This is a genomic window from Chitinophaga pinensis DSM 2588, from assembly GCF_000024005.1.
GTDB classification, from domain to species: Bacteria; Bacteroidota; Bacteroidia; order Chitinophagales; family Chitinophagaceae; genus Chitinophaga; species Chitinophaga pinensis.
This window is the reverse complement of record NC_013132.1, coordinates 2,133,700-2,191,370: the sequence shown is the minus strand read 5'-3', so window position 1 is coordinate 2,191,370 and position 57,671 is coordinate 2,133,700. Positions and strand designations below refer to the sequence as shown.

The 57,671-nt window shown below is 44.7% G+C and carries 42 protein-coding genes and 1 tRNA gene (2 of these 43 only partly in view); 12 read left to right on the top strand and 31 right to left on the bottom strand.

The window, feature by feature from the left end:
- The 9 genes from CPIN_RS09065 to CPIN_RS09020 form a co-directional block, all read right to left on the bottom strand.
- Window positions 1–1,338, bottom strand: the 5' portion of a protein-coding gene (locus CPIN_RS09065; RefSeq protein WP_012789473.1) for a RagB/SusD family nutrient uptake outer membrane protein. It extends 426 nt beyond the left edge of the window; 1,338 of the gene's 1,764 nt are visible here — the first part of the coding sequence; the start codon lies at window positions 1,336–1,338; its stop codon lies off the left edge, out of view.
- An 11-nt stretch (window positions 1,339–1,349) separates the two neighbouring features.
- Window positions 1,350–4,526, bottom strand: coding sequence for a SusC/RagA family TonB-linked outer membrane protein (locus CPIN_RS09060; protein ID WP_012789472.1), 3,177 nt, complete (start codon window positions 4,524–4,526; stop codon window positions 1,350–1,352).
- A 1,340-nt stretch (window positions 4,527–5,866) separates the two neighbouring features.
- On the bottom strand, window positions 5,867–7,408 hold the full coding sequence (locus CPIN_RS09055) for a T9SS type A sorting domain-containing protein (protein ID WP_044218199.1): 1,542 nt from the start codon (window positions 7,406–7,408) through the stop codon (window positions 5,867–5,869).
- A 290-nt stretch (window positions 7,409–7,698) separates the two neighbouring features.
- Window positions 7,699–9,555 carry a beta-N-acetylhexosaminidase gene (locus CPIN_RS09050; protein ID WP_012789470.1) on the bottom strand — a complete coding sequence of 619 codons (1,857 nt, stop codon included), beginning with the start codon at window positions 9,553–9,555 and terminating at the stop codon, window positions 7,699–7,701.
- 127 nt (window positions 9,556–9,682) lie between these two features.
- A complete protein-coding gene (locus tag CPIN_RS09045; protein WP_012789469.1) occupies window positions 9,683–10,717 on the bottom strand; it encodes a terpene synthase family protein in 1,035 nt (344 codons plus the stop codon).
- Between the two features lie 112 nt (window positions 10,718–10,829).
- Window positions 10,830–12,563 carry a hybrid sensor histidine kinase/response regulator gene (locus CPIN_RS09040; protein ID WP_012789468.1) on the bottom strand — a complete coding sequence of 578 codons (1,734 nt, stop codon included), beginning with the start codon at window positions 12,561–12,563 and terminating at the stop codon, window positions 10,830–10,832.
- Window positions 12,564–13,381: 818 nt separating this feature from the next.
- Window positions 13,382–14,386: a helix-turn-helix transcriptional regulator gene (locus CPIN_RS09035; protein ID WP_012789467.1), complete on the bottom strand. Its 1,005-nt coding sequence runs from the start codon at window positions 14,384–14,386 to the stop codon at window positions 13,382–13,384.
- 36 nt (window positions 14,387–14,422) lie between these two features.
- Entirely contained in the window at window positions 14,423–14,935 is a 513-nt protein-coding gene (locus CPIN_RS09030; protein WP_012789466.1) for a hypothetical protein, read from the bottom strand.
- Window positions 14,936–15,698: 763 nt separating this feature from the next.
- Complete coding sequence (locus CPIN_RS09020; RefSeq protein ID WP_012789464.1) at window positions 15,699–17,081, bottom strand: hypothetical protein; 1,383 nt, start codon at window positions 17,079–17,081, stop codon at window positions 15,699–15,701.
- Between the two features lie 642 nt (window positions 17,082–17,723).
- Between CPIN_RS09020 and CPIN_RS09015 the strand changes: the two genes are divergently transcribed.
- Window positions 17,724–18,119 carry a response regulator gene (locus tag CPIN_RS09015; protein ID WP_012789463.1) on the top strand — a complete coding sequence of 132 codons (396 nt, stop codon included), beginning with the start codon at window positions 17,724–17,726 and terminating at the stop codon, window positions 18,117–18,119.
- Here the strand turns inward: CPIN_RS09015 and CPIN_RS09010 are convergent.
- The 3 genes from CPIN_RS09010 to CPIN_RS09000 all read right to left on the bottom strand — a co-directional run bounded on the left by CPIN_RS09010 (window position 18,113) and on the right by CPIN_RS09000 (window position 20,448).
- The gene (locus tag CPIN_RS09010; protein WP_012789462.1) at window positions 18,113–19,267 is read right to left on the bottom strand and encodes a glycoside hydrolase family 172 protein; all 1,155 of its coding nucleotides are present in this window, start codon (window positions 19,265–19,267) and stop codon (window positions 18,113–18,115) included. The genes CPIN_RS09015 and CPIN_RS09010 overlap by 7 nt on opposite strands.
- Window positions 19,268–19,385: 118 nt before the next feature.
- The gene (locus CPIN_RS09005; RefSeq protein ID WP_012789461.1) at window positions 19,386–19,904 is read right to left on the bottom strand and encodes an O-acetyl-ADP-ribose deacetylase; all 519 of its coding nucleotides are present in this window, start codon (window positions 19,902–19,904) and stop codon (window positions 19,386–19,388) included.
- A 16-nt stretch (window positions 19,905–19,920) separates the two neighbouring features.
- Window positions 19,921–20,448, bottom strand: coding sequence for a hypothetical protein (locus CPIN_RS09000; RefSeq protein ID WP_012789460.1), 528 nt, complete (start codon window positions 20,446–20,448; stop codon window positions 19,921–19,923).
- A 76-nt stretch (window positions 20,449–20,524) separates the two neighbouring features.
- Between CPIN_RS09000 and CPIN_RS08995 the strand changes: the two genes are divergently transcribed.
- The gene (locus CPIN_RS08995; protein WP_012789459.1) at window positions 20,525–21,784 is read left to right on the top strand and encodes a PA2928 family protein; all 1,260 of its coding nucleotides are present in this window, start codon (window positions 20,525–20,527) and stop codon (window positions 21,782–21,784) included.
- Between the two features lie 81 nt (window positions 21,785–21,865).
- On the opposite strand, the gene CPIN_RS36450 is transcribed toward CPIN_RS08995, so the two are convergent.
- Genes CPIN_RS36450 through CPIN_RS08945 form a run of 10 tightly spaced genes read right to left on the bottom strand, consistent with a single transcriptional unit; the run spans window position 21,866 to window position 39,101 of the window.
- A complete protein-coding gene (locus tag CPIN_RS36450) occupies window positions 21,866–23,248 on the bottom strand; it encodes a discoidin domain-containing protein (RefSeq protein ID WP_052306770.1) in 1,383 nt (460 codons plus the stop codon).
- A 31-nt stretch (window positions 23,249–23,279) separates the two neighbouring features.
- Window positions 23,280–25,004 carry an alkaline phosphatase family protein gene (locus tag CPIN_RS08985; RefSeq protein WP_012789457.1) on the bottom strand — a complete coding sequence of 575 codons (1,725 nt, stop codon included), beginning with the start codon at window positions 25,002–25,004 and terminating at the stop codon, window positions 23,280–23,282.
- A 17-nt stretch (window positions 25,005–25,021) separates the two neighbouring features.
- The gene (locus CPIN_RS08980; RefSeq protein WP_012789456.1) at window positions 25,022–26,593 is read right to left on the bottom strand and encodes a DUF5008 domain-containing protein; all 1,572 of its coding nucleotides are present in this window, start codon (window positions 26,591–26,593) and stop codon (window positions 25,022–25,024) included.
- 18 nt (window positions 26,594–26,611) lie between these two features.
- Window positions 26,612–27,292 (bottom strand): fasciclin domain-containing protein, encoded by a 681-nt coding sequence (locus CPIN_RS08975; protein ID WP_052306769.1) that lies wholly within the window; start codon window positions 27,290–27,292, stop codon window positions 26,612–26,614.
- 31 nt (window positions 27,293–27,323) lie between these two features.
- The gene (locus CPIN_RS08970) at window positions 27,324–28,856 is read right to left on the bottom strand and encodes a RagB/SusD family nutrient uptake outer membrane protein (RefSeq protein ID WP_012789454.1); all 1,533 of its coding nucleotides are present in this window, start codon (window positions 28,854–28,856) and stop codon (window positions 27,324–27,326) included.
- Window positions 28,857–28,874: 18 nt separating this feature from the next.
- The gene (locus CPIN_RS08965; protein WP_222838190.1) at window positions 28,875–32,009 is read right to left on the bottom strand and encodes a SusC/RagA family TonB-linked outer membrane protein; all 3,135 of its coding nucleotides are present in this window, start codon (window positions 32,007–32,009) and stop codon (window positions 28,875–28,877) included.
- 25 nt (window positions 32,010–32,034) lie between these two features.
- Entirely contained in the window at window positions 32,035–33,075 is a 1,041-nt protein-coding gene (locus CPIN_RS08960; RefSeq protein ID WP_012789452.1) for a DUF5007 domain-containing protein, read from the bottom strand.
- Between the two features lie 13 nt (window positions 33,076–33,088).
- Complete coding sequence (locus CPIN_RS08955) at window positions 33,089–34,669, bottom strand: glycoside hydrolase family 5 protein (RefSeq protein WP_012789451.1); 1,581 nt, start codon at window positions 34,667–34,669, stop codon at window positions 33,089–33,091.
- A 17-nt stretch (window positions 34,670–34,686) separates the two neighbouring features.
- Complete coding sequence (locus CPIN_RS08950; RefSeq protein WP_012789450.1) at window positions 34,687–36,201, bottom strand: RagB/SusD family nutrient uptake outer membrane protein; 1,515 nt, start codon at window positions 36,199–36,201, stop codon at window positions 34,687–34,689.
- Entirely contained in the window at window positions 36,201–39,101 is a 2,901-nt protein-coding gene (locus CPIN_RS08945; RefSeq protein ID WP_012789449.1) for a SusC/RagA family TonB-linked outer membrane protein, read from the bottom strand. Before CPIN_RS08945 ends, CPIN_RS08950 begins: the two co-directional genes overlap by 1 nt.
- Window positions 39,102–39,943: 842 nt before the next feature.
- On the opposite strand from CPIN_RS08945, the gene CPIN_RS08940 reads away from it, so the two are divergent.
- Entirely contained in the window at window positions 39,944–41,455 is a 1,512-nt protein-coding gene (locus CPIN_RS08940; protein ID WP_012789448.1) for a BT2802 family ribose utilization protein, read from the top strand.
- 180 nt (window positions 41,456–41,635) lie between these two features.
- Here CPIN_RS08940 and CPIN_RS08935 read toward each other — a convergent pair whose 3' ends face one another.
- From CPIN_RS08935 to CPIN_RS08925, 3 genes are read right to left on the bottom strand one after another with little or no spacing between them, the layout of a single operon-like run.
- Window positions 41,636–43,231 carry an MFS transporter gene (locus CPIN_RS08935; protein WP_012789447.1) on the bottom strand — a complete coding sequence of 532 codons (1,596 nt, stop codon included), beginning with the start codon at window positions 43,229–43,231 and terminating at the stop codon, window positions 41,636–41,638.
- Window positions 43,224–44,291, bottom strand: coding sequence for an HlyD family secretion protein (locus CPIN_RS08930; protein ID WP_012789446.1), 1,068 nt, complete (start codon window positions 44,289–44,291; stop codon window positions 43,224–43,226). Before CPIN_RS08930 ends, CPIN_RS08935 begins: the two co-directional genes overlap by 8 nt.
- A 5-nt stretch (window positions 44,292–44,296) precedes the next feature.
- Entirely contained in the window at window positions 44,297–45,592 is a 1,296-nt protein-coding gene (locus CPIN_RS08925) for a TolC family protein (RefSeq protein ID WP_044221142.1), read from the bottom strand.
- Window positions 45,593–45,725: 133 nt separating this feature from the next.
- On the opposite strand from CPIN_RS08925, the gene CPIN_RS08920 reads away from it, so the two are divergent.
- The 6 genes from CPIN_RS08920 (at window position 45,726) to CPIN_RS08895 (ending at window position 51,139) form a co-directional block, all read left to right on the top strand.
- Window positions 45,726–46,520, top strand: a complete 795-nt coding sequence (locus tag CPIN_RS08920; protein WP_012789444.1) for an AraC family transcriptional regulator — start codon at window positions 45,726–45,728, stop codon at window positions 46,518–46,520.
- Between the two features lie 282 nt (window positions 46,521–46,802).
- Window positions 46,803–48,371, top strand: a complete 1,569-nt coding sequence (locus CPIN_RS08915) for a S8 family peptidase (protein ID WP_044218183.1) — start codon at window positions 46,803–46,805, stop codon at window positions 48,369–48,371.
- Window positions 48,372–48,539: 168 nt separating this feature from the next.
- A tRNA-Gln gene (locus tag CPIN_RS08910) sits at window positions 48,540–48,610 on the top strand.
- A 213-nt stretch (window positions 48,611–48,823) separates the two neighbouring features.
- Window positions 48,824–49,237, top strand: coding sequence for a VOC family protein (locus CPIN_RS08905; RefSeq protein ID WP_012789441.1), 414 nt, complete (start codon window positions 48,824–48,826; stop codon window positions 49,235–49,237).
- A gap of 79 nt (window positions 49,238–49,316) precedes the next feature.
- Entirely contained in the window at window positions 49,317–50,234 is a 918-nt protein-coding gene (locus tag CPIN_RS08900; RefSeq protein WP_012789440.1) for an SDR family oxidoreductase, read from the top strand.
- 2 nt (window positions 50,235–50,236) lie between these two features.
- Window positions 50,237–51,139, top strand: coding sequence for a helix-turn-helix domain-containing protein (locus CPIN_RS08895; protein ID WP_012789439.1), 903 nt, complete (start codon window positions 50,237–50,239; stop codon window positions 51,137–51,139).
- Here the strand turns inward: CPIN_RS08895 and CPIN_RS08890 are convergent.
- The 3 genes from CPIN_RS08890 to CPIN_RS38930 all read right to left on the bottom strand — a co-directional run bounded on the left by CPIN_RS08890 (window position 51,120) and on the right by CPIN_RS38930 (window position 53,293).
- Window positions 51,120–52,100, bottom strand: a complete 981-nt coding sequence (locus CPIN_RS08890) for a DMT family transporter (RefSeq protein WP_012789438.1) — start codon at window positions 52,098–52,100, stop codon at window positions 51,120–51,122. The genes CPIN_RS08895 and CPIN_RS08890 overlap by 20 nt on opposite strands.
- A gap of 58 nt (window positions 52,101–52,158) precedes the next feature.
- Entirely contained in the window at window positions 52,159–53,037 is an 879-nt protein-coding gene (locus tag CPIN_RS36445) for a helix-turn-helix domain-containing protein (RefSeq protein ID WP_012789437.1), read from the bottom strand.
- A gap of 88 nt (window positions 53,038–53,125) precedes the next feature.
- A complete protein-coding gene (locus CPIN_RS38930) occupies window positions 53,126–53,293 on the bottom strand; it encodes a hypothetical protein (RefSeq protein WP_012789436.1) in 168 nt (55 codons plus the stop codon).
- A gap of 132 nt (window positions 53,294–53,425) precedes the next feature.
- Here CPIN_RS38930 and CPIN_RS08880 point away from each other — a divergent pair, with 132 nt between their 5' ends.
- Window positions 53,426–54,256 carry a hypothetical protein gene (locus CPIN_RS08880; protein ID WP_012789435.1) on the top strand — a complete coding sequence of 277 codons (831 nt, stop codon included), beginning with the start codon at window positions 53,426–53,428 and terminating at the stop codon, window positions 54,254–54,256.
- 29 nt (window positions 54,257–54,285) lie between these two features.
- Window positions 54,286–54,891 (top strand): class I SAM-dependent DNA methyltransferase, encoded by a 606-nt coding sequence (locus CPIN_RS08875; protein ID WP_012789434.1) that lies wholly within the window; start codon window positions 54,286–54,288, stop codon window positions 54,889–54,891.
- An 11-nt stretch (window positions 54,892–54,902) separates the two neighbouring features.
- Here the strand turns inward: CPIN_RS08875 and CPIN_RS08870 are convergent, their stop codons facing one another.
- Complete coding sequence (locus tag CPIN_RS08870) at window positions 54,903–55,565, bottom strand: hypothetical protein (RefSeq protein ID WP_012789433.1); 663 nt, start codon at window positions 55,563–55,565, stop codon at window positions 54,903–54,905.
- Window positions 55,566–55,671: 106 nt separating this feature from the next.
- Between CPIN_RS08870 and CPIN_RS08865 the strand changes: the two genes are divergently transcribed.
- The gene (locus CPIN_RS08865; protein WP_012789432.1) at window positions 55,672–56,202 is read left to right on the top strand and encodes a DinB family protein; all 531 of its coding nucleotides are present in this window, start codon (window positions 55,672–55,674) and stop codon (window positions 56,200–56,202) included.
- Window positions 56,203–56,364: 162 nt separating this feature from the next.
- Here CPIN_RS08865 and CPIN_RS08860 read toward each other — a convergent pair whose 3' ends face one another.
- Together CPIN_RS08860 and CPIN_RS08855 are read right to left on the bottom strand one after the other, a co-directional pair.
- The gene (locus tag CPIN_RS08860) at window positions 56,365–57,117 is read right to left on the bottom strand and encodes an SDR family NAD(P)-dependent oxidoreductase (RefSeq protein WP_012789431.1); all 753 of its coding nucleotides are present in this window, start codon (window positions 57,115–57,117) and stop codon (window positions 56,365–56,367) included.
- An 83-nt stretch (window positions 57,118–57,200) separates the two neighbouring features.
- A protein-coding gene (locus CPIN_RS08855) for a Crp/Fnr family transcriptional regulator (RefSeq protein WP_012789430.1) crosses the window boundary here: on the bottom strand, window positions 57,201–57,671 show its 3' portion. The gene runs 129 nt beyond the window's last position; only the last 471 of its 600 coding nucleotides appear in the window; its start codon lies beyond the right edge, outside the window — the gene reads right to left on this strand; the stop codon is at window positions 57,201–57,203.

Sequence of the window (57,671 nt, the reverse complement as noted above, 5' to 3'; positions counted from 1 at the left end):
ACCTTCACCCGGACGGATACCAGCTCTCTTACGGATAGCAGTCAGCATGTCGTAAGCCTCCTGTGTACGGCCGGTGGCATTGGCACACTCCGCCAGGTTCAGCATTACTTCTGCGAAACGCATTTCGATCCAGTCGGTCTTACCCAGCTTGGTGTTATCCTTGATGATAGATGTATTGACATTTTTACGGCAATAGAAACCTGTTGCAGTAGGTTTGTTTTTGTCTTCAGTTACCCCAACATAGTTCCACTGCTTACGCCCTGTTTTATTACTCAGCGGCCATATACAGCCATTGTAGGCAATAGTGGCATCAAAACGAGGATCACGGTTCTTCCAGTAATATACAGGATCATAACCGGAATTAGGATCCGTGATCGGTAAACCGTCTATTGTAGGGTACGTATTCACCAGTTCAAGGGTAGGCTGATAAGATCCTCCGCCACCATTTGACTCAGAGTTCGGACGGGCAGCATCATCAAAGGTGCTGGCCTTGGTAGCACCGTCAAACGAACGAAGCAGGATCACTTCCTTGTTACCTGTTCCTTCATCCAGCCAGATGTTCGCATAGTTAGAGAACAATCCGTAGCCATCCAACACCAGTGTATCATATGCTGCTCTGTTGGCTTTATAAGCCCTTTCCCAGCGTGCAGGGTCGTTATTCGGGTTAAACTGCGGACTTGCCCAATATAACAGCATACGGCCTTTTACACCTAATGCCGCGCCACGGGTGATCCTGCCCTTATCGGCAGTACCCCAGTTACCCGGTAAAGCGGTCGCCATATCAAAATCCCTGGCAATGGAGTCAATACATTCAGAAGTTTTATTCCTGGTAACGAACAGGTTTTCTGTTACCCAGTCCTGCGGATGACTGATGTAAGGCACACCGCCATACAGCTTGATCAACTGGAAATATAACCATCCTCTCAGGAAATACGCCTGTGATTTGATCTTTGTTTTAACATCCTGCGGCAAAGGTCCTTTCTCGATTTCTGTCAGCAGGATATTGGTTTTACGGATATAAGCCCACACATTATTGGACGCATTTCCACCAAAGAAATCTGTGATGTTATCCACAGACAAAGTACCATACCAGATCTTCTGATCGCCGCCATTATAATCATCGGAGATATCATGAATAGCGGTGGGCAGTGTCGCAGCGCTGGCCAGATTAGGCCATGTAGGCATTGACAGATCATATACCCTGTTCAGGTACAGTGTAGCGGTAGATTCATTATCCCATGTACGCTCGTCAATCCCTGTCAGGTCTGTCTTATCAAGTATATCTGAGCACGCGGTCAGACTGACGGTCAGTAATATATAGCTGAATAATTTTCGCATGGCTTAATAATTTAGAGACTTACATTCAGGCCAAAAGTGTAGGTACGCAGGGCAGGATAATCTACTGCCAGGTTGGTAGCCGGATCTTTGTAAGACTGATGGTTGATAATAGACCACAGATTCGTACCTGTCACAAACACACGCAGGTCAGGTATTTTCCAGCGGGAGGCCAGGTTCTGCGGAAGACCATAAGACAACATCATGTTGTTCACTCTCATAGTGGTTGCGCTTACCATCCAGATATCGGATATTTCTTTGATCAGTGGTGCATTGATCAGCGGATACTTCGCATTTGGATTCTCCGGTGACCAGGAATCTTTCCAGATAGCCAGTGCACGCTGGTTTTCATTCGCCGGTGTTCTTGCTGTCTTATCATATACCGTCTGACCACCTACCTGCAGCGACATGTTCACACTGAACTTGAAAGATCTCCAGGATGCGCCCAGGTTGAAGCCTACACCAAAGAGACTGCTACCTCTTGGTGCAATGCGGGTCTTATCCATTTCATTGATCTTACCATCGCTATTGATATCTTCATAATTCATGTATCCGGGAATCGGCTTTTCGCCATCAATCGTCCAGTCTGGATTTTTAGCCAGCAATGCATCGACATCTGCCTGTGTGCGCAGCATACCTACCGCTTTGTATCCTTCCAGTCCGCTGTCGGTTCTACGACCGATCGGGTTTCTCCAGGCAGTATCGCCAGCGCCGTAGTATTTGCGGATCACTTTATTATCACTGATACCGAAGTTGACGGTGGTGTAGTACTTGAACTCTTTGCCGATTTTGCCGTTGTAAGTCAGTCCTGCTTCTATACCATATGACTTCAGACGACCATAGTTCTGATCAGCAATACCACCGCCAAAACTGGTAGGCACTGTATTGCTTGGTTGCATCAGCATGTCATAGTTATAACGGTGATAGAGGTCAATGGCGAAATCGAAGCGGCGGTCAAAGAAACTACCATCAAAACCCAGGTTCTTATACAGGGCTTTCTCCCAGGTAATACTACTGTTAGGAATATCATTGTTATTCAAACCGCTGGTCATCGTGTTACCAAACAGCATACCGGTGGTTTGTGTATAACGCTCTTTGTACTGGTAGTTCTTCACCGCATCGTTACCAGTAAGACCAACCTGGAAACGGATCTTCAGGTCGTTGATAAATTTCACATTATCATGGAAGAATTTCTCCTGGGACACTCTCCAACCAACCGCTACAGAAGGGAAATAACCCCATCTTGAGTTTTTCGGGAAGTTAGGAGAGGCATCTGCACGGAAGGTCGCTTCCAGCAGGTACCGGTCGTTAAAGGCATAATTGATACGGCTGACATAACTCATCCTGCCTGTTTCTCCGGAAGACCCAGAGTTATCATAAAAACTTTTGTCCTGGCTGAAAGCAAACAGTTCATCGATACCTGGTATTACGACCTGCTCACGGCGGGTATCAAATGCGTCAGAAGAAGATTCGCTCTGTTCTGCTACGAGTACTACCGCTATATCATGTTTACCGAAGCTGCGGGCATAGTTGATGGCCTCATTCAGCTGATAACTGGAAGAACTACCATAAGATTCCGTCATCAGGTTACCGTTCTTGATCAGGGTAGTCGGATTGTTGGTAGTCAGCTGATTGGTAAACATCACATTCTGTGTCGTCTCATGTGTACCTTCTTTTACGAAGTTGTACAGGGAATAAGGCACATAGAATTCTTTACCAAAGTTATTCCTGTTACTACGTGCATATTGCACACGGAAAGACAAGCCTTCCACAGCCGGCAGTTTATATTCCAGGGCCGCATTGATCGTCTGTCCCTGTGTACGGGAGCGGCTGTAACTACCTGTTTTTACCAGTTCTCCCGGATGCCATCCTGGTACGGATGAAAATACAGGCCTGTCGTCGATATACATCGGTACCCATCCCGGTGTCAGCAAAAGGGCGCTTACGGTAGCACTCATCTGGTCGGACTGTTCAGTCAGGCCGGACTGCACTGTTTTGGGCGTAGGACGATTGATCTTTGAATTATCTGTTGCAAACGAGATCGTAGCGGTCAGGTTGTCGGTGATCTTGGTATTGAGTCCCATACGCAGACCATATTTGGTCGCATTCAGATCGCCGACGTTACCATCTTCTGAATAGTAGTTGCCACCTGCGAAGAAGGTAATTCTTTCTGTACCACCGCTGACATTGATAGTATGACGGCTCAGGTGAGAGCTTTTCCATACATTGTCAATCCAGTTGTTGTTATGCGTTTGCAGATATTCCAGCTCCTGCGGTGTATAGAATTTATTTGTATTCGCGTCTTTCAGCGCAGTATACTTATTATTCAACAGCACAGCATGATCGTGAGCCGTCAGCATCTCCGGAATATAGGTAGCGGAAGAAATACCATGCGAACCTGAATAGCTGATACGGGGTTTACCCGGGCGGCCCATTTTGGTTTTTACCAGTACCACACCATTCGCACCACGGGCGCCATAGATCGAAGCAGCCGCGTCTTTCAGGAAAGTAATGCTTTCTATCTGGGTAGCATCCAGGTTGTCAAAATCCTGTTTTGTCAGCTGGAAACCGTCGATTACATACAATGGATCAATAGAGGAGCCAGTTGCAGCCCAGGTCACCGGATTACGGATGGTCAGACTGGTAGAGGAACCCGGCCGACCAGAAGATTGCGCCACTGACACACCAGGTACTTTGTTCTGCAGGGCAGTTGCCAGATTGGCTACCGGCAGGTCTTCAATATCACTGGCATTCACGGCAGCAACAGCACCGAGTACATTGGCGCGTTTCTGTGTACCATAACCAATGATAACTGTTTCTGTCAGGGCTTTCACATCCTTGGCCAGATAAACAGTGATATTCTCTTTTTTGTTAACAGGGATCTCCTGTGTAACATATCCGATCAGGGATACGACGATGGTTGAATTCTCGTGTACCTTGAGTGTATAGGAGCCGTCAGGCATAGTGGTAGTCCCTTTGTTGCCGACTTTTACACGTACAACTACTCCGGGCAGGCCGGTACCTTCTTCTGTCCCTATTACTTTTCCCTTGAGGATAATTTCTTTTGCCTGAGCAATGGCCGGCGGCGTTGCGTTGGAATTATTAACGGCCAGTTGCTGTGCGGATGCCATCATTTGTAACAACAAGGCTCCGGGCAATAACAGTTTCTTGTGGAATAAAAAGTCTTTCATCAGCTGATTTTTTTGCTGAAATACAGCACGTATTAAGCGGTTGGCATAACGAAATGCTGCTTTAATTGTGGAATTACTAGTAATGGTATCCTTAATTCAGGAAACGGTATTGCCATAATCGATGGCAAAAGGTCTTTTGCGCGATCAGGTGGTGGAATACAAAATTTTTCATACCAAAGGAATTTTTAAGTCTATCTTACCTTCACCGAAGCACTTGACAATATGTACTGGACCAGTCTTTGAGCTACAGCCCCCCCTGCACAACCATGGAATCGTTTATAGCTATTTATCTACAGTGTCGTAGTGACACTAATTTCCGACAAGCTACAGAATTATTTACTTCTCTTACTTTTTATTTACGCAATCGTTGCCGGAACTGGCGGATGGTATTTGCAGGGTATGTGGCAGGTAGTATGTTATCTCCGGACATGAGCGGTACATCCTTATCCGGAGCGGATTAGCGAGGAAAATTATATTGAAAATACATAAAAGACAAAGGGAATATCAATAGTGAAAATGTTGTAACAACAGTATAGAAGATACACAAAATGGGCTATTTTTACTCCTTCACTTAACTATCGTTAACATAACCGGGGTGCTTGATCGCATTTGCCTGTCGTATAGCGCTTGAAACTTTTGGAATCGATGCCTGTGTGTCATTGGTGCCAAAAACTGAGCTAAAACAACATTACATGAGTAAATATAACATGATAGATGCTGGGAGGCAAATGTATATGGATGGCAAATCATTAAAAGAAATTATTATAAAATATCACATATGAGCGTAAAAAAATTAATGGCAGAGTTATCCTCCTGAAGAATTGGTTGATTCGTTCGTATTTCCAGTCAAATTAAATAAAAAGCAAAAAGAAGAGGCAGCAAAACAGCTTGCTGCCGCAAGAATAAAATCTCAGTTAGAAGCGACACAGGAGGATAAACTTGTATTAGGATTATTACGTTCTAAAATTTCAGATTGAGACGTACATAAAAAGCGAAAAATATGATAATAAGTTATCGTTCGGCTATTTTCTAAAAGAATATGTTTCTTTATTGCAAATAAAAAGAAAACTGTTCGCAGAAGAGATGAGCATCGACGAAACATTACTTAGTCAGCTTATTAATCAAAAAAGAGATCCTCCTGAATACCTTATGGTAAGATTGGAAATCCATTCCAATAATGCTATTCCCGTTGATTATTAGTTCAGGGTTATGGAAAAACGTCGCGAACATGATATCAAAACTAATAAGGAACTACGAAGGAAAGAGAAAAAATTCGTTCAGAATAAACTATCAATTGCCATTTGAAAATACAACCTTATTAGAGCATTATAGAGCGTTTCCTAATGTACGACCATCACATTTGTATAAAAACTATAATTCTTAGACCTGATTGTCACAATATACGCACCTGACGGTATATTACTCACATCCAGCGTCAGCACTTTACTATCCATGAAAAGCTCCTTTTCATACACCACCACGCCCCGGAAGCTCGCCATGGTGATTGTCGCCTTTTCATTCACTGTACCAGTAAACTGTAAGCGCATCATACTGGTAGCAGGATTAGGATATACTTTTTCAAAATAACCGCCGAAAAGCGCCTGTACTGACAGCTGTTCAGATGCCAGACTAGGATTACCTGCTGCATCATGTGCAGCATTTGCCGCCAGATCAACCGTCACCGGACCATCATACATCGGCGTCACCAATACCGTCATAACGTTATTACTGATACTGTTGAGATCTGAAATAGTGGCATTGGTAGCACGCAGATAACTCAGATCAAAATCTGCGATGGCTTCGCTGAAGCTGATATACAACAGGAAGGCTGCCCTGAAGGGTGACGACTCAATCGTGTTGAGTGTTACAGCCGGTGATTTCTTATCTATAAATACTTTACTGTTATCAGTAGTCGTTTGGATCGTATCGCCTGTATTACCGTTCAGATCTCTGAATATGATACGGAAAGGTACCTGTCCGTCGGGATCATTTTCAGTTACTGTATATCTCGCCACATATTCCTTAGGCCCCAATGCAGTGACTGTAGCAGGGTTATTACCGATCGTGATTGCCGGCACATCGATCACATCATCTACTGAAAAATAGACGGTAATTACATCACCGGTTGTCGCGTATGCAGGATTTTTATTCGCAGATAAAATAACTACTGACATAGCGCCCGGCACCGTCAGATCTGTGATAATAGGTACACCGGCACTCTGCGGACTCATATTGCCTGCCGCATCTGTAGCAGTGGCCCGCAGGTTATGATTGCCGTCGGCAACATTGGTAGGAGTAATCATTGTTGTCCAGCTGCCGCTTGCATCTGTTGTAACCGTTGTGAGTACTTTTCCGTCAATGTATATCGTCACGCGTGTATTTGGTTCAGCCAAACCACTGATCATCATATCTCTTTGTGTAAACACTGCATTACTGCCCGGTACAATGATTACCGGGGCCGGCGGCGGATTACCATCTATTACTATCAGGCTTTGTGCCGCAACAGAACCCGGATTACCTGGTACAGGTAATGTCAGTACTGCCTGTAAACCACGACTGCCAAGAATAGCCGCTCCATTGGGCTGTAAGGCATCTGCGGAGGCATAATCCAGTCTGGTGCTGGTATCTCCACGGCTAACAGTGTAAGTAAATGAGAGTGTATTTGTACTATCCCCTAAGACATAGGATGCATTGACCGCTTTTCCCGCAATATTCAGCTGAAGTACAGGCGTTCCTCCGCTTACATGTACAATCTGGTCAAAAGTTATCTGAAATGTAATCGTAGTGCCGATACCGTAGATCCCATCGGGAGTTGTCGTGGTGATCGCCATTACAACAGGAATACTATCGGCGTCAGGCGCCTCCTTAGATACACTGTCCACTATTTTTGCCACTGTGTCAGACTGCGAAAAAAGCTGGATGTTGTCTGCGATACTGTTATTCTGTGCGTGAATAAAAATAGTTGAGACAAGACAATAAATGATAGTGAGAGCCACTGAGGGAAGTGTCCTCTTAATTGGTATAGTCATCAGGCTTTCTCGGATAGTTAAATTACTATCAAAGTACGCAATAGTTTCCTGAAAAAAGAATAAAAATATTATATATGTAATACAGTAAAAGGGCGGCCGATACACGGGCCGCCCTTTTACTGTATTACATTCCTGTATATTAATCAGTTATCTTTTAGCCGTTTCAACAATTCTTCTTTACCAACGGTCAGTAGTTCTCCTACCTTTTTCCCATCGTGGTAAGTAACGATACTCAGGTTTGCTGCGCCTGCCGGAAATACCAGGGGCTGTCCGGTGTATTGCGGATACATATTATCCGGATCAGAATTATCAAATGTGTAGTAAATATCCAGTCCTTTAATTTCGGTGGACAGTTGCACGGACAGTTGTCCGTTATTATCTTTTGACGGTTTTACAATAGCGTTCCAGGCGCTACGGGAGTATTTAATATGCGCAGTGTCAAATCTTACAAAATGCACTTCCATTCTCTGCACAAACTTATTCCAGTTACGTTTGGCTTTAGGACTCCAGTAAACCTCTGACAATGCCAATGCGCGTGGCCAGGTCATATACTGAATATGACGATAGTTAGCGATGGATTCCGTCCAGAGATTTCCCTGTCCGCCGAGAATATACTTTTCATCCACACCATCCGGTACCGGATCATAGTTGTATGAATCACTCAGTCTGCACATACCATAGGTAGGCGGCTCCGCAGCAGGATCTCCCTGGTAGAGGTCCAGGTAACAATACTCCCAGGGGCTCATGACCACATGGTGATTCATCTTAGCTGCTTCTATCCCTCCTTTCATCCCTCTCCAGCTCATAACGGTCGCCTCCGGCGCTAATCCGCCTTCCAGGATCTCGTCCCATCCAATGAGTTTTTTGCCTTTACTCCGGAGTATCTTTTCCAACCGTTTTACAAAATAGCTTTGCAGTTCATCCACATTTTTCAGGTTTTCCTGCTCCATTCTTTTGCGACATTTCGGACAATTATCCCAGAAGCCTTTATAAGCCTCATCTCCTCCCACATGGATATAATTGAAAGGGAATAGTGCCGCGATCTCTGTAAATACTTTATCAAGTACGAGATATACCGAATCATTGCCGATACAAAGCGCATTATCTTCTTTTTTGTAAAAATGACTGCCCGGATTGACGTTATAGTGCAATTGTGTACAGGACAGATTCGGATAAGCTGCGATCATCGCCAGACTATGCGCCGGTACATCTATTTCCGGCAGAACGGTGATATAGCGGGCCTGCGCATATGCCAGTATTTCCTTTATGTCTTCCTGGGTATAAAAACCACCCTCTTTTGCCGGCTCTCCTGGTTGCGGAGATTCAAACGTCCCCCATCTGCCGGTACGAGCCACCCGCCATGCACCCACCTTTGTCAGTTCCGGCAGACTTTTGATCTCAATACGCCAGCCATTGTCATCACTGAGGTGCCAGTGGAAAATATTGTATTTGTACCTGGCCATTTCATCGATATAGCGCTTCACTTCCTCTTTGGTATAGAAATGCCTGCTGACGTCCAACATCAAGCCTCTCCAGCCAAAACGGGGATAATCAATGATATCTGTACAGGGTACTGACCAGATACGTTCAATGGGTTGACTGCTTTCAATATCCGGTGGTAACAATTGCAACAATGTCTGTAAACCATAAAATACACCGGCAGGGCTTGGAGCTTTCAGGGTAATCTCTGTAGGAGTAACCTTCAGCTTATACCCTTCCTGCTTATCTGCCTGACTCAACACGATACGCAGCACCTTCGTCCCCGTTTTCGCAGTTTTCAGATGGAAGCCAGTAGCTGTCGCAATACGGTCGCTAAACCATTGCAGTGTACTATCTAACTGTGTACCTGCCGAAGGTGCAACGATGACAACACTTTTATCAATGATGAATTCTCCCGGTTGTTCATATAGCTCAACCGGCGCAGGTATAATGTTAAACCGCTGGGCAAATGCCTGCACTACAAGGCAGCATAAGGCCAGGCAAAACAATGCTTTCTTCATTACAAGATATTTTAAGGGCTATTAAGGTAATAAAATAGTTGCTGGATACACAGCGTTATCCACACAGGCGCCCTACTATTTTCCTGCATCAGGACGCCTGTGAAAAAGATCCGTCCCTATCTGTTACTTACGCGTAAACCTGCTGCTGATACCTGGCTGTATCCTGCAGACTCCAGTCAATATTTCCCCGTACGATCATCGCCAGACAAAAAGCATACTTATACACTTCCTCATCTGTTTTATCGTCAAATGTGGGCAAGGAATGGAAGATGCGCTCAAATTGGATCATTTCCTGGTTATGCAGCCGGACTGTTTCATTGATGGCAGCTTCTATATCCAGTTGCCGTTCCTCCCGGATGACCAGCACCAGGTTGTGCGTATCGCCCTGTTCCAGCTCTTTTCCCAGCGAATAAAGGTCATTGGCCCAACACCCCAGGTGACCGCATAACAGGGTCAGATTGGACAGTTTCTTGTGATTAATGATGTCCTCCGGGAGATGCACCTGTTCCGCCAGCTCTATCAGGGTAGCAGCGATATGCGCTCCCCCTATCAGCGGACGGGATTCGATGTAATCGGCGACTGAGGGTATACGGTCCGCATTGACATTCTGGTTCTGCCAGTTGACGGCATTGAACAGTTTGAACATATCCTGCACAAAGGTCTGCTGATAACTGAGGGAAGTACAGGCCTGTACCCGCTGCCATACATCGGTCAGCGCTGCCAGGATGTTCATATGTCCTTTTGCTACCATCGCCTGGGTAATGCTTTTATGCACAATATCCTTATCGGGCGTCTGCCTGTTCTGCCAGTCCTCCAGGGTGTAACGGTGGCCGTCTTTCAGGATACCCAGGCAGGCATAAAGCAATTTTTTAAGGTTCTCCGGATGCTGTGCTTCTTCATCCTTGTTATCAAAGATGTCATCCATCAGAAAAAGTAATACCAGGAGGTCATTGGCCAGACAGAGGCGTCCATACTCCGCTGTGGGATAAAAACGGGAGGTCATATAGGCAAATTTAGCCTCCCGGTACCCACGGATCGCCTCATGCAGCCCAAACCGCTCCACCCATTGTGTAGTATGCGCTTCGACGGAACTGGCGTAAGGACTGATCTGGGAATTGAAGGGGCAATACAGCGCAGGAATGCTGAATGTAGGATACAACATAACAAAGTGATTTAGAAATGTCAGGAGATTCTGTTATCACTTTGAATTTAAAAAATCCATGCGTGCCTTTATAAGGGAAGTATATACTTACCGGGAGATAAACGGCTATTAATCAGTTTGCTATTGTGGGGCTAAACTTGATGATCTCGTTATATAACTGACTTGAAGTAGTAATAGGTTTCACCAGGTAACCATCTGCGCCGAAGTTTTTCATGTCGCTGATGGTCTCCTCATAGGCGTCTGCAGAGCAGATAATCACGGGTACATCTGCCAGCTGAGGGTGATGTTTTATCCTGTACAGCATTTCCTTGCCGCTGATACCCGGCATATTCAGGTCCAGCAGGATAAGGTTAGGCGGTTGTTCATTTGCCAGCCACAAGGCATTTTCCAGGCTATCTGCCACCATGACGCTGCTGACCATCTTTCGCAGTAGTCTTTCTGCGATGGTTCTGCACATGACATCGTCATCCACGACCAGTATATGCAGGGGCAGCAGGTCTTCCTGTGCGTTTGTGTTATTTACCGCAGATACCGGTGGCAGGATCTTGGCCTGCGGAATAACGCCCTGTTCCAATGGTAATGTCAGCGTAAATGTGCTGCCTTTTCCGGGAATACTTCTGACAGTGATATTTCCACCCATCCGATGTGCAAAGTGCCGGGAAATGGTCAATCCAAGCCCTGTGGATTCCGTTTGCTGATGTTGCTGGGAAACATAGGGACTGAATATTTTCTCCAGGTTCTTTTCTTCAATACCCACGCCTTCATCCGTAATATCCATACAAATGGTCGCATTATTCAGGAGATATACATGCAGGCGGACGGTCGTATCGTTTCTGCTGAACTTAATGGCATTGGTAAGCAGATTTATTACAATACGGTGCATTTTCGCAGTGTCAGTGATGATATATTCGGGCACATCTTCATTGATGCGACAGGCTATTTTCACCGCTTTCCTGTTTCCCAGTACCTGATAACCGGCGGCGCGTTTAGCAAACCATTCACGTACCCTGACAGAAGAGCGGGTAATTTCATCATAAGAACCTGATTCTATTTTACTCAGGCTCAATACATCGTTCATCACCAGCTTTACGTCCTGCGTGGCGAAATACATGCTGGACACCTGTTCATAATCTACCATAATCGGCTCTCCCGGTTCAGTATGTGCAGGGTCAAACCAGTCTTCGAGGATACTCTCAATCACATTAATAGAACCCCTGAGATCATGACTTGTCTTAGCGATAAAGTTACTCTTGGACATGCTTTTTATCTCAAGCCGCCTGATCCAGTCAGAGAAGTCCTGGCTGTAAAACCGCAGTACCATGATATTGAGGAAAGTCACCAGGAAGAAGATGATACCGTACATCAGATTACCTGCGCTCTCGGGATAAGGCAGATGATCGACTATTTTATAAAATGCGTTGACTTCAAGTAACAGTGCGATACACAGTAAAAAAGAGATACTGAGTATCTGTTCTTTTCTTCGTTCAAATAGCAGAAAACTAAAGCCGATCATGAAGATTACAATACCTTCTATACAGGCTGCCCGTCCGAGGAAGAGGCCAAAGAAAAAAAGTCCGAAGGAATGTACCAGGAAAGTCAGCAGGGCTGCTCTGTTAAACTGATGTTTTTTATTCAGCATCACTGCGATGGTTAACACGCCTGCTTCTATCCATGGAGAGATCCACGTCAGCCAGCTGCCGGTGATGGCATATAACACAGGTCCCATGATGAATGCCAGTATAGCAGGGATAATCGCCATTACGTTTACAATAACGACTGTGGTGCGCTTCCTGTTTTCCTGCAAAACATCCGTTCCCGTCTTAATCAGGGAAAGCAATCTGTACATATTTTGAGGTTTTCTCCGGTGTAACGTTGCCAGGTGTCTGGTCACTGCTAAATTAGTGAAAATGAGTGACAAGTAATGAAAAGACGCGACTGTAAAAACAAATTCCGGGAAAAGCCTGAGGGCCTTCTCCCGGAATGATCATTAGCAGTTCCTGCTGACCCTACAAGTTAACGAGGGAAAGTGGGGGCATACCGGAACTGTGCTACAATAGCCCTGCCTACCTTGGTTGTGGATTAACGAACGGATGAAGAATAACGGTAGACAAAGAGCCAACACTAAAAAAGTTTACGAACAAGCATCCCTTTTGACGGGTTATCCCGAAGGATGCGCCATCTACATGATCACTTAATACGTTATAATATTTTTCAGAGAATGTCCCGCCTGGATAAGCAGAACAGCTAGATATCCTCAATATACCATTAAAAGAATCTGCTTTTCAGTCCTCTGTTATCAGCGGAGGCCAGACCTTTGCAGTCTACAAAGGTCCGGGCATCCTGCTGATTGATCTTTATGCGGACATCCCTACTCCGTAAGTAGTTGAGGAAAACAGCATTCTAAGGAGAACGCCTGTCCGCATTATTATGAAAAGGCAAATATGTTTATTAAAGCAATGATAAGTTTTCAAGTAAGACCTTCAATCAGATTACAAACAAGGTTCATTCCAATACTATTGTGGCATTAACAATCTGATGTCGTGACTTTATTTCAACGGGTTAATCTCAAAGTCACCTTACAAATATCGCAAGCCGCCTGAATAAACGATAGGACAAAGGCAAACAACTCGTGGATATTTTTTATCTCTTTTGTCCTATATACAGCTAAATAGCTGCACTGTGATCGCTTCTATACCGGCCTGGAGTGACGCCTTCTGTTTGTTTGAAAATCCGGATAAAATAGGATGGATCCGAATAACCCACTTCCAGTGCTATATCTGTGATGGTATGCATGGTGGCCACCAGCAGTTGCTTTGCTTTTTCCACTCTTTGCTGCAACACATATATTTTCACCGTACTACCGAGTTTCAGTTTAAAAGCATTTTCCAGAGCCCGTTCCGTCAGTCCTAATGCATGCGCACGCTGTTCTACATTCACGGGTTCTTCAGGACAACGATCCACGCTTTCAATAAACTCGTCTATCTCTTTTTCATGCAGTAATATCAGTCTGCTGTCCTGCAATGTGATACGATGCATATTATCCAGGTAGGAAATGACAACGTCGCTGATACGGTTATTATAGTACTGGGTGCGGGCCTGTCCAGTCAGCGGACAATTCTTCATTTTTTCTATCTCCATGCGCACCGATGCACTCAGCCGGATGTACGGCAGATGTGTTGAAAAGCTACTGTCTGTATTGATAGCACGCAACATCTCCTTCAGTTGCTGATAGGTATCTGCGAGTTCATCCAGCAATGTAACCGGCGTCTGAAAATAAATACTGCGGAATGTTTGCCCTGCTGTCAGCTTGATGGTATATTCTACATCCGGCGACAGGTATTGCAAACCCATTTTTCCGGCCTGCAATTGTATATGACTGCCCGGATGTATCATGCGGGTATTGCCTGTTACAATTGCCTGCATAATAATCACCGGCTGACTGACCACCACGGTGATACTGAGATCAGCCGTCGGCTCTATATACAATTCTGCATAAAAACTTTCTGCCACATGGACCTGCTGCTTCAGCAGTACGCCCCATTTACCCGATACAAAAGCAGCAGCTGTATCATGTATCGGCAAACGTAATTTGCGGTAACGCGAGGGCACAACATGCGTTATCGCTGTATCCTGCGTCAGATGCGCAGGCAACCGGAACTCTATTGGCATATTGGTTAGGTTTTTAAAGAATCATGGCCTTGTCCCTCATTTTCTGGCCTCTGTGTTCATCAGACCAAGGGCAAAAAGGAACTTATTTACGAACGCAAAAGTTTCGGCGCTTTTCATGCTTTCACTGTCATCCTGTTCAGGAGAGAACGGGAAAGCCAGTGACTGATAGCTGCCTTTACTGACCAATACACGCAGGTCTTTGGGCTGAAAACCTCCACCCAGGTAACAATAATCGTTCTCCCCTATATCGATCCCTATATCCTGGTGTAAAAACATCATTTCACTATCATTCTGAATAGTGTAAATCAATAATTTACTCAGACCAGGGGTGAGATCGAACCGCAATAGCAGGTTATCCTCTGTGGCATTGATGACTGTATACCAGAAACTTCTTTCAAAAAGCTGCATCTGCTGTATCAATACGCTACATTGGGGTGTAGCATAATACAAAGGTGGCTTCTCTGAAGACAAATAATGTTCAAAAGATGCAGGTACGTGTTCGGATTGTTGAAAAGGTAATAATGAATTAAAGTTAACATCAAGTTTCATGTCAGTCAGTTATTTAAAGTGAAGAGGGGAACTGAGAAATAAGTTGTAACCGTCCTATCCGGGATGAGGGTTCAGCCGGCTTAGGGGTTGTACTGCGGATAAAGTGCAGCCATATTGATGTTCAATTGTAGGAACACCTGGAAAAGTGAAATAAGATCGGAATTTTAAAGACACTACGCCGGATAAGCGTATTTGAAAACTGTCTTCCATTTCATTTCAGGTTAACGTAATATGCCCATGTGTACTAATGCTGCCGGTCCCTTGTACATTACTGCAAAACAGATGCAGGGGTCACTTTCAGTGCAGAATGTGACGGTTGAATTTACAAAATTTCTACGAATAAAAGTTACAACTATTAATAATAGTTATAAGCTGTTAACATTTATAATATCAGCTGTCGGGACACAACATAAAAGCGGATCGACACCAAAATAGCAAAGCGATTACTGAAACATTTTTTATCCTGTAAAGCCATTCCTGCATGTAAAATGTGAACTGTAAAGTTTTTCTGCACTAAAACAGGATTAACCACCGCTCTCGTAACCTTCAGACAGGATGATCTAACAACCGTGTAAACCTATATCAGGACTATGACAGGATTTTACTGTGTCAGGGAGATTTTTCATAGATAAGCCATAGATAACCCATAGATAACCCGTATATATCCCATTCTTATAGATACGGGTTATCTACGGGTTATCTATGGGTTATCTACGGGAAGACTATGAATTATCTTCCTGATGCAGTAAAATTCAAGTGCCTTTTAAAAACTGATCTCCCCGGGATTTTTATCTCCCTGGTACGTTTCTTCCGGTAACTGATAATTATCCAGGCTTGGATGAAATACCTCTATCAACACATAAAAGGAGAGATAAATAGTCATCAGCATACTGCCGATGTACGCGCCTTCTCCCCTGGATATCACAGCTAACAGCAACACTGATATCACATTTAAAATCAGTATCCCGTATACGGCATCTTTAAACTTTCTCAACATTGTATGCATAAAGGAACTGAAGATACAGATCCCTGAAAATGCCAGTATATAACCACTGGAAGAGTGACTCATTGCCGACAGAATGTAGAAACCAGATGTAAATGAACAAACGGCGCCTAAACACATGATCACCATGCCAATGGATGAGGGCACTTTAGTCAGATAGAATACCGCATTCTCTTCTTCTGTTTTATGAACGGATGCCGCATTGCTCCAGACGATTACAGGAATGATATTGAGCAGAACAGAATAATGTAATACATACAACCAGCCATTGTCACTGCCAATAGTATTCATACGGCTAATCACAACATTGCGTAGCAGATAAGCTCCGGCAACACATACCGTAGCATAAGACAACAGAAAAATGATCACTACGTATATGGAATAATGACCCGCCTGAAATGATCCTTGTCCCCCGATCTTGCTAAACAATATACCCAGTTGGTAACCAAAGGCTGTTGCACCGAAGAGGCATATCATTGACAGGAAAAGGTAGAGTACCAGGTATTCCTTACTGCTGATACGCTCCAGTTTTGATTGCAATTTTGCCAGATAACCTTCTGCTGACATCAGGTTATCAGCCAGGAACAAGCCGGTGAAATACAATACCGGGAACAGCACCCGGAAAGGTAAAGTAATCACTTCCCGCAGCCAGAAATTCGTGATGTGAAACGGATTCGTAAGCGTAAAAATGTGACTGGACAATGTAGCCGTAAAATACGTAACAAGCAGTCCTGCCAAGGCCCGCTGCCATATCTGCGGACCACCGAGCAGGTAAGCGCGTACTATCAGTAACAGGAAGTTGACAAATAAAGCCAGCAATAAGGAGTTCAGACCATACGAACCATTTTGCGCCTTAAACCGGGAAAAGAACTCAAACTCAATCAGGAAACTTCCTGCAAGCGCAATCAGCATCAGGAATATCAGCTCCTTATACTTATTCCGCATCAGGAATTCATAGCCGACAGCAAATGAGAACGGCAGTACAAACAGTACATTTGACACATAATCCAACTGGTTAACCGTATTTCGATAAAAGTCCCGTTGGTGGATGTCTCCCGGTAGATAAAAGGCCAGGTAAATAAGCACGGGGATCCAGATAAATTTGAGTACGCGTCTCTGGACAGCGCTGAAATAGGTTGTCATAAAAGTAGGTTATAGGGATTTTAAGTGTGCAATTTAAGCACTTATATTAAACATATTCATCATTTCACAAACAACAATTGCTCTTCCCGCTCGTCAATACCGTCCAGTGTAGGATAGAAAACCTCCTGAAACAAAAAAACGTATTGATATACAAGCATAAAAAAGAGTATAGTAATGCTATCTTAATCTGCCGCGCTGTAAAGAAAGCAAAGCGTTATAGCGTTTAATACCGTAATGATCATGAAAACTGACGGGTGACGTCGCAGAAAAGGACAAAGAAAGGCGCAACAAAAAAGGATGCCGGCAGCTACACCTGCGTAAAAATTGGGTGCCTGGAATAATATGATGCTACAGACACCTGCCATTAATAATCTGCTGATACAACCAGCATATATCAATACTGTGCCAACAGACGATTTTCTCTCTGTGAGATAACATTGCAGGTTTTTCTTCTGTCGTTGTATGTATTGCTTTTTTTCCCGCAAGCAGTATGAAAGACAGGATGTTAACAGGTAACAGAAAATGAAATTTAATGGTAGCAAATTACATACTTATATTTTATTTATTTAATATCAAATATAAGTAAACAATCTGCTCAATATACATATTAGTACAGGGATTATCGCTACTTTTGCGGCACATATGGCTAAAAAAGTAATCTTACTGGTAGACGACGATTTGGATGATCAGGAGCTTTTCGGAGAAGCAATGTCTATCGTGGACAGAGAAGCCTCCTGTTATTTCGCTTCTGACGGAGAAGAAGGACTGCGCATGCTGGAAAATGAAAGCCTGGAATGTGACCTTATCTTTCTGGATCTGAATATGCCGAAAATGAACGGCAAACAGTTTCTCGCTGAGATCAAAAAGAACAACGCCTACCGCGACATCCCTGTTGTCATCTTCTCAACTTCATTGAGAGAAAAAGACGGTATAGAAACTGCTGAGATGGGCGCTGCTCATTTTCTTACCAAACCTTCCAGTTTTGGTGAATTATGCAAACAACTGGAATCCGTATTGACCAAAGCATTGGCTCAATAAACTTCCAGCTTGTCTTTTACAGGCAGTTTTGGGAATGGCTGATGCGGCTCCGTCTGGTACCAGTACACCACAGATGAGATGTCAGAATGCTGCTGCAGATAACGGCCGCCTTCCCGCCAACCGAGGTCTTGTATAGTGACCTTCAGATCCTTATCAAAACGCACAGGATCCATAATATGCCAGCGATACATACCAAACCGCTGACGCGCCCGGTAAGTGCCATCCGGCCGTATCACCTGATGTAAACCCGCATACGGTGTACAAAACTCCATATACTTTCCTCCCCGGTCAAAATTGTATGATCCGCAGAAATAGTCTTCCGTACCTGTACCACAGATAGTAGGAAACTTATTATCTCCGTCCATAAAGAATTTAATCTCCCCTTCACCCCACCAGCCAGAGTTATTCACACCCAGCGCCATAAAAGTACCCACATACTGTCCCTTCCCCTTGATATTATCCACCAGCACATAATCGGATGTGGTATCCGGATTGGTACGACGGAATTGCGCATGGAAATAAGCCGCATCGTCAGGTACATCCGTCAGGGTATAGTCCACCTGGTAATACAACGTCATCTGCTCTGTATTGATGTTTTCCATCGTAATACGGCACTTCTTCCGGAAAGGCATCATCCAGTAGCTATTAAAAGCACTTCCTGGATTGACAGTGATCGCCATTGAATTCAATGGTGCATATTCATTCCAGGCCATTCCAAAAAAATCACCTACCGGACATTCTACAGAAGGCTCCTTTTCATCATCCCAGTACACGCGCAGAATAGAATACCGCCATACTCCTGTAGGTGTCATCCAGATATGCTGAATAGCACCCGGACCTGTTATTTCAGCCATCGTAAAGGTCTGCCCTGGTTTGATGATCACAAAAGGATTCACCTTCCATCCCTGTCCCAGCTCACGTGCCGGCCCCGTGGCATTAGCCGTATTGGGCGCTGCATCTTTCTGCGGAACAGCCATCCCGCCTTTTCCTTTTTCACCGGTAAAATTCTCAGGACTGATAGAGCGGGTCTTCGCATTGGATAGTCGGTAGAGGTTACCCATATTCATATCCAGACCATTGAATTGCTGCGCAAACAATGGCATACAGCAACAGAGTACAAGTAATAATAACGGGAATTTTTTCATCATCTTTTGCTTTGGATATAAAGTACAAAATGATGTGAGAAAAAGAAAAACGCGCAGACATTTTTTATGTGTCTGCGCGTTTTCTTTTTCTCACATCAGTTTGCTGGCAATCAATATGAGTCTAATTACGGGATAACAACTCCGAATAGATATCATAGTTTTCTTTTTCATGACACACAAATACCAGGTTGGTGATCCTGTTATCCTGTGCAAGAAATTCTTTCACTGCAGCTACCGCAATTTCAGCGGCAATTGGTTTGGGAAAATGATATACGCCGGTGCTGATATTCGGAAAGGCAATCGTCTCTACGCCATGCTTCACAGCCAGCAACAGGCTATTGATATAAGCGTTTCTTAATAATCTCTTCTCTTCGTCGTTACCTTTATTCCATACAGGCCCTACTGTATGGATCACATATTTCGCAGGCAATTTACCTGCTGTAGTAATCACTGCTTCGCCGGTAGCACATCTCCCCTGCCTGTCCCTGATCCTGCGACACTCCTCCAGTATAGCAGGGCCACCCGCCCGGTGTATGGCGCCATCTACACCACCTCCGCCTAATAAAGAAGAATTAGCGGCATTTACGATGGCATCTACTTTTATCTGGGTGATATCTCCTTGTATTAATGTAATCTTCATATGTCAGTCATATGTTTTATTGCCAGTCCCGTTGATCGTAACGGCCTGTCTTTATAACTTTACGCAAATCTACTGCCGTTTTCAGATAATCCTTCTCTGTCTTTACAAATAGACTATTCCGCTGCTGAAAAGTTTTGTTTTTATCATCTATCCAACGAATCATTTTACCATCCTTAAAATAAGCCCTGTTTTCACTGACAGTTACCTGCGTATTGGCAAACGCGGAATCGTACATAGGCACAGCATATGTATATACACGCCTGTAACAGAACACGGGCTTTTCCGCTTCATAATAGACTTCCAGCCGCTTATGTCCCATTTCTCCAAAGATATCGTGCACGAGCAATTTCAACGTATCTCCTGCATAATACCCTTCTAGTACTGCACCTTCAGTACTGATCCCCTCCATATTCACCTCTGTTTTTCTGTATTGACCGATTTGCGTATTCACTGTCTGATACTGCTCGCGGATATGCTCCAGCACACTGTCCGTCTGCGCCATTGCAGGCGCTCCTATTAATAATAACAGTATGATTCTAAACATAGATATAATACTTTAAAACACACCCAAATTAATAATTTTATAACTTGTGGCCCTGTAGCGACTTTTAAATATACATATGATTAAAAACAGCAGGCTCTTAATTATTCTGTCAATTTTATTGGGAATCCTGTTTCCTGCGGGGTTAATATACATCATCTTTTCCACCGTGCATGAACACAGCAGAAAGACTGTACAGAGTGATGCTGTCATTTATACATGTGAAGGTAAGACGGTATTGGCTGGGGTACTGAAAGAGTTCAATGCACATGCTGTACGTAAAGGTGGTGGTATGACCAGCGTGTCCGGCTCCTCCAGTTATTACGCCTGTGCATTTGATCTGGAAAAAGGAGAAAAATTGTGGAGCGTTAGGCTGAACGCAAAGAATAACCTGGGTAAGAACTGGGGGGATGCAGTCCTGCTGGGACAGTCCGCTAAATACCTTTTCTTTTTAAGAAACGAGCTGTATGTGATCAATAAAGAAGATGGTAAACTGGTAGCTGGTAATAAGGACCTGAAAGATATTGCTGATAAGTTGATGAATGAAAGCTCCCTGTTCCCTGATTTTGTAAATAATTATCTCTATGATGATTCGTTGCAGGCGGTTGTGATAAAAGGTTCCGACGGACTGGCCTACCTGCTGGATGGCAATACCCTGCAAACGCGTCCCGCACCAGCTATAAATATTGTTACATACTTCAGCCAAAAGCAGCAACACTTCGGTAAGACGGCGGTGAGCAACTATCATGAGCAACTGGTTACTTTTACAAAAGAGAACGGGCAATTGTATGCTTTTATGGATGACAATGACCAGGCATTGCTGCAAAAGGGAGAAAAGCCACCTTATGGTGCGACAAAAGCCCCCAGGCGTTCGCTGTATACCACAGCAGCATCCAACCCGGCGACCACACTGCAACAGGTGAGTGAGGACGTATTCCTCTTTGGTGGTTTTCTGAAAGCAACAGGTATTGACAGCAGCGTATTTAACGAAAACGAAACTGGTTTTTACGAAGGTCCTTATCAGTTGCTTAGCAGGGGTAATCAAAATACGCAGACAAGATTACAACTGCCGGATGGTGGTCATATCATACTGCATAAGGCATCCATTGCATCCAACGCCACCATCATTATCACGGCTGTTGATACCAGCGGAAACAAACGCTGGCAGATTCCCACCAACTTCCGTAATATCAGTAAGGTATTGCAGATAAAAGAACAGCTGTTCATCCTTTCCGGTGAATCAGATAACAATAACGGAGAAGCCGGAAAAATACTGATCTTATCCCTGCTTGATGGCAAAGCCAGTACCTATAACTTCAAAGAAGGCAAATTCATCTAAATATTTATAAATAAGAAAGGCCGGCAAAGTTTGCCGGCCTGCGGATCTAAAACCTCCTGATTTCGAGGGAACAGGAAAAAGTTATGGGCGCTTTAACAGTCTCCACTCTGCCAGCTGGAATAAGTCGCTGCTCTTCACAGCAGTAATATTCAGGCGATAGAACTTAAAAGCAACCTGGTTGGAAAAGGTATATTTTACTGTCAGGAAACGGGAGCCAAAAGACTGATCTGTGCGCGTATCCAATACGGTCCAGTCAGTACCATTATCTGAGCCTTCCAATGTCCAGTTCTTAGGATCACGTTCGGGTGCATCATTGGCAGACGTCATCGTATAAGCGCCTGTAGTGATCGGTGTGGCAAACTCAAGTTGCGCCCATACAGTAGAGAAACTACCCAGCAGAAACTTGGAATTAACATTATTATCAATCAGTTTACCCGAAGTTTCATTTGCATTACTGTTATTCTCATACTGTGTCTTATAACTGATATTTGTATTGGTGATATCAGTTTCTATCAATTTGGAAGGATCCAGTTTCATCACCACTTTACTACGTGTCTCATCCAGCAGGTGACGGGTAGGATTACTCAGACTTAAAGCCAGCACAGGTTTATTCGCTTCATACTTTTTCAGCGATTCTGTTTTTATGACCAGGTCAAATCTTGCCGTATTACTATTGGCCGGAAAGTTCAGCGTAGATGGGATGGTGTAGTCATCTCCTTCTTTCAGCAAGGTAGATCCTGCCAGTGTGCCATCGTCAATCAATGCCTGTGCCGTATCAGCACTGGTACTGATATTCACGGCAAAAGATCCTCCGGCTACACCGCCGAGTGTAACGCTCACCGGTAATACGACAAAGTTGGTGCCCAACGTATGATCTGTACCGGAAGGCTGCTGCAATACGCTCCCGCCACCTGTAAAGAAGAGATAATGAATATCCTCCTGTCTGATCACCTCTGTGGTATTAATCAGTAACACCGCCATTTTTCCGGTAGCGTCCAGGGTATTATGCTTACCAACATCCACCAGACTGATCGCGAGTGCCAGGGTCTTTCCATAATATTTTTCTATTGCCTGCATACTGACCTGTAAGGGGATAGAAATCGTATCGATACCAAACCTGACCTCAGCAGTCTTAGCCAGCTGATAATAACTCTCTTCCAGTAATACAGCATCGCCCAGTTGTCCGGCGTCAATCATATGCCGGATCGTGTCGTTATTCACATGTATATCTACTGTGAATATCTTCGGCGCTGTAGCAGACAACACGATATTGACAGGAATAGTGACATTATCAACAGTACGGGTGTAATTATTACCCGAAGGCACCGTGATCCGTCCGTTGGTACTACGGATAGAGACGTTCACCGGCGATAATTGTTCGTCGTTAAACTTTTCATTCTTTTTGCAGGAAAACAATCCTGACAAACATAGCAGCAACAGCACAGGGAATATATTGCGACTCATATCAGCGTATTTGCGGTTTTTAAATAAATGATCAGAGGCTGGCATAGGAAGTAACCCATACCCTTCCATCCATCTGCCATTTTGTATCTGCGGCGATCTGTAGCCAGTTCAATACCTGACGGGCTACATCCACCGGCTGAGGTACCAGTTGCGCCAGATTTGTGGCTGTACTTGGGCACATCAGGTCATTGAAGTCATCCCATTGGTGAGCACCGTGTATAACAAAGTCATGCCGGTACTCTGACTGATCTTTAAAGACGCCGCCAAAACCATCCCGGCAGGGCCAGTAGCCGATCAGGTAATCCCGGTAAGGATGCGAAGAAGGCAATTCTTCTGCGCATACATAAGCTTTGATCACACTATCCGGTAAGGCTGCGCGCCAGAAACGGATCTCGGTAACATTGGCATTCAGCCAGCGATTATCATCCACAACGTTCGCCGGCACCCAGCCTAATGTCACCGGAGATCCATTATCGAAATTTCCATAGGAGGTTATTTCTTGTTCCGTATTGAAATTACCGTCGGTGAACAGGCGTATAAAGCGCTTATTATCTCTGTTCAGGAATACGGCTGTCAGGTCATGCCATTTACCATCACTGATATTAGCGCCGGTTACCATATTGAAACCAGCACCATTCTGTCCATAATGTACGCCCCAGGCATTTGTTTCCAGTGACATACTCCAGCCGGTGTTTTTCCACCAGTCATTAGAGAGGTTATTACCGATGATATTGGGATAAGTGTAGGAGTAATCGCCGTAAACGGTTTTGTTCTTTCTGATCTTCAGGGCAATGGTTATTTGATTGGTCTTGCCAAGGTTCAGGTCTTCCTTTCCTTCATTGATATCGGCATATACAGCGGTAGCTGCTGTTTTACCATACAGTCTTACTGACTTACCTGTATAGCGGTTACCTGTATAAGGACGGTCGATGAAATTGGGCATATAGCGGGGAGAATAAAAGATCGTGAAGGTATTGATCTTAGGATTGCTGAGAATAGTACCATCATCGTCTTCCGGCTTCAATTCGTGCGGACCACCATTACCAGAGGTAACGATCACCAGCCAGTTTTCATGTGCATAGTTCTTACGCTGTTTCAACGCGTTCATGATATTACCGACGTAGTCATCCACCCGCTGAATAGCGGCCTTATATTCAGGAACACTTACATCATAACCGTATGTTTTACCGGCAGTAGCTACCTGGCTGAACTGACCGAATATCAGTCCGGCAGTATCCACCTTCAGTTCATCTATTATAGCCAGTTCCGTTGCGTCATCATCATTTGAAAAGGTGCGGTTTACATCTGCGTCCGTGATCAGCATCTTACCCAATGAATCAGAAGCACTGTATGCAGCAATACGAAAAGCAGGCATACGCGCTTTGATGTATTTAAAAAACACCGGATACTGCGACAGCCTGTTATCACTGAAATCGCTTTTTACCACCCCATGTTTTTCCTTGCGTACACCGGTCAGCAGATCCGCCCATGCGGTCGCATTCAGGTTCAGTGTATCGCTGAGACTATTCCAGGAATAGATCGCATTATCTCCCAGCATCTGCAAATGAGTAGCCTGTGCATTTCTGACAGATTCTCCCCGGGCGCCGTCTACTACCAGGAACAGTATTTTAGGCTGTCGGCCCGTTACACCGGTTGTATCTTCATATTCCCTGTTTTCCAGCATCCGGTCATAGCCTTTGTTACAGGCTACGCAAAGTACACCGATGATGATGGTCAGCCATCTGAGCTTCTTCATATATGCGATTAATTTTATCATTTGAATAAGAGGCGGACTACATTACTGATATCTTTCTCATTAAAGCGGCTAAAGCCTCCCATGAGCAGTGCCTGGGTTTGTCCGGAAGTGTTGATTGTCTCGAATACCTTCGAAATGGAACCGGAGAAGTCGCCGGTATTGTTATATCCCGGGGCCAGTTTACCTGTATTATCCAATACCATGAAACCACTACGGTGCACGTTATCATAGCGGTTGAAATTACCGTTGACGATCACCATGCCATTGCTCAGCTGCTGTGCACACCAATAGTTTTCGTTACTGGCTTTCCCACGTACATTGAATTGCGCATCAGTCGTTCCGTCTGCCTTCAGCATCACCAGGCCACTGGCAGGTGCGTTATCAAACTTGATAAAACTACCTGAGAGAACGAACCTTTGCGTGGCCTCATTGAAACGGATAGAGAAAATAGAGTTATCTGCTCCACCACCGCCAAAACCAGGATCCAGGCTTCCGTCTACATTAATACGGGCGATATATGGAGCCGGCTGGCCATTATAACGGGTAAAACGACCTACGATGATAATCTTGCCATCTGCCTGCTGATAAGCATCGGATATAGGTCCATTAGGACCGTCAAAGCTCCTGTGACGGGCCAGGTCATAGTTAAAGGAGGAATCCAGCGAGCCGTCCGGCATAAAACGGACCAGCTGACGCACCAGCACACTGTCTGTAATCAGGGAATCTCTTTCCTTCAGGTAATCAGATTTACCATATACAAACTGTAGATAGTAATTGAAACTACCGACTGCGGTAATGCGGTTATTGTGAACAAATAGCCTGGAGATGCGGCCATCTGTACCGCCATTGAAGGCAGGCACGGTATCCTTGTCTGTAAAGGTGTTCACACTCATGGAATCCAAAGAACCGTTACTATTGAGTATGGTAATATTGTGGATTTCTGCCTGATGGATATCGTAGGAAGCAAAGTTGCCACCCACTACCAGTTTACCACTAGGCAGAGCGGCAATACTGTTCAGGGAACCATCTGCACCTCTGCCTGACTGGAGACTACGGTCCATTTCTCCATCCTTTGAAGTCAGCACGATCCTGCTGATAGGTCTTACAATGCCTTTACGTTCATAATCCAGGAAATCGCCTACCAGTAGAAGTCTGCCATCTGCGTAACGGTATACGTCATTCACCCAGTTATTAGCGCCTACCACTACTTTATAGTTAGGGTCAATATCCAGGTTTCCTCTTACCCTGAAAAGCGGACCAAAAAATATCTGGTCTCCGATAGTAGCAGAGGTAACACCTGTGCTGGCGGTTACAGGCACTTTTACCTGTATGCCGGCAGAATCTACTTTGATAATTTCACCCGGTTCTCCGTTGAAATTGAAAAGCAGGGCGTCTTTATGTTTTACGAGTCCTTTTCCTTTAAAGGTGATCACCGTACCCGGCGCGGCTTCTGAAGGAGCCGGTATTTCCGTACTCAGTTGCACACCCAGTGGTTCTTTTCCACCAGCGTAAGGATCTTCGAATTTCTCTTCTTTCTTACAGGCGGCGATGACAAGCATCAGCAGCACTGCTGTTATTATTCTTCTCATGTGATACTGACTTTTTTATTAACCTCCGTTTTCCATTGCAGCGATCACATCGGAGATAAAGAGATACGCGCTGAAACCGAAATAAAGATGATTATCATTGATCGTATGCACCACGCCATTGTAGGTAGTGATATTACAGGACGCAATACGTTCAATGATCCAGTTGTCTTTTGGCTTCGCCGGATCAGGTATCCAGGCAATCGTTAACTGGCGGTAGCCAACATATTTCACACCGTTATCATCATTGTAGATAACACCGATATTCATGGGGGTACCGAACCAGGACAGGTATCCCTGACCAGGATAAGTATTCAGCAGGTTATAATCTATCTGTGGATAATCTTTCAGCTCATTAGCGCCATGGAACATGTACATCTGCAGATACTTCTGCCAGATGCGCTGTGGCACGTCAGCGAGTGTTTTTATTGTATCGTGTCCCTGATAATACAGGCTGTAGTTCAATTCCCGTACCAGCCGGAGTATACTTCTATCGGTCGGCGCGAAGAATGTCAGGGTATCGCTTTTGAATACCTCTTCCATTCCTGCCAGTCTCACTATTGTGGCCAGCGAATCAAAGTAGAGAGGAACCGCATCCAGGTAATCCATGGTAGTTCCTTTAAAAGCAGGATCATGTTTTCCTGAATCCTGGAAGTATTCATCTTTTTTACAGGCCGTGAATACCATCAAAAGGGCTGTCATTAAACAGAGTATTGTCCGCATAAAACAGTTTTTATCTTAACCAATAGTTGTTCAGTTGCATATAAGGGTTGTTATCCAGCGCGCCGGTATTGATAGGCCAGGTCCATCCGCCATTATCAAACTGCGCCTGTGTAAGCGGATAATAACACCATTGCTGGTTGGTAACACGACCGGTACGTACCAGGTCGAAATAGTAGTGACCTTCCATCATCAGTTCTTTTGCTCTTTCTGTGAAGATGGCGTCTTTGAGGGCTTGTCCGCCGCCACCCTGATATACAGGTGTTTTAGCGCGCAGCCTGATCATATTCATCATCCTGATGGCCTCAGCGGTCTGCGTTTCGCCCAGTTCAGCCAGTGCTTCTGCTCTGAGGAGAATAGCGCCTGCGTACCGCAATACGATGAGGTTGTTATCCACATTCACATCTGAGTTACCCTGTTCATAAAGGCTGTTATACTTGAGGAACATGAAAGTGCCGTCATTGGCAAACATCTGTGAGTCAAACCACATTTCTATTCTTGCGTCAGGCACACCAGTCGGATAGAGGCGTCGCAGGTATTCTGCCCGGAAGTAGGTAAAACTATACTGGTGATTGTATGCAGGACGTTTATAGGGGTAATGCACAACAAATTCAGAAAGGTCATTCCATTTTTCTGCCAGTCCTTCTCCATAGTTGGAGCTGATCACGATATCAAACAGACTTTCTCTTGAACGGCCTTTAAAGATGGTGAATGACTCTTCAATAGGCAGCAGTGAATAAGCGCCGCTCTTGATCATCTCATCACCCAGATCGGCGGTAGCCTTGTAATGCTGCTGCGCATTGATTTTATCAAAACCGGCGTTCCACATATGTAACTCCATCAGCAAACCAATAGCAGCGCCTTTGCTTGCTCTGGCGCCCTGGTAGGCCGGTTCTGTAAATGACCATGGCATATCGCCCAGTACGGCGGTAAGTTCATTGATACAGTTATTCACCACGTTGACCATTTTCTCCCTGGGTAAGGGAGCCTCATGATAGGCGTCAGTGTAGTACACTACATCTCCCCACATTCTCACCATGATAAAATAGCTCAGACAACGCATAAAGGTTGCTTCGGCTTTATAAGCCTTTTTACGGGCTTCTGTCAGATCGGGTATCTGGCGTCTGTCTACTTCGTAAATAAGGATATTACAAGCCTGTATAACGCGATAATAGGGCTTCCAGTCCGCCATGTTATACAGGTCGAAAATGTCCCAGAATTCCTTCCCTGCCGGTCTGTAAATAACAGAGAGCAGGTCATTCTTCGCGATATACTCCACAAAGGTTCTGTCTGAACCATCGCCCTTTGGCGACATGGCCAGCATACCTCCCCGGGCCTCCCCTGCCATCGCAAACAGCGGACAGGAACCTGTTACATCCCTGAAAAGACCATAGATGTCCCAGGCATTATCTTCCACATCTTTCGCTGTTTTGAAGAAGGTATTACCTGAGAGCCGGTCCAGCGGCTCCACGTTCAGGAACTTTTTGCACCCGTACTGACTGATCAGCAGTAAACAGGTAGTGATATAAATAAACCTCCGGATCATAGCAATACATTTAAAACTTTAGAATTCTACGTTCAATCCCACGTTATAGCTGCGGGCAATCGGATAACCTCCTGACTGGTCACGTCCCAGCGCCGATACGTTTTCCGGGTTAGGGCCGCTGTATGGTGAGAAGGTGATCAGGTTATTGCCTGACAGATACATGCGGACTGAATTGATACCATAGCGATTGGTAAACTTCCTGTTCACCAGGTAGGCCAGTGTCATGGTATTAACCTTGAAATACGAGCCATCTTCCTGTATGAGGGTCTGATCATAGCGGTAAGGCCTGATATCGTTGTAGCGTTTGTAGTCAAAAGGATTCGGATAGTGAGCGCTGGATCCCGGACCTTTCCAGTAATCCACATCACTGAAATCAACCATTGCCTTTGGATTATAAGGATCGCCCAGGAACTGCATTCTTTCCGCAAATGCATTGTTCAGGATGTCCCTGATAAGGGTAAAGGAAGTACTGATGTTCAGTGAGAAATTCTTCCAGTTTACGTAAGACTGGATACCACCGGTGATCAATGGTTGTGAGTTACCGGCAGCTACATAGTCATTTGCATCGAGGATGTAGTTGCCATCCACGTCTTTCCAGATAGGATCGCCTGCCTTGAAATAAGTACCGTTGGACGTACGGTAACGCTGACCGGTAGCCGGATCAACCGGTACGTCTGCATCTGAGGCATACACCCCTTCCGTTTTCAACAGGTAGTTGGTCAAACTGTTTCTGCCCACACGGAAGAGTGTATGCTGACTGGTGGAGTTGTCGTACTGTACCAATTGTCTTGCGCCATTCGGGAGACTGGTCAGCACGTCTTTATTCAACGCCGCATTCAGGGAGAGTGTCCACTGTACTTCACTGGTACGGGGCAGCGGACGGAAAGTCAGGGTGAGCTCATACCCGTAGTTGATCAGTGAAGTTTCATTCGTGGTGATCTCGTTGAAACCTGTGATATTGGACAGCGATTTGGTACGGAGGAGATTCTTTACGGTCTTGTAATAAGCGTCGAAGATCACCTCTATCCTGCTATCAAAGAAACCGGCCTCAAAACCGCCGTTATACTGTGTAGTAGCTGTAGGTTGCAGGTATGTATTGGGTAATTGATTGAAGTTGATCCCCAGGCGTGGATTCGCATTATAAGTACCTCTCGGATCATAGGTACCATAGATGGAAAATATATCGCCGGAGGGAACGATGTTCTGTCCCCAGCTACCACGTAAGGAACCATAGGTGAGCCATGTCTTCTCACTGAAAGCCGCCTCTTTGTTAAAGTTCCACCTGACACCGATAGCAGGGTTCTTGGAGTAAGGATCTTCAAAACCGGAGCTGGACGTACCGTCCATCCTGTAACTGAAGTCCACTACATACTTCTGTTTGTAGTTGTAGGAAAATGTTCCTGCAAAGGAGGCCACATGCTGTTTGCTGTAGTTATCCAGGAGGCCCCCTCCACGGGAAGCATATCCATCATAACCGAGCGGTCCTTCGTATTGGTTATTCGGCGTTTTCTCCTGCCGGATCACCTGCGCCTGGAAGCCACGGTTATAGAATTCGTTAAATGCGGAGATAAAGAAATTGTGGTTTGTATTAACAACGCGGTTATAAGAAATTGTGTTACGGTTGTACAGTGTAAATTTACGGTCGTTATAGGCATAGATCTGTGAGAAGTCGTTATTCGCTTCTGCCGGCGTAAACCTGTCTTCCGTATTGGAAGCATATTCATAGCTCACGCTTGATCCGAGGTTCAGTCCGGGTACCAGCTGATAGCTGACATCCAGGCTACTGCGCACGTTACCCGTTTTGTTATCATTACGTGTGTTTAAAGCCGCCAAAACACCAGCTGTACTCTGGTAGAAAGAAGGGCCGGGCAAGAGTGAAGAAGCAGCAGCATTTGAGGATACACCGCTCTGTGTCAGACCGTTACCATTGCCTTTGTTTCTTCTACCCACCTGTGTGGATAAAGTAGTGAATACGCGGAGCTTTGTATTAGGCTGGTACAGCATATTCGTATTGATGGAATACCTGTCAAAGCCTGTATTGCGGATCACACCATTTTCATGATAATATCCCAGATCCACCTTGTAGTTGAATTTAGGATCACCGCCACTGATATTCACGTTGTGCGTCTGGTTGGCCGTAGTGGCATAAAATACATCCTGCCAGTTGGTAGAATTGTTATAGTAAGGATTCAGACTATCTGCCAGGAAAGGCTTGGTAGAAATCTGATAGATGTCTTCCATGTTACTACCTCCATAGATCATACCCAGTCGGATCCTTCTTTCTTCTTTACCGCCAATCGTCGGACGTAACTTCGGTGGATTATTCACAAAGAAGTTACCGGTATATCTCACCAGCGGAATCGGAGAACTACCCCGACGGGTGGTAATCAGAATCACGCCGTAAGCACCCCTGGAACCGTATAAGGCGGTTGCCTGGGAGTCTTTCAGGATCTCCATACTTTCGATGTCTTCCGGAGGGATGAGGGAGAGCGGACTTACACCAGGACCAGCAGACTGATATCCATATTCGAAGTTAGCATCCGCCTCTACAGGTACCCCATCGATCACATATAACGGAGATGTCGGCGACAGGAACGCGTCGTTACCATTACCGGATACACTGATATTAGACAAGCCCCTGATCTGTATCAGACCACGACCACCCGGTGTACCGGTATTATTCTGGATATTCAGACCAGCAACACGACCCTGTAACAGTTGTTCTACGTTGGATACGGGAACGTCCTGTAATTCCTTACCACTTACGATCACCGCAGAACCAGTCGTTACCTCCCTGGTCTTTTTCTGGTAACCGATCACGATTGCCTCATTCAGTTTATTCTCTGTCACCACCAGACGGATCACCAGGTCCCGTTTATCTTTCATTTTTATCTTATAATCGGAGAAACCGATATAGCGGAATACCAGCTGTGCATCTGCTGGTACTGCTACTGAGAATGACCCGTTTGCATTGGTCACACCCACCGCCTTCGGCGGCGTACCCGCCATGATACTTACGCCCACCAGTGGTTCATTTGTCTGGGCGTCCCTTACTACCCCTTTGATCTGTACTTTTTCCTGCGCGCTCAAAAATATCGGCAGCAGCAGCAGAAAAAGCAGTCCTGAAAATTTATACATACGCTTACATTGCATAGCGATAGATTTTTGTGTTGATAACTCATTCATCCCTGAACCGGGGATTGTTCCTGAAATAGAAGATAATTTCCCAGTCGCCTTTCTGATAAATATTGAAGTTGAGGTCCAGTACACCTGTCTGGCGGATATTACCAAATGCCACACGGGTAAAACTGAATTTCACATAAGCCTGTGAGCCGTCCCCGTTGGTATACCTGGTTCTAAACCGCATTGCAGGTATTGGATATGCGACCTGATAAGTAACCTCTGTTGTCGTGATCTTCTTATCAAAACCATGCATCAGGGAATCCCAGGGAGTGAGGTTAAATTTCGCAGGATCAATTGGCAATGAGTCTTTATCCATAAACTTGAATGACAGCGAGTTACCATTCCCTTTTTTATTGAAGAAGACCCTTACACTATCGCCTTTCAGATCAAGGTTGGTGTCATCATCCACCATGTTATATACGCCCGGATGATTGTAGATCAGTTCAAATACAGATGAATCATTAGGGTTGGGGAAATTAGCCCGGTGTATACCTGTAACTGCATCATATTCATAAGGCGCATATGGCTGTTCCCGCATCGGCATCAGCGAAAGATCTTTATAGGTGTTCGTGCCACCGGAATTGGTCGCTTCCACATCAAACAGGTAACCTGAGTCAGGTTGATGACGCATATTCGACTGAATGGCTTCAGCCCACAGTACAAAGTCACCGGAGGTTGGTCTGATTTCAAATATGGAATGACGTTCTACAGCACGTTTATTTTCTATTTCTGCCAGTGACTTTTCCTCCCCGGTATAAGCGGACTTCCAGACCAGCACATCCGTCTGTTGATCGAAATCGCTGGCAGCCTTACCATCTCTTTTGTACCGCACATTGAGGATACGGAAACTGATCGGTGTAGTTGAATTATCTGTATTGAAGATCTGGGAGTACAGAGTTGTCCTGCCCAGAATGGGAGCAAATACTTTCTGATTGTATACAGCCCGTTTGCTAAGGAAGTCGAGATCGTCTGCCGCCCATTTCCGGCAGGCGAAAAGCAACAGGAGCAAGGATAAAAATAATAAGCTTTTTCGCATGGGTCTTGATATTTTAGTTTAAAGGCCGGAAAGTGACAGACTTCACATCGAAGCCATCGTGGTCAACAAAAAAGCGCATGACATGTACACCTTTGGTGAGGAATACACTGGTGGCTATAGTCTGTCGTTTGTGGTATCCACCGGTATTAGGCACCTTTAACTGTCCGGTCACATCTTTGCCGTCAAATTCCAGGTGGAAGATGCCGTTCGTACCTTCAGAACCGACGAGTATAAATGTGTTGTAGGAACCTGTTTCTTTTACATTGACAGTATAGTTCATCCATTCGCCGGTAGAGTTCCATCCTACCTGGTAACCACCACCTTCATTCTTGGCGAAGTCAATATCTATCCCTTCCGATTGTCTGTACTTATTACCTTCATTCCTCGTATTGGTATCATGGTAGCCAACACCTTCCCCACCTGGATCGTAGTCTTCCAGGGCGATGACGCCAGGTATAGGCATGGGAGCATTCTTAATGACAAATTTGAGGAAGCGCAGATCGAAGTTGGCAAAGTCAAAATAGACCTTCATCAGATGCCGGCCGGCTGTCAGCTGAACAGTAGTAGTAATATCCCGGAAGTTATCATAGCCGCCGGAACCAGGCATAACAACGGAGCTACCTACTACCGGACGACCATCCATTTCCAGGTGTACACGACCGTCATCACCTCCGCTACCGTAACGTAAGGTCATATCGTATTCACCAGTTTGCGTTACTTCTACAGTGTAATCCATCCACTCTCCCGTTTCTGTCCATCCCACCTTCAGGCCACCTTCACCGGCAGTTGTAATATCCACCTGATCAGCAGGGCGATACTGGCCACCCTGGTTGTTCAGGGAGAAGTCCAGGTAGGCGACTTTGTTACCGCCACGGTTGTATTGTTCTAATCCGACTACACCAGGTATATAGAAAGGATAATCATTCCAGGGAGAAGAAACCGTTGGATTCATTCTTGGGATGAATTCATCAAATCCAAACATGTGATCCTTTTCCAGCACGTTGACATAACCATTCTTCGTAACGATATCGAGGGCTACGGTCGTCGCGTTGCTCCAGCGATTCGTATAGATTACGCCTTTGGTATCACTGTAGGTGATGACGCCGGGACCGCCACTGACATGGCCTTCTGCATCTGTACGTTTGAACTTACCATGCATTGGGTAGTTGTAGCGGATAGTCGTCAGTCCGAGACCATCCTGTAAAGTCATCACGTGTGAGGAAAAAGTATCTCTTACAAAATACCGGCATACCAGGGTATCGAGCTGTTCATAGGGAACGGTATTGATATACATATGTGCTCTTCCCTGTATAGTACGCAGGGTATTCATATTTTCAATAGCCTGTTTGAAACTGGCGTCAGTAGGTGCGAATACGGTATATAAACCATTCTTCAGCGTATCAGTCAGGTGCACCCTTTCTACTGCCAGCAGGAAGGAATCGTACTGGTGTTCATTTTTCAGGAAATCGTAGGTAGTGCCATCAAATTCCTGTAACTGATTCTGATAACCATAGTACCCACTGTCCTTTTTGCATCCGCCATAGAGCAGCACGACACAGATACACAGCGCAAGCAGTTGCTGAATGTTCAGCATGTGTTTCATTTTTTTAATCATTGCCAATAAGGATTCTGGGTGATCAATGGGTTCTGTTTTATAACATCTTCTGCCACGGGCCAATAGATACCACCTTTGGCAATCAGTTCCATAAAGGCAGGATCATTCTGTTTGATCTTGTTATAGCGGATCAGGTCAAACCAGCGCCAGCCCTCTCCCATCAGTTCTTTACGACGTTCCCTGAAAATGGCGTCAATCAGATCACCTTCTGTGGCGGCATCATATCTTTTGATCTTACGCAGATCTCTGATCGTATTCAGCAGGTCAATGGCCCTTTGCTGTTCGCCGATTACGGCCAGTGATTCTGCCTGTAACAGGGCAATGTTTTCCAGGCGGGTAATGATGATGGTGCTGGAATAGATCCTGAAGGAAGGATCTGACGTATTACCATCCTGGATCACTTTTATTTTATTGAAAATGGGAATCTGGCTGTTGAAATTGGCAAAGTAGCGTTGGGATGTAGGTACGCCAGTGAGCGTATCCAGACTAAACCGCTCGTCAGATGGCCGGTCAAAGACGGACAGAATCGTATCTTTTGGAACATAGATATCCGGCAGGGCTTTATTCACAACCGGTGCTGCCAGGGTCAGTTCTTCCAGGTGACCGGAGAAAGTAGCATCCACATGGCCCCAGTCGAAGTTGAATGCCAGGATGTGATTGTCCTTTTTCCATTTGAAAAAACCGTTGCTGTTAACCAGTTCGTCTGTGTTGATGTAATAGCTGCCGCCTTTTGAGTAATTATCCAGTACAAACTGTGCGTATACGGATGCATCCACATACTTACCCTGCCAGGCTGCCACATGGGCCAGAATAGCGTAGGCAGTGTGTTTACGCGCCAGTACACCTGACCAGCGGGTATCGGTTTCGTTATAGTAACTACCGGATTGCTGTGGATCGTTGGCGCTATATTTATAAGGCAGATCAGCCGCTGACTGTACCAGTTCCTTTTCTACAAATGCCAGTACATTTTCTTTGCTTTCTCTTGCCTTGTTGGCAAACTCACCGTCATGAGAAGCGGTGATCAGGGGTACATCCCCCCATACGGATACAAGGAAGAAATAAACATAGGCACGTATACAACGCATCTGTGCGATGTCTACCCGCATATTCTCGTCTGAATATTTAGGATCGCGTGCTTTTACCTCACCAACGTGTTCAAGGAACATATTCGCCGCATTGATCACTGCATAGAAGCGACGCCAGTTAGAGAGTTGTTCCAGCAAAGGATAAGCTGCCCGCAGGTCATTACGGATAAGTGCCTTCATATCCTGTCTTTGGATGGCGAAGAAGTCTCCTTTACGGAATTCCCCATACATCCACCAGGCGTTATTGTCCGCCATAGCGGCACGTAAGAGTCCGTATACGCCGATAAGCGCCGTACGGGTATCCTCATGCGAGTTCCAGAAGTTTTCCTCTGATACTGCATGAGAAGAGTTAATATCGAGCAACTTGTTACATCCTGTCAGCACAGTCGTGCAACAACATATTGTTATAAGCAGTAAACGTTTCATCAGAGATCCATTTTAAGTCCTATGGTGTAAGTCCTGGAAAGCGGTAATGAATAACCGGTATCAAAGCCATTGAAGTCTACCAGTTCCGGATCACCACCGGTATAAGGTGTGATGGTAAACAGGTTAGTAGCGGTAGCGTAGATAGCCAGTCCATTGATCTTTCCCTTTTTATTCCACCATTTAGCGGTGGTCAGATCATATTGCAGCGAGAGGTTGCGCAGTTTCAGGAAGGAACCATTTTCCAGGAAGAGGTCCTGGTCAATACGGTAGGCATCCACCGTGCTCCAGGGATTATACAGGGGATATTTGTCATAGTTACCTACTTTGCTCCAGAAGGTGATCTCCTTTACAGCACTCATATCTATCTTACCTTCTTTATTAATGAAGTCGAAACGGTCAGCCACTTCGGCATTCATTACCTTACGGCCCAGGGTATAGTAGAAAGAGAATCCCAGGCTAAAGCCACGCCAGTAGAAATCACTGTTAAAACCACCGGAAAGCACTGGTAATACGTGTCCTTTCAATACTTTGTCCTTGTCGTCAATGATATAATCGCCGTTCCTGTCTTTCCAGCGGGGATCACCTGCCTGTAAAGCGATACCTTTATAATTCAGTCTTTTCCCTTCTGCACTGACAGGAATTTCACCATCGCGATTATAGATACCATCGTTTTCCAGTACCCAGTACTGATCGATCGCATGACCTACACGCAATAATTTGCTGCCATTGGCTACGACCAGTTCATCCCTGCCGTCAGGCAAAGCGAGTAAAGTGTTTTTATTATAGTTGAGCGTAATACCTGGTATCCATTGTAAAGCGCTGGTTGCGGGTAATACGCTGGCTTTTACACCCAGATCGATACCACGGTTACGAACGTCCATACCGTTCTTATAGCGGAAGTTGTACCCATATTCAGCAGCGAATGGTACGCCGAGCAGCATGTTGTGGTCTTCCTTATTGTAGAGATCCAGGGAGACCTGCAGCCTGTTGTTCAGGAATGCGCCTGTCAGATTTACATTCAGCTGATCTGCATATGGCCAGGTAATACCATAGCCGATATATCCGGAGGAATAAGCCCTGCTGATGCCCGGGAAACCGTTATAGGAAAAACGAACCGGGTTGTTGCTGAAAGACATATCCGAAGTGTACTGCGAGCCTTCTCCAAAGCGGTCATCCGGCATGAGCCTGCCGATTCTTCCCCAGCTGGCCTGTAGTTTCAGGGCATTGATGCTATTTTGTTCTTTCAGCCAGATGTTCTTGATATTCACACCTGCGGTGACTGTAGGTGTGTATAACCACCAGTTGTCAGGCTGCGCACTGGAAGAACCATCGGCGCGGAACAATACGGATACGTCCAGTTGATCATTGTAGGAGTAAGCAGCACGGCCATAGAATGACAACAAACGCGCACGCTGTTTATCCAGGAAAGAGAATATCAGCGCATGGTCGAAGGATTTAGGAGAAAGGTACTCTGATTTGAGGATATCGGAGTGCAGCAGATTAATACGGATCAGGTCATTCGGGCCTTTGTATGCGTATGCATAGTTGTACCGGTGATAATCTGCCTGAAAACCTTCACCTGCTTCTACGCTGATGCGGTGTTTCTCATTGAAGGTATGATTGTACTGGATATTGTTATTGAAGAATACCCGTTGATTATATCCGAAATAGTTGGACAGGTAGTTCACCTTTTCCAGCAGTGTACTGGGATAGAAGAGATCGCGGAGTCCTTCGTTATAGTCAAATCCGAACATGGAATTTATCTGCCAGCTATCACCCAGTTTGACGTTCACTTTAAAGTAACCATTTACCTCGTTGGTTTTATTATCATCGAATGACTTCTGAAACTCATTCAGGTACTGGCCATAGTAGTTCTTATTGGGTGGCAGCGGACTACTGAGATCAGGTAGATATTGCATTTCCGCGAAGCGGTCGCGTAACCAGGAGCTACGGGTTCTTTCAAGACGGGAGGCACTGATCATTGAGGATATTGTCAATCCTTTCAGTGGCACCATGTTAATTTCAAACATCGCGTTATAGCGATCCATCTTGCTGTTATCCGCTGTATTGGCAGAACGCTGGTTACCTGCTGCAAACATAAAATTAGCGCGGTCAGTTCCACTGGAAAGACTGGCATTCACACCATATACCGGCCTGTTTTTGAAGTAGAGGTCTGTCCAGTCGGATGGGCCGTAGTAGGCGTTATTAGTGGAATCGCGCAGGTAAAGCGGGTATGTCTGCAACTGTTCAGTAGTTGCATATTTATCATAGAAACGCTGCCGGAATTCGTTTTCAAATTTGGCGTTGGTGGTGTAGATATGCGGACGTTGCACCATACCGAAATAGGTGTTAAAACTTATTCTCCGGCGACCGACAACCGGTGCTTTTGTAGTAAGTAATATGACGCCGCCATTCACTGCACGCGGGCCATACATTGCCGCGTGACCAAAATCCTTTACCACTTCGATCTTTTCGATATTATTCAGATCTATGGTTGAAAGCAGATTGGTAGCAGGCCCCAGGTGATTATAACCAAACAGCTGGATATCAAAAGTAAAGGGATGGTCCATGATCAATGGAATACCATCGAGTATAACTGTAGGTTGCGACTCATAAATATCTTTACTGCTGATAAAAGGGATAGCAGTACCTCTTAGTGCTATACCGCTGTAGCCCCCCTGTTCTCCACTTGGTTCCTGTATATATACACCGGCTGCATTGCCTTTCAGCAACTGATGCAGAGAGGAATATGGATAAACATTTTCACGTTCCACTGAAATAGAATCGGCCTTTGTTACACGGACCTCCGGTCTGTGTAATTTCGCTGTATCCTGCCCTGACAAAAGGTTTGGGCAATACAGTGCCAGGCACGAAATGAAGATCCGTACGAGTACACGCATAAGGTAAATAATTTAAGACAGGCAGAGTTGATCACATCAGCGCATCACGCTGAGTAATCGATTACATCATGTATTTATATACTGGAATTACCGGAAGCGCACAACCAAAGTCATTGAGGCTTCCATAGCATTTGCTAAAAGAGGTATTTATACTAGAGATCAGGGTGAACAATACGCTCCGGACCCGTGGAAACTATAACGTGAAATAGATGATGATGCAGTTTTTCTGCATTGGGATAGTATCTCCTAACTGTTGTATAAAACGTTTTAGCTAGTGCTTTTCATCAAATAAAAAAGTGTTTAGGTTTTAGAAAAAAATGATTTTGGCTGTTGATGCTTTGCGAAGTTGCTGGTTACTTATACTCCTGTTAATTCAAATTTTTAGATCCTGCTACAATTTTTCTACGGTGATTATTAGGTTGAATATAATGCGATTAACTAAACTTCTTCAATTTCATCAGGGCTCGCTAACGGGAATTTATAACATACCGGACAATGCTGTTTGCATTTGTGCCTTCATTACGATTCAAATATAATGAGCCGTATGATAACTTTTTAACCTTTTTTTATAAAGAATAGACATTCCCAATTCATATGGCGTCACTTTTCCACACTACTACCAAACATATTAATAATTAGAAATCAGATAGTTAATATCACACAGACCAGATAAATAAAATATAATATACATACATTTCAGATAATCTGAAAGCATAAATACGACATCTGGTGGTGCATTACTTACTATTCGTTATTTAACTTATTTTGTCCCATATCAACCAAGATCTGTTATTGAAAAAATGGAAAGTTTGGGGGCCTTATAAATTTAAACCGTTAGGACTATGGCTAAAGCTGACATGCTTAGCAGACTTATAAATACACTTACCAAGGCTGAAAAAAGGTATTTCCGTATGTATACTGCGCTCCAGCAAGGCAATAAGGATTATGTGAATCTGTTTGACCTCATGGAACACCAATCATTCAAAAGTACAGCGGAAGTAAAGCTCGCTTTTCAACAACAGTATGCGGGATGTAGTTATGATGTATGTAGTAAGTATCTCTATAAAGTTTTGCTGGATTGCCTGCTGCATCTGCGGCTGCAGAAGCAGTCTACCGCTATGCTGACTGCGGGTATATTAAAATGCGATATTCTGTTTGAACGTTCCCTGCATGAAGAGGCATTGAAACAATTACAAAAAATACAGACGACGGCTACTGCCAATGAAAAGCAGTTGTTATTGTTATGGGCGCAGCAACAGGAGATCCAACTCCTGCAGCAGCTGAACTTTTCGGGTATCACCGCCGAAGAGCTTTCCCATAAGCAGTCGGATATCCAGCATACCCTGGATGACATGCAGCAGATACGGAAACAGACAACACTATACGAAACTTTGCGGCATACACTGCTATACAGAGGCAGTGCACGTACTATTCGTCAACAGGAATCTGTAGATATGTTACATGCAGAGATGCCCGCTCCGGTACCTGAATCTACGACCAGTCTGAAGACGCACCTGCTGTTCCAGGCACACTATCATCTTGCTACCAGCGATCACCCGGCTGCATTACAGGTATTTCATCAGCTGAATCAATTACTGGAAACGCATCCGGCACTTTTTGAAGACACCCCTGCTGATCACCTGCTTATTATAGAAGGGATACTGGATAGTCTGCGTGCCGGGAAACATTATGAAGAACTGTTCTCTTTTATTGATAAGATAAAACGTCTCAAAAGTGATGGGGTCTATTTTGAGATCATGCAACAAAGATTACTCTTCATCTATGAATCCGGGGCCTATATCGACAGTGGCGACTTTGGCTTTGCTTTAAAATTGCTGCAACAATACGCGCCTACAATCCAAAAGAACATCTCTCTAATGGATATCAGCAAGCAGGCCGAAATATACCTCTATATGGCGCTGATCTATCTGGGTAATGAAGATATCAACAATGCACATAACAGTCTTGAACAGGTACTGCAAAGTAATCTGTACAGCACATTACCTATTTATCGTACCTGCCGGCTGGTGCACCTGCTGATACAATATGAGCTGGGCAACTTTGAATACATCCGCTATGAAACCAGGGCTTTTCGCCGGCATTTACAACCAGATGCCAGACGCTCTTATATGCTGGAACGTACCGTTATCAAGTTCCTGGGAAGCGGAGAAATACCGGCAGTTACTGCTTTTCGTACCGCCTTATGGAAGAAGATGAACGCCAGTTTTGATAAGATAAGAGCGGATAAATATGAGCGGCAGCAGCTGAAATTGTTTGACTTCAGTGCATGGATAGAAGCAAAGTTGAAGAGAAAATCGCTCGGAACAGTGTTGCAGGAAAAAATTAAGAATTAAGAATTAAGAATTAAGAATTAAGAATAATTTTCTTCAAACTAACATAAATGAGAAGCGCTTCGGCAATGAAGCGCTTCTTTTCCCTCTATATACACATTGACAGCTAAGCAAATTGTATTATACCATCCACATCATCTCCGCTGCATTCTAATTCTTAATTCCTAATTGCTAATTCCTAATTTAATACGACGCCGGCGCAGGCTGATTATTTCTCAGATTGATCACTGTTCTGTTCAGATAAGGCACAAAGGCAATCAGCAGTATGATCACTACTAATGCACAGCTGATCAGGTAGTAATAGTCCATGGAGTATCTTATCTGCGCCTGCATATCGGCAGAGCGATATAGTAGTCCGTTGGCAATCTTTGCTGCCTGATCGGCCGGAAGCCCTTTTGCAGCAACAGCCGTTTTGTAGTTTACCAGCTTGGCTGTCACTAAGGGATCCAGCGAGGTGACCAGGTCCAGAAAACGGTTGTAGTGAACTTTTCTGGAAAACAGTTGAAAGTAATTGATCAACGCAATGGAGATACAGAAACCTGTAAAACGGAATAATACCCCTGTTGCGGAAGCAGTACCGCCCAGATGCGCGGGCACTGAAGAAATGGTATAAATAATCATGGGCGCCATCAAAAGGCCCACACCTATACCCTGTAAGATCAATGGTATGATAAAAGTGGGTACATCTGCCTGTGTGGCAAACAGAGCGTGCATCCACAGATGAAATATCAGTAACAATGAGAAGCCGGCCATCCAGATCCATCTTACGGAACGCTTCATCAATATCCACCTGGAAGAGTAAAGCACCCCTAATATGATACCGGCGATGTTCGCCAGTAAGATGTAAGACAAGTGTCTCGGATCCAGTCCCAGGACCGTTATAAAATAGTTCGTAGTGATATTAAAAGCACCTCTGCAAACATATAGTACCGTAATAAGGCTTACCCCGATGACATAGTTACGATAACGGAATACGTCCAGACTGAGATAAGGTCTTTTCAAAGACCGTTGCCTGATAATGTGGATAAGCAGTAGCACAACTGCCGCAATGCTCGCCGCCATAATACGTTCATCCTGCAACCAGTAATACTGTTGCCCATATAAAAGGATATATCCGATTAAACAGAGCATGGTGGTATATACCACATAACTGGCCCAATCCAGCTGATACAAAGGTATTTTCCTGTTCAGGCGGATCCTGTTCATGATAATGACCAGTAATATTGCGCCAGGGATGTAGGTAAAAATCATCCACTTATACAATACGTTGAAGTCAAACGCATCTATGATCGGCGCTGTAACCAATGTGGTAAAAGCCGTAATACCCAGCAACACACCATAGAACAGTGAATAACCGACCTCACGGGCACGGTTCGTTCTCAACCGGCTGAATACAAGCGTTATACAAACACTGGTGGTGATACAGTTGGCCATCCCCTGAATGAAACGGAGCGGTAACAATACATAAAGATCGCGTGTAACAAAACATCCGTAGGAAGTGACTATCTGTATAATTACGCCAATGAGCAGGTATTCCTTACTGGCAATATAAATGAAGAATCTTCTTTCCAACGCAAAGAAGCCTGCCAGCGACGCATAAAACAACACCATAGAGTACTGTACATCTGCTGGTTCTATACCGTAGTAACCTGCGGCATTGGATCCGCTTGCGGTAGAGATACCAAACATCAGCATAGATGGCATCAGGTTCAGGAATATCACGATCCTGATCAGCCATTCAGAGGCCCATGGTTTGAATATGGGAGTACTATTAGCCATTTTTCTTACTGATTGCTACAGTCGCATTCATACCGGCACGGAGTAAAGCTGTTTCAGTTACGTTGCTGGTGAGTTTAATACGTACAGGAATACGTTGTACGATTTTCACGAAGTTGCCTGATGAGTTATCGGGAGGTAATAATGAAAACCTTGAACCTGTAGCGGGTGATAAGGATTCTATCGTACCGTTGAAGGTCTTACCGGGAAAAGCGTCAATCTCAATATCGGCCGTCTGTCCGATATGCATATGACTGACCTGTGTTTCTTTGAAGTTGGCAATGATCCATTTTCCGGTAGCCTGGTTAACGATAAATGCAAGCGTTTGTCCAGCCTGGATCAATTGTCCTTCCTGGATAGTACGGCGTCCCATTTTCCCGTCATATGGCGCACGGATAACCGTATAGGAAACATCCAGTTTATTACGTCCAAGCATGGCCTGTCTGCGTTCTATTTCAGCAGCCAGTACTGCCTTCTGGGATTTGATATCGTTGATTTTTGATACGGCAGCATCGTAGTTATTGATAACAGTCTGGTAGTCTGCTTTCGCGACATTCAAAGCTGTTTCAACATTTTCCAGTTGTTGTTTTGTAGCAGATTCTGCGTCATACAACTTCTGGTAACGGTCATATTCCTGCTGTTGTTTCCAGAGTTTCGCTTTTGCAGCGGCGATCTGTGCTTCCGTTACATTCGCATTCTTTGCAGTCGTATTTACGTTACTTTCCAGGACCTGTACCTGTGCCTGTGCATTCAACAGGGCGGCATTTGCTTCCTGTTGCTGCAGCTGGTATTCGCTATCGTCAATGATAAGCAGGGTATCTCCTTTCTTCACATCCTGGTTCTCTTCGTAATTGATCCTGCTGATATAACCTGTCACTCTTGCGGTGACCGGGTTGATATATTCTTCTACCTGCGCATCGTTTGTTTCTTCATATTTACGCAGTTCGAATAATGTACTTATTCCCCATATAGCCAGCGCTATCAGGATAACACCTGCTGCCCATCCGGTGATGGTGGTAATTAATCTGTCTGTGCGGGCATGGTTGTTCTTCTTAGCTGTCATACTAATTATAAATTGCCTATAACTTTTTGTAACTGGTAATATCTGACGCGGGCAGCGATATTGGCTGATACCAGGTCAAATTTTGTTTGCAGCATTTGTGTATCTGCATCTAAAAGATCTGTAACAAGGGAGAGCTGGTTGAAATAGGTATTATTTACAATCCTGAGGTTCTCTGTTGCCTGTTTGATATTGGTTTCTGCCACATCAATACGGGTAAGCGCTTCCTTATAACGCAGGTAAGCTTCGTTGACCTGTTGTCTTACAACGTCGCCTGTTTCTTTATGCTCAACTTCCTGTCTTTCCAGTTGCAGTTTTGCTGCTTTTTCCTTGTGTTTATTGTGATAGAAGGAGGATATCGGGAAAGAAGCTTTCACACCATACATACCTAATCCGTACACGGCGTCGCCATAAGGATAAAACTGGATCTGCGGGTAGGACCAGTTGTACTCTGCAAACAGACCTATCCTGGGGGCGACATTCGCTTTCACCTGTTTCAGTGACAGTTCTTTCAATGCGGTTTCCCGTTCTGAAATCCTGTATTCATGCGCATGTTCCGCGGCAGCTACCAGGTAGTCATCGTAAGTACCCGGTACAGCAAGATCTGTTGTCATTGAGCTATCCGGCTGAATCAGTACATGTTCATCTATGCCGATCATTAAATCCAGTTTCTGACTTGCGATAGCGATGTCATTTTCTATCTGTATCATGCCCATCTTCTGACGGGATAATTTCAGTGTAGCTCTCAGTACATCGCTTTTCAGCACAACGCCATTTTTCTGTAATTCCTGGATGTGGACGAGTTGCCTTTCCTGTTCTTCAATGTCCTTTGCTATCAGTTCTTTAAACCGGCAACTGCGTGCCAGATCCAGGTAACAGACCGCCGCATTGAATTTTACTTCTGATACGGTCAGGTTCTTTTGTTCTTCTGCTATTGCATGTTCCGTTGCTCCCTTCTTAATTTCAAGATTCGTTTTATTGCCATTATAAATGTTGAAATAAGCTTCTCCGCCTACTTTGTAAAAGTTGTGCAATACGGGAAACTGATCTGGTGTATGAAAGAGGCCATCTTCGTAGACAGGCATATTTGTCACACGGGCATAAGCGCCGGCAGCATTGATTTCAGGCAGACGTTCCGCCTTCGCATCTTTCAATGCTTCTTCACTACTTTCCACGCGCAAACGGGACATAGCTATCCTTTTGTTGTTCAGTTCTGCCTGTTCCCATATCTGCACCAGTGTAAGATGTAACGGTTTGGTAGTGTCATGAGGTTGTTGTGCCGTTACGCACATTGTCAAAAACATAAAAGGTAGCATCAACACCACCTTTCTTATATCAGTACACATAATCTTTGTTCTGATGCAAAGGTACTGTGAGGAGATATGAACGCTTTTATCTAAATTGCCAATTATTTGTCCATTCAAGCCATTTGACACTATGCACTTATTGGCAGACTATCTGAACGAAATAGATGTACATCCGGACTCAGTATATGTGATGCATGAAAAGGTTGAGCGTAAGTTTTCTATGCACTCGCATATAAAAGGACAACTGACCTATGTAGAGGGAGGTATCGCATTCTGTAACATGCCTGACAAATCCTATGTAATACCTGCACGACATTATATATGGATTCCTAAACAACAGGAGCATTATATGCAGATCAGGCATTCCAAGTCTACTACTACCAGGAACCTTTATTTCTACAGTCAGGACGATCATCTTACCCCGTTTTATAACAAACTGGGCATCTATCCGGTGAATGATCTCTTACTGGAAATGATCAATTATTCTGCCCGTTGGGAAAGACATGTGTTACCGGGAGATCCCGGATTCCGTTTTCTAAGTTCGATCAAGGATATTTTACCTGACATCAGTACGAGCGCCTTACCTGTTGCATTACCTACTACACAACACGAGCGTTTACGGCCGGTATTACAGTATATCGCACAAAGCTTCGATCAGCAGCTGACACTGGAAAGCGTCAGCAGTCAGTTTGATCTGAGTCCACGTACTTTATCACGGCTTTTCACCAATATTCTGGATATGTCTTTTGTGCAATACCTGCAGACTTTAAGGGTGGTAAGAGGCATTGAAATGATCCTGCAAACGAACCAGACATTAAGCGAGATCGCGTATCAGACGGGGTACAGTAGTATTGCTGCTTTCAGTAAGGTTTTCTACCAGCTGACCAATAAGCGGCCATCCAGCTTCCAGCAGGATGTGCATTGATACAGGCTACAAATTCCCACATTTCAATACAATATTAACGCTATAACATGCCGTTTACAGTTTTTTTGTTAATCCAATTGAATAAATCTGTGACCGCCTGACAACTTTTAACATTTTTCAATGCCATTAAAACTTTACCTTGCGGAACAGTAATTCCGTCAGGAGCACGGGTCAGAGCACTCAGGATTGGATGTAGCATTTATTTAACACACAATTCAATAAACCAACCCCAGCTAGTCATACACAGAACAGGACTACAGCTGATCAATGAATTTTTATCACATGAATATTTGTAAGCCAGCGGCAGTCATTGCCACATTATTATTGTCAGGATTCGTTGCGGATGCACAGAAACATAACTGGCAGAGCATGGATCTTCAGAAAGATTCAGTATTTGGTATCAGTGCTGAAAAAGCTTATTCAGATCTGCTGAACGGCAAAAAGTCAAGAACAGTAGTTGTGGCAGTCATCGACAGTGGTATTGACACTACGCATGAAGACCTGAAAAGCATCCTCTGGATTAATGCTAAAGAGAAGAGAGGAAATGGCAAGGATGACGATAAAAACCATTATGCTGACGATATTTATGGATGGAACTTCATCGGCTCTCCTAAAGGTAATGTTGACTTTGACAACCTGGAGCTGACCCGTATCATCCGTCAACAACAGAAACAATTCGGCAGTCTGAACAGTGTATCAAAAGATACTGCCGGACTGTACCAGTATAAAATACTGAAGAACAAATACGATCTGAAATTATCCGAAGCACAGCAGACACTGGTAGGGATCAGCCGTTTTGTAGAGATGCTCGATACCATGCTGGTGAAGTTAGGCAACCCTAACCCGACAGCTGCAGAATTACAGGCTTATACACCGCAGAATCCTGCAGAAGGACAGATCAAACAGGTAATCTCCGCACAACTGGACCGTTATCCTGATTTCAAGACCTTCAGGACGACAGAACTGGATGCTGCTGTAAAACACTATAAAGAGCAGGTAGACTACTCCCTGAACCTGGATTATGATCCTCGTGCGATAGTTGGCGACGACTATAGCAATGCAACAGAAAGATATTATGGTTCCGGTGATGCTACCGGTCCGGATGCAGATCACGGTACACACGTAGCAGGTATCATCGGCGCTGGCAGAAATAACAACCTGGGTATTGACGGTATTGCTGACAACGTACGTATCATGTCAGTAAGAGCTGTACCGAATGGTGACGAAAGAGATAAAGACGTAGCAAACGCGATCCGTTATGCAACAGATAATGGCGCTAAAGTGATCAATATGAGCTTCGGCAAGTCTTATTCTCCTAACAAGGATGTAGTAGATGAAGCGGTAAAATACGCTATCTCCAAAGACGTACTGCTGGTACATGCCGCAGGTAACGATGCAGAAAACAATGACGTTACGCCTAACTATCCAAGCCGTGTATACCAGAACGGTGACACCGCTACTGCATGGATCGAGGTAGGCGCTTCTGGTCCGGAAGATAATGAAACACTGGCTGCACCTTTCTCTAATTACGGTAAAATAAACGTGGATGTTTTTGCACCAGGTGTTGGTATCTACTCTTCCACTCCGGGTTCTCACTACGAATATCATGATGGTACCAGTATGGCAGCGCCTGTTGTAGCTGGTCTGGCAGCCCTGATCCGCTCTTATTATCCAAAACTGAGCGCAGTTCAGGTAAAGGATATCATCCTGAAATCTGTGGTGAAAGTTGAGCATCCGGTGACCATTATGGTAGAAGACCAGCCTAAATCTGTACAGATGACGGACCTGTGTCGTACAGGTGGTGTGGTAAATGCTTACAAAGCATTGGAACGGGCTGCCACTTACAAATAAGACAATCAATCTCCGATTTCCAATAGAAGTAGTTTCGCCTTTGCGGAACTACTTTTTTCATTTTCAGTGATTTATAAATTTTTTATAGATTTTTTTGGAAGTTATGAAGATTTGCATAATTTTGCCATCCCAAACACGCAAAGCGAAAGAGGGAAACAAAAACTACCTTGCCTGATAGTATAACGGTAGTACGACAGACTCTGACTCTGTTTGTCTTGGTTCGAATCCAGGTCAGGCAACAAAAGAAGCCGCTACAAGTTACTTGTAGCGGTTTTTTGCTTTCTACCCCTACACCAAAGCCCTAAAAAAACCTGCTTTTAGAAAATAAGAACACTAAAGGGAGAGATTCGAAATGCTCCTCTCAGCATAAAAGTTCAACACAGAAGTGCTAATTTTAAGCATAAGCCTGTCTTAATCCGGCTTCACATCACCTCTAAGAAGAAATAGCAGTTATGCAACAGCGAATAGCACATATTGCCTTGGTAGTAAAAGAGTATGATGAAGCCATTCAATTTTACACAGAGAAACTGGGTTTTACCCTTATTGAAGACACTCCACAGGTCGATGGAAAAAGATGGGTAATAGTAGCGCCTCCCGGCGCCGGGGAATGTAGTTTGTTGCTGGCTAAAGCAGCCAATGAACAACAAGCCGCAAGTATCGGCAACCAAACCGGTGGACGGGTATTCCTGTTTTTATTTACCGATGATTTCTGGCGCGATTACAACACCATGATTGCACGACAAATTCATTTTATCAGGCCGCCAAAACAAGAAGCATATGGGATGGTAGCCGTTTTTGAAGACCTCTATGGGAACCGGTGGGACCTGCTGGAGCCCAATAAAAATAACAAAGGACTGAATATATAACTGACAACTACAAGGAAACGGTTACAAACCTGCCGGATTTGACTAAGCCCCTCCACCACCCCATAGGTACCTTTGGTGTATGAAAATAGTTATCACAGGTTCTCTGGGGAACATCAGCAAACCGCTTAGCATAGCGTTGATAAAAAAAGGTCATTCCGTGACCATTATTAGCAGTAATCCGGCAAAGCAGCAGGAAATTGAGCAATCAGGCGCAAAGGCGGCTATCGGTTCACTCTCCGATACCATGTTTGTCAATACAGCGTTTAGCGGAGCTGAAGCCGTCTATTGCATGATTCCGTTCGATTTTTCAATAGCAGATCAGGATGCACACATGAAGCAGATCCTAGGTAATTACGTACAGGCGATCCGGCAGAATGGTATCAAAAAAGCGATATTTCTGACAGGATGGGCAGCTGAAATCGCAGGACATGGTTTAAACGCTGTACAAAAAGAACTGGAAGGTGTCGCCATCTCTGAACTCCGCCCTTCCATTTTCTATACTAACTTCTATCAGATGATGGATATGATGCGCGGGAAAGGAACGATGGGCTTAGTCATGGGTCTACGCGCATACGGTATCAGGGCATTGTTTGGAAGAAGAGGTTTATTGATAGGGAACTATGGCGCTGACGACCGAATCGTACTCGTAGCACCGGAGGATATAGCGGCAGCAGCGGCTGAGGAGTTTGACACACCTGTCAGCGGTTTGAAAGTAAGGTATGTAGGCAGTGATGATCTGACCTGTAATGAGGCGGCTGCTATTTTCGGATCAGCAATAGGAAAGCCCTGGATGAAATGGATCAGGATTTCAGATAAACAGATGTTACAGGGATATAAGATGGCAGGACTACCGGAAGGATTGGCTTCAGACCTTGTAAAGATGCAGGCAGCTATTCACGACGGTACCATACTCGCGCAGTATGACCGCCACAGACCGGTATTAGGAAAGGTGAAACTGACCGATTTTGTCAAGGAATTTGCAAAGAAGTACATTTGAGTATGCAACCCTACAGAGTAAAAACAATTGCTGAGTTTTTGCAGCTAAGAGGGCTGCCTAAAACTCAGCATCCGCTGATCAGTGTGATTGATATCGGAAGTCTGACGGAAATTCCCAGGGGACCTAAACTGATAGTTACCGACTTTTATATGATCGCCCTGAAAAAAGGATTTGCCGGTAATATCAAGGTCCGGTACGGACAAAAGGAGTATGACTTTGACGAGGGGATTTTGTCTTTTACAGGTCCGGGGCAATTGCTTGGCTTTGAGATGGAGGGGCCCGTCGAAGGGCATCCGTCCGGATGGATGCTCCTGCTGCATCCTGATTTTCTATGGAATACACCCCTGGCAAAGAAGATCAGGCAATATGAGTTTTTTGACTACGCCGTTAATGAAGCCCTGTTTCTTTCTGAAAAAGAAGAGATCACCATCCGGCAAATCATTACCAATATTGACCAGGAATATCACGCGAATATTGACCAGCTCAGTCATGATATTATTATCTCCCACATGGAGTCCCTGTTCAACTATTCGGAACGGTTTTACAGAAGACAATTTCTGACAAGGCGCATCTCCCATCATCAGTTGCTGGACAAACTGGAGGACATATTGCAGCGATATCTAGATGAAGAAACCGGACTACCGACAGTGACCCATGTAGCAGAAGCCTTACATGTTTCTCCTGATTATCTGAGCAGTATGCTGAAGACCTTAACAGGACTCAATACACAACAGCATATTCACCAGAAACTGATTGAAAAAGCAAAAGAGCAGTTATCAACAACCACACTTTCAGTCAGTGAGATTGCTTATCAACTGGGCTTTGAACATCCACAGTCATTCAGCAAACTATTCAAGACAAAAACCAATCTTTCTCCTGTTGCATTCAGAAAGTCTTTTCAATAGGCGCCGGCTGATATGCCGCCTGTTTCCAGGTATTCCGGAAATGTACACTGATACCCGCCAGTACCACACAAAAGCCGATTTGTGCATATACGCCCGGAAAACCGGCCCCTTTTAACACCATCTCACCAATCAGTGTAAACAAGATTTCAAACGCCTGTGTCGCCTCTATTGCCGCAAGCGCTACTGTATTTTTGCTCACAATCTGTGTAGCCTGATAAAAGCCTACACCTCCGAGGAATCCTGAAAACAAAGCAGACAGAAAAGACGATTCACACTGCACCAGTGTCGGTAACCCGCTTTTAGCAAAGCCAATTACGCTCAATATGACCAGTAAAGGCAAACAGCCGATACTCATCCCCAACACCCGCTGTAAAGCGTCTAAATGAAGCCCTTTTTGCTCAAGATCTACCATTAACCTGCGATTACCCAATGGCCATACGATCGCCCCGGCTATCACCGTTAAAATGCTTAAAATGGTATTTCCCAGGGAATGTAATTGCGTGAGTTTTTCCAGTTGCATGATAAATACCCCTGATAATATCACGATAGAGATGATCAATGCTTTTTTGGGTATCACCTTCCGTTGATCGGGATAGATAAGCGGAGCCAGTAAAATCCCTGCCAGAATATTGACCTGAAAGGTAGCAGCGACCATCCATCCTGGCGACCATAAGGATGCTACCGCCAGCAATGTGTACAGACAACCAAAGCCGATAACACCCCATTTGATAAAGATGACAGGTGCTTGTCTGATAGCAGATAGTGTTGATTTCAGTTGTCCTGCCAGGAATACCACAAGCCCCAGGATAGGAATGAGAAACAAGCTACGTAATGCTGCTGTCCATGCCCAGTGACCGCCTGCACCGGAAATGAGACTATTGATAATGAAGGTCGAAGACAAAAAGAGGGAGGCTGTAATACCCCATAAAATGGCCTTTAAAACTTTTCTTTGTTCAGACATGCCACAAAATTAGATGGGCAGTCAAGCCTTTTATGGTACTTTTCGGGTGATTTATGGCCTATAAGGACCGGCTTTGCCGGAAAGCTGCAGGGGTCAGTCCGGTATGTTTTTTAAAGAAACGGCCAAAGAAAGCAGGATCGTTGAAACCCAGGTCATAACTGATCTCCTTGACTGTTTGTACAGACGTCTGCAACAGGATCTTACTTTCCGTGACCAGGCGTTCCTGTAACAATTCAAATACGGTCAGTCCTGTGGATGCCCGACAGATGTTATTTAATTTTTTGATATCAGTCCGCAGATGATTTGCATAAAATGCCGCCTGGTGTTCCTGCCGGAAGTTACGTTCAATCCGTTGTTTCAGCTTGTGGAGTAACTCCCGCTGTGCAAGACTTGCCTGCGGAAGCGGATGTTGCAGCTGGTGCTGCTGATTGTATTGCAGCAACAATAAAGAGACATAATGCAGGATAATATCCACATCCGGTTTGGTACCAGTTAAAGCAATACAGAGCTGTTCTATGATGAAATCTGTAACCAATGATAACTGCGGATGCAGATCGATATAAGGCCCGGACGCAAAGGCATCCAGGAGTCCTCTTCCATCTTCATGCGGATGAATCTTCAGGAATCTCTTGAATAGCTCTTCACCAAACATAATCAGCCAGCCGTCACGGTCAAAAGGAGCTATCAGGTGTACCTGTCCGGGATGAATAAAGTACAGACGTCCTGGCTGTATACCGAATTTTTTGAAATTGATCGCATGTGTGCCCGTACCGGCGGTTACCAGCATCAGTTCATAGTGATCGTGCCGATGGGGAATGACGGAAAGATGGTTGATGTCTTTATGTAAGCGGACAATACGCATATATTCTCCATCCAGCAGTTCCTGGATAGGCAGATCACGGGATCTTCTGAATGATAAATCGTCTGTCTCGAACATATTCTCCCTGCTTAAATGGGACTGGTGTAAGATAAAAAAAACTTCCCTAAGACTACTTATACCCTGCTGTAAATCACCAGCTCACAGCTCAGCGCCACCAATCCCCCTGGCTTTCATATCTGGCTATTTTTTCGCCTTTTATGCAATCAAATATTCCCTCTCCCTGCGTAGATAAAACCAACAACTGATCCTGCATCGGTGCATAACCCACGTTTTCAAGTCCGCCGATTGCGAAAGTATTTTTATGTATCCACATGTATTATCAGATGTAATTGCCACCAACTGTCATCCGGTAAAATAGTAATAATATTTATTAAATAACAGCCATGCGCCGTTATTCCGGGTATGGAAATTCCCTCCTCCCGCATCTCTATATAAACCCAAGGCATTGAACAGATTACTATTGTTTTCCCTGCTGGTAGCCGCCTGTCAGTCAGGCACTTCCCCGCAACCCATCACAGCCGTCACCCGGTCTACGGACACCCTTCCTGTCCGCAATGCTGCTTTTGATGCATCTTATCAATACATCCATGTCTTCGTCGCCCTCTGCGACAATGACAACCAGGGCATTGTTCCCGTACCTAAAGCAATAGGGAATGGCCAGGACCCGGATAAGAACCTGTACTGGGGCTGCGGCAATGGTATCCGTACTTACTTTAAAAACAGCAAAGAGTGGACACTGGTCAGGAAATACAGGATGGACAGTCTGCGCCTGGAACGTCTTATTTTCCGGCATGTGCAACAACCTTACTATCTCGTAGCAGATGCTTATGATGGCCGATATATCCGGCAATGTACGGTTGATTTTCTCAACAGTTGCGCCGGCCTTATCAAGGATACGGTACAGGTAAAAGACAGAACATTGGGGATCAATGGCAATGCAAGATTACTGGCTTACATTGGTCACGACGGACTGATGGATTTTAATTTGCAGGAGCGATTTGTGAATACAGACAGCATCTGCAGAGATGCCATCATACTGGCCTGTATCAGCAGAGATTATTTCAGTCCTCACCTGGTTGCTACACGGGCACGTCCCCTGGTATGGACGACCGGTTTGATGTGTCCGGAAGCATATACCTTACATGATGCATTAAGCAGTTATGTCAGGAATGAATCCGTAGAAAATGTACGGGGCAGTGCTGCGAAGGCTTATGCAAAATACCAGCGATGTAGTGAGAAGGCGGCCCAAGGATTACTGGTTTCGGGTTGGAGATAATATCGGCAGGACAGCTTTACCTTTGTAATATGGAAGAGAAGAAAAATGTTTTCAAAATATACAACATCATTGCGGACTGGTTTGCGGCCAACCGTCCTCAGGAATTGATGGAGAAAGCATACCTGGATAAGTTGATTCAACTCACAGGTAAAGATGCTCATATACTCGATCTGGGCTGCGGGACGGGTAAACCGATGATGCATTATCTGATCGGCCAGGGACTGCAAGTGACAGGTATTGATGGCAGTCATCGTATACTGGAAATCGCCAAACAAAACCTGCCATCCGCTGTATTTATACAGGCTGACATGCGGACGCTCCGGCTGAACAGGAAATTCCACGCCATCATTGCCTGGCACAGCTTCTTTCATCTGCCTGCAGAAGACCAACCAGCTATGTTCGAGGTCTTTAAGGACCATTTACATGACAAAGGAATATTGATATTCACATCCGGCACAGAACATGGAGAAGCATGGGGTATGAACGGCGGTGAAAACTTATTCCATGCCTCACTCAACCGTGATCAATACCAGACCTTATTGGAAGCGCATCATTTCCAGGTAATCGCTTATCAGGAAAATGATCCGCAGTGTGGTAATGCTACCGTGTGGATAGCGCAACTCAGTCTTCCCTGACCACTGACAGATCACTCATCTGCCTCAAATCCATGACCGTTCCTGCCATAAAAGATCAACCAACGGGCGGCAGCATACAGAATATGTACCTGACTTGGCAATGAGCCTACTTCTATATCCGGTGGAAGATACTGCTCTCTCAGATACAACAGATCATGTTTTGCAGCCAGTTGATCAGCTACCTCCAGCAGCCGTTCGCCATACTGGAGTGTACTATCTGCCAGGTGGGTTTCCCAGGCAGCCTCATATAATTCTTTCCCTATCAGTTCTTTGCAGAAAGTTGTCAAAAATTTCCCCCTGAACACATTCTCATCCTGGATCTCAGATACATATACAGGCACCCCGTCTGTCTCTTTCGCCAGCTCGATCACATAATATCCTTTATAATGCTGATACCAGAATTCCAGGCTGTCAGATTTATCACTTTCCTCGTACTGTGCTTTTACCCACTCATCTGCTTCCGGATCTCTTCCCACCATGGGCGCTTTGATAGTTTCATAGGAAGGTATCTGTATCGCAAACCACTCTTCTTTCAACGCTTCCCTTGAATATCGCTTCTTTGTGCCAGGAATTACAGGTATAGGTTCCGATCCATTGAGTATACGAAAAAGCTGATCAAACCTCTCTTTACATGCAGGTTTGGGTTTACCCAACGGACGCCAGTCTAGTCCCATAAGATATCTTAAATTAGAATTTCAAAAAATGAGGCTTACAATAGAGTTTATGGAGGGATAAATATATAAATTCGGGATGATTTAAGCCATTAAAAAAATCCACATTATGCAAAGACTTGATCCTGCTGAGATTCTGGAGCGATTCAATCATACCATTACTACCTGGGTGAATTACCTGGACGACTATACTCTTGAGATGTTACACCGGCAACCCCTGCCAGACAGCTGGTCACTCGGTCAGGTGTACATCCATATTATTGATGATACACAATACCAGGTAGCACAAATGAAACTGGCCTTGTCGGATGTGGATAACAGTAAGGAAGATATGCACCCGAATGCCAGACAAATGTTCCTGCATAATAGTTTTCCGGATATGCAGATCGAAGGACCGGCTACCAATACCCCCATCAGACAACCACAAAGCAAGGAGGAACTGCGGCAGGCATTATTACAGATACAAGCAGATGTGAATAAATCAGCTGAAGATCAACCGCTTTTAAATGCAACAGGAAAATCCTTGCATCCGGGACTATTATATTTCAGCGCTGCTGAATGGGTACAATTTATGGAAATGCATATGCGGCATCATTTCCGGCAGAAAGAACGGATAGACATGCGCCTATTCACTTGTTAATTAACACTTACAACAACAAAACAGCCTCCGGTGCATTCAGTATTGAATTCAAAAAGTGACAGTGTATATCCTGATGGGTATCAGGATCGCCATGACTAAGAAATAACGATAAAAAGCAAAGGCAGGAATATTCCTGCCTTTGCTTTTTATGTAGTGTAACCTTTACAGATCCCTGTAACCACCATCCATCAGCAACTCCCCTCCTGTCATATAAGACGAGTCATCAGACGCAAGGAACAAAAATCCTTTGGCCATTTCTTCTACAGTACCAGCCCGTTTCATCGCTACTGCACCTTCAAAAAAGCCGCGTACCGAATTTGCATACTCCTGGGTATAACCAGACTTGGCTAAAAAAGGCGTGTCGATAAATCCCGGCGCTAATGCATTCACCCTTATTTTCCGGGCAGCCAGTTCCGCTGCCAATACTCTCACCAGCGCTCTTTTTGCAGCTTTGGAAGCGACATATGCGCTACCTTCTACGAAGGCTTTATCAGATACCGTAGACGTGGTAATAACAATAGAAGCGCCCTCATTCATATATGGCAAGGCATGTTTTATGGTGAAGAATGCCCCTTTATAATTGATATCCGTTACTTTGTCGAATATCTCTTCTGTCATCTCAGCTATTGGCGCTGTCAGCATCGTACCTGCATTTACTACCAATACATCTATTTTCCCCTGTGTAGCACCTATCTGTTGGAAGAGTGGGGCGAAACTGCTCATATCACTAACGTCGCTAACAAAACCTGTTGCGTCATTTCCTATTTCAGCTACTGCACTGCTGATCGTTTCCGTATCACGGCCTGTGATCACTACTTTAGCGCCCTCCAGTGCAAATAACTTTGCTGTACCCAGACCGATGCCGCTGTTTCCTCCGGTAATTACCGCTACCTTATTCTTTAATTTCTGTGACATATCTCTTTGTTTTGTTGCCACAAAGCTCCCACAGAAATAACAGTGTAAAAATCAAGCAGATTAAAAAAAACAATGAACCTAGATTAACTTTTTAACGGTTTGAAAGCCGCTTTTTTATTACGGATCTTAGAAATAAACTGTGTAGTCACTCCCAGATAAGAAGCGATCGCATACTGTGGTACCCGCTCCAACATACCCGGATAAGCAGTTATGAAGTCATTGTATCTTTCTTCCGCAGTGCGTGTCAATGAAGCTATGATCCTGCGCTGGTGATAAGCGGCAAGACCTTCTGCGGCAATCCGGAAGAAGGTTTCAATATTATGATATTCACGTTTCAGACGCTGTTCTGTTTCATATTCTATCTGCATCACTATGCTATCCTGTAATGCCACCACAAACATTGTAGCCGGCTTCTGGAAAATATAACTGCTGTAATCACTGATCCACCAGTCGTCTATCGCCAGCTGTATCGTATGTTCAGCTCCATCAGGGCCAACTACATAAGAGCGGAAAGCGCCTTGAATAATATATGTACGAACACGGGCTGTAAATTC

Bases quoted from the DNA above. Each gene is read 5' to 3' on its own strand.
- CPIN_RS08975 (WP_052306769.1), bottom strand. From the start codon at position 27,292: ATGACAGCCCTTTTGATGGTATTCACGGCCTGTAAAAAAGATGAATAC.
- CPIN_RS08945 (WP_012789449.1), bottom strand. From the start codon at position 39,101: ATGCGTGTACTCGTACGGATCTTCATTTCGTGCCTGGCACTGTATTGC.
- CPIN_RS08930 (WP_012789446.1), bottom strand. From the start codon at position 44,291: ATGACAGCTAAGAAGAACAACCATGCCCGCACAGACAGATTAATTACC.
- CPIN_RS09000 (WP_012789460.1), bottom strand. From the start codon at position 20,448: ATGTTTAGAATCATACTGTTATTATTAATAGGAGCGCCTGCAATGGCG.
- CPIN_RS08890 (WP_012789438.1), bottom strand. From the start codon at position 52,100: ATGTCTGAACAAAGAAAAGTTTTAAAGGCCATTTTATGGGGTATTACA.
- CPIN_RS09035 (WP_012789467.1), bottom strand. From the start codon at position 14,386: ATGCCAATAGAGTTCCGGTTGCCTGCGCATCTGACGCAGGATACAGCG.
- CPIN_RS08935 (WP_012789447.1), bottom strand. From the start codon at position 43,231: ATGGCTAATAGTACTCCCATATTCAAACCATGGGCCTCTGAATGGCTG.
- CPIN_RS09050 (WP_012789470.1), bottom strand. From the start codon at position 9,555: ATGAAGAAAGCATTGTTTTGCCTGGCCTTATGCTGCCTTGTAGTGCAG.
- CPIN_RS09015 (WP_012789463.1), top strand. From the start codon at position 17,724: ATGGCTAAAAAAGTAATCTTACTGGTAGACGACGATTTGGATGATCAG.
- CPIN_RS08960 (WP_012789452.1), bottom strand. From the start codon at position 33,075: ATGCGAAAAAGCTTATTATTTTTATCCTTGCTCCTGTTGCTTTTCGCC.
- CPIN_RS08860 (WP_012789431.1), bottom strand. From the start codon at position 57,117: ATGTCACAGAAATTAAAGAATAAGGTAGCGGTAATTACCGGAGGAAAC.
- CPIN_RS09020 (WP_012789464.1), bottom strand. From the start codon at position 17,081: ATGACAACCTATTTCAGCGCTGTCCAGAGACGCGTACTCAAATTTATC.
- CPIN_RS09060 (WP_012789472.1), bottom strand. From the start codon at position 4,526: ATGAAAGACTTTTTATTCCACAAGAAACTGTTATTGCCCGGAGCCTTG.
- CPIN_RS08970 (WP_012789454.1), bottom strand. From the start codon at position 28,856: ATGATCCGGAGGTTTATTTATATCACTACCTGTTTACTGCTGATCAGT.
- CPIN_RS09040 (WP_012789468.1), bottom strand. From the start codon at position 12,563: ATGTACAGATTGCTTTCCCTGATTAAGACGGGAACGGATGTTTTGCAG.
- CPIN_RS08900 (WP_012789440.1), top strand. From the start codon at position 49,317: ATGAAAATAGTTATCACAGGTTCTCTGGGGAACATCAGCAAACCGCTT.
- CPIN_RS08920 (WP_012789444.1), top strand. From the start codon at position 45,726: ATGCACTTATTGGCAGACTATCTGAACGAAATAGATGTACATCCGGAC.
- CPIN_RS08965 (WP_222838190.1), bottom strand. From the start codon at position 32,009: ATGCAATGTAAGCGTATGTATAAATTTTCAGGACTGCTTTTTCTGCTG.
- CPIN_RS08875 (WP_012789434.1), top strand. From the start codon at position 54,286: ATGGAAGAGAAGAAAAATGTTTTCAAAATATACAACATCATTGCGGAC.
- CPIN_RS36450 (WP_052306770.1), bottom strand. From the start codon at position 23,248: ATGAGTCGCAATATATTCCCTGTGCTGTTGCTGCTATGTTTGTCAGGA.
- CPIN_RS08940 (WP_012789448.1), top strand. From the start codon at position 39,944: ATGGCTAAAGCTGACATGCTTAGCAGACTTATAAATACACTTACCAAG.
- CPIN_RS08895 (WP_012789439.1), top strand. From the start codon at position 50,237: ATGCAACCCTACAGAGTAAAAACAATTGCTGAGTTTTTGCAGCTAAGA.
- CPIN_RS38930 (WP_012789436.1), bottom strand. From the start codon at position 53,293: ATGTGGATACATAAAAATACTTTCGCAATCGGCGGACTTGAAAACGTG.
- CPIN_RS08925 (WP_044221142.1), bottom strand. From the start codon at position 45,592: ATGTTTTTGACAATGTGCGTAACGGCACAACAACCTCATGACACTACC.
- CPIN_RS08905 (WP_012789441.1), top strand. From the start codon at position 48,824: ATGCAACAGCGAATAGCACATATTGCCTTGGTAGTAAAAGAGTATGAT.
- CPIN_RS08865 (WP_012789432.1), top strand. From the start codon at position 55,672: ATGCAAAGACTTGATCCTGCTGAGATTCTGGAGCGATTCAATCATACC.
- CPIN_RS09030 (WP_012789466.1), bottom strand. From the start codon at position 14,935: ATGAAACTTGATGTTAACTTTAATTCATTATTACCTTTTCAACAATCC.
- CPIN_RS08955 (WP_012789451.1), bottom strand. From the start codon at position 34,669: ATGCTGAACATTCAGCAACTGCTTGCGCTGTGTATCTGTGTCGTGCTG.
- CPIN_RS08870 (WP_012789433.1), bottom strand. From the start codon at position 55,565: ATGGGACTAGACTGGCGTCCGTTGGGTAAACCCAAACCTGCATGTAAA.
- CPIN_RS08915 (WP_044218183.1), top strand. From the start codon at position 46,803: ATGAATATTTGTAAGCCAGCGGCAGTCATTGCCACATTATTATTGTCA.
- CPIN_RS08950 (WP_012789450.1), bottom strand. From the start codon at position 36,201: ATGAAACGTTTACTGCTTATAACAATATGTTGTTGCACGACTGTGCTG.
- CPIN_RS36445 (WP_012789437.1), bottom strand. From the start codon at position 53,037: ATGTTCGAGACAGACGATTTATCATTCAGAAGATCCCGTGATCTGCCT.
- CPIN_RS09005 (WP_012789461.1), bottom strand. From the start codon at position 19,904: ATGAAGATTACATTAATACAAGGAGATATCACCCAGATAAAAGTAGAT.
- CPIN_RS08995 (WP_012789459.1), top strand. From the start codon at position 20,525: ATGATTAAAAACAGCAGGCTCTTAATTATTCTGTCAATTTTATTGGGA.
- CPIN_RS08980 (WP_012789456.1), bottom strand. From the start codon at position 26,593: ATGAGAAGAATAATAACAGCAGTGCTGCTGATGCTTGTCATCGCCGCC.
- CPIN_RS09045 (WP_012789469.1), bottom strand. From the start codon at position 10,717: ATGTTGTATCCTACATTCAGCATTCCTGCGCTGTATTGCCCCTTCAAT.
- CPIN_RS08985 (WP_012789457.1), bottom strand. From the start codon at position 25,004: ATGAAGAAGCTCAGATGGCTGACCATCATCATCGGTGTACTTTGCGTA.
- CPIN_RS09010 (WP_012789462.1), bottom strand. From the start codon at position 19,267: ATGATGAAAAAATTCCCGTTATTATTACTTGTACTCTGTTGCTGTATG.